Origin of the sequence: Sphingopyxis sp. Root1497, assembly GCF_001427085.1 — a bacterium.
Taxonomy (GTDB): domain Bacteria; phylum Pseudomonadota; class Alphaproteobacteria; order Sphingomonadales; family Sphingomonadaceae; genus Sphingopyxis.
Window position 1 is genome coordinate 944,234 of the sequence record NZ_LMGF01000003.1, and the last position, 49,969, is coordinate 994,202.

The 49,969-nt window shown below is 66.6% G+C and carries 50 protein-coding genes and 1 riboswitch (1 of these 51 only partly in view); of the genes, 34 read left to right on the forward strand and 16 right to left on the reverse strand.

Annotated elements, in window-relative coordinates:
- From ASD67_RS07875 to nhaA, 4 genes are all read right to left on the reverse strand, one after another.
- Positions 1–187, reverse strand: the 5' end (the start) of a protein-coding gene (locus ASD67_RS07875) for an aminotransferase class V-fold PLP-dependent enzyme (RefSeq protein WP_056345688.1). The gene continues 941 nt to the left of window position 1, outside the view; the window shows 187 of its 1,128 coding nt (coding positions 1–187); the start codon lies at positions 185–187; its stop codon lies beyond the left edge, outside the window.
- Positions 184–948, reverse strand: a complete 765-nt coding sequence (locus ASD67_RS07880; protein ID WP_056345691.1) for a tryptophan 2,3-dioxygenase family protein — start codon at positions 946–948, stop codon at positions 184–186. The genes ASD67_RS07875 and ASD67_RS07880 overlap by 4 nt, the downstream gene beginning before the upstream one ends.
- Before the next feature lie 146 nt (positions 949–1,094).
- The gene (locus ASD67_RS07885) at positions 1,095–2,753 is read right to left on the reverse strand and encodes a hypothetical protein (protein WP_200937993.1); all 1,659 of its coding nucleotides are present in this window, start codon (positions 2,751–2,753) and stop codon (positions 1,095–1,097) included.
- A gap of 29 nt (positions 2,754–2,782) precedes the next feature.
- The gene (nhaA, locus tag ASD67_RS07890) at positions 2,783–4,060 is read right to left on the reverse strand and encodes a Na+/H+ antiporter NhaA (RefSeq protein ID WP_056345694.1); all 1,278 of its coding nucleotides are present in this window, start codon (positions 4,058–4,060) and stop codon (positions 2,783–2,785) included.
- A 140-nt stretch (positions 4,061–4,200) separates the two neighbouring features.
- On the opposite strand from nhaA, the gene ASD67_RS07895 reads away from it, so the two are divergent.
- From ASD67_RS07895 to ASD67_RS07915, 5 genes are all read left to right on the forward strand, one after another.
- Positions 4,201–5,616, forward strand: coding sequence for a glycosyl transferase family protein (locus ASD67_RS07895; protein WP_056345699.1), 1,416 nt, complete (start codon positions 4,201–4,203; stop codon positions 5,614–5,616).
- Positions 5,613–6,755, forward strand: coding sequence for a hypothetical protein (locus ASD67_RS07900; RefSeq protein WP_056345702.1), 1,143 nt, complete (start codon positions 5,613–5,615; stop codon positions 6,753–6,755). Before ASD67_RS07895 ends, ASD67_RS07900 begins: the two co-directional genes overlap by 4 nt.
- 102 nt (positions 6,756–6,857) lie before the next feature.
- A complete protein-coding gene (locus ASD67_RS07905) occupies positions 6,858–7,766 on the forward strand; it encodes a sulfite exporter TauE/SafE family protein (protein ID WP_056345705.1) in 909 nt (302 codons plus the stop codon).
- On the forward strand, positions 7,763–8,536 hold the full coding sequence (locus tag ASD67_RS07910) for a TIGR02186 family protein (protein ID WP_082544906.1): 774 nt from the start codon (positions 7,763–7,765) through the stop codon (positions 8,534–8,536). Before ASD67_RS07905 ends, ASD67_RS07910 begins: the two co-directional genes overlap by 4 nt.
- 93 nt (positions 8,537–8,629) lie before the next feature.
- Positions 8,630–10,345, forward strand: a complete 1,716-nt coding sequence (locus tag ASD67_RS07915) for an ATP-binding protein (RefSeq protein WP_156377611.1) — start codon at positions 8,630–8,632, stop codon at positions 10,343–10,345.
- A 118-nt stretch (positions 10,346–10,463) separates the two neighbouring features.
- On the opposite strand, the gene ASD67_RS07920 is transcribed toward ASD67_RS07915, so the two are convergent.
- The 3 genes from ASD67_RS07920 to ASD67_RS07930 form a co-directional block, all read right to left on the reverse strand.
- Positions 10,464–10,850 (reverse strand): VOC family protein, encoded by a 387-nt coding sequence (locus ASD67_RS07920; RefSeq protein WP_056345707.1) that lies wholly within the window; start codon positions 10,848–10,850, stop codon positions 10,464–10,466.
- A 45-nt stretch (positions 10,851–10,895) separates the two neighbouring features.
- On the reverse strand, positions 10,896–12,029 hold the full coding sequence (locus tag ASD67_RS07925; protein ID WP_056345709.1) for a cell wall hydrolase: 1,134 nt from the start codon (positions 12,027–12,029) through the stop codon (positions 10,896–10,898).
- A gap of 172 nt (positions 12,030–12,201) precedes the next feature.
- Complete coding sequence (locus tag ASD67_RS07930; RefSeq protein ID WP_056345712.1) at positions 12,202–12,630, reverse strand: GFA family protein; 429 nt, start codon at positions 12,628–12,630, stop codon at positions 12,202–12,204.
- Between the two features lie 107 nt (positions 12,631–12,737).
- On the opposite strand from ASD67_RS07930, the gene ASD67_RS07935 reads away from it, so the two are divergent.
- Positions 12,738–13,244: a hypothetical protein gene (locus tag ASD67_RS07935; protein ID WP_156377612.1), complete on the forward strand. Its 507-nt coding sequence runs from the start codon at positions 12,738–12,740 to the stop codon at positions 13,242–13,244.
- Positions 13,245–13,254: 10 nt separating this feature from the next.
- On the opposite strand, the gene ASD67_RS07940 is transcribed toward ASD67_RS07935, so the two are convergent.
- Positions 13,255–14,148 (reverse strand): FkbM family methyltransferase, encoded by an 894-nt coding sequence (locus tag ASD67_RS07940; RefSeq protein WP_056345717.1) that lies wholly within the window; start codon positions 14,146–14,148, stop codon positions 13,255–13,257.
- A gap of 319 nt (positions 14,149–14,467) precedes the next feature.
- Between ASD67_RS07940 and rimP the strand changes: the two genes are divergently transcribed.
- The 7 genes from rimP (at position 14,468) to ASD67_RS07980 (ending at position 21,846) form a co-directional block, all read left to right on the forward strand.
- Entirely contained in the window at positions 14,468–15,016 is a 549-nt protein-coding gene (rimP, locus tag ASD67_RS07945; protein ID WP_056345720.1) for a ribosome maturation protein RimP, read from the forward strand.
- Complete coding sequence (nusA, locus tag ASD67_RS07950; protein ID WP_056345723.1) at positions 15,016–16,623, forward strand: transcription termination factor NusA; 1,608 nt, start codon at positions 15,016–15,018, stop codon at positions 16,621–16,623. The genes rimP and nusA overlap by 1 nt, the downstream gene beginning before the upstream one ends.
- Complete coding sequence (locus ASD67_RS07955; protein WP_056345727.1) at positions 16,604–17,374, forward strand: DUF448 domain-containing protein; 771 nt, start codon at positions 16,604–16,606, stop codon at positions 17,372–17,374. The genes nusA and ASD67_RS07955 overlap by 20 nt, the downstream gene beginning before the upstream one ends.
- A 17-nt stretch (positions 17,375–17,391) precedes the next feature.
- Entirely contained in the window at positions 17,392–19,935 is a 2,544-nt protein-coding gene (gene infB, locus ASD67_RS07960) for a translation initiation factor IF-2 (protein ID WP_056345729.1), read from the forward strand.
- A gap of 187 nt (positions 19,936–20,122) precedes the next feature.
- Complete coding sequence (locus ASD67_RS07970; RefSeq protein ID WP_268798305.1) at positions 20,123–20,692, forward strand: DUF1697 domain-containing protein; 570 nt, start codon at positions 20,123–20,125, stop codon at positions 20,690–20,692.
- A 3-nt stretch (positions 20,693–20,695) separates the two neighbouring features.
- Entirely contained in the window at positions 20,696–21,094 is a 399-nt protein-coding gene (gene rbfA / locus ASD67_RS07975) for a 30S ribosome-binding factor RbfA (RefSeq protein ID WP_056345737.1), read from the forward strand.
- Entirely contained in the window at positions 21,091–21,846 is a 756-nt protein-coding gene (locus ASD67_RS07980) for a hypothetical protein (RefSeq protein ID WP_056345739.1), read from the forward strand. The genes rbfA and ASD67_RS07980 overlap by 4 nt, the downstream gene beginning before the upstream one ends.
- A 12-nt stretch (positions 21,847–21,858) precedes the next feature.
- On the opposite strand, the gene ASD67_RS07985 is transcribed toward ASD67_RS07980, so the two are convergent.
- On the reverse strand, positions 21,859–23,286 hold the full coding sequence (locus ASD67_RS07985; RefSeq protein ID WP_056345741.1) for a WS/DGAT/MGAT family O-acyltransferase: 1,428 nt from the start codon (positions 23,284–23,286) through the stop codon (positions 21,859–21,861).
- Positions 23,287–23,412: 126 nt separating this feature from the next.
- Between ASD67_RS07985 and ASD67_RS07990 the strand changes: the two genes are divergently transcribed.
- The 7 genes from ASD67_RS07990 (at position 23,413) to pnp (ending at position 29,811) form a co-directional block, all read left to right on the forward strand.
- Entirely contained in the window at positions 23,413–24,363 is a 951-nt protein-coding gene (locus ASD67_RS07990; RefSeq protein WP_056345743.1) for a bifunctional helix-turn-helix transcriptional regulator/GNAT family N-acetyltransferase, read from the forward strand.
- Between the two features lie 45 nt (positions 24,364–24,408).
- Positions 24,409–25,011, forward strand: a complete 603-nt coding sequence (locus tag ASD67_RS07995) for a thymidine kinase (protein WP_056345745.1) — start codon at positions 24,409–24,411, stop codon at positions 25,009–25,011.
- On the forward strand, positions 25,004–25,543 hold the full coding sequence (locus tag ASD67_RS08000) for a GNAT family N-acetyltransferase (RefSeq protein ID WP_056345747.1): 540 nt from the start codon (positions 25,004–25,006) through the stop codon (positions 25,541–25,543). The genes ASD67_RS07995 and ASD67_RS08000 overlap by 8 nt, the downstream gene beginning before the upstream one ends.
- Before the next feature lie 43 nt (positions 25,544–25,586).
- Positions 25,587–26,006: a DUF6491 family protein gene (locus ASD67_RS08005; RefSeq protein ID WP_235535606.1), complete on the forward strand. Its 420-nt coding sequence runs from the start codon at positions 25,587–25,589 to the stop codon at positions 26,004–26,006.
- Positions 26,007–26,037: 31 nt separating this feature from the next.
- A complete protein-coding gene (gene truB / locus ASD67_RS08010) occupies positions 26,038–26,994 on the forward strand; it encodes a tRNA pseudouridine(55) synthase TruB (RefSeq protein ID WP_056345751.1) in 957 nt (318 codons plus the stop codon).
- 25 nt (positions 26,995–27,019) lie between these two features.
- Entirely contained in the window at positions 27,020–27,289 is a 270-nt protein-coding gene (gene rpsO / locus ASD67_RS08015) for a 30S ribosomal protein S15 (RefSeq protein WP_056345752.1), read from the forward strand.
- A gap of 194 nt (positions 27,290–27,483) precedes the next feature.
- Positions 27,484–29,811, forward strand: coding sequence for a polyribonucleotide nucleotidyltransferase (gene pnp / locus ASD67_RS08020; RefSeq protein WP_056345754.1), 2,328 nt, complete (start codon positions 27,484–27,486; stop codon positions 29,809–29,811).
- Between the two features lie 83 nt (positions 29,812–29,894).
- Here pnp and ASD67_RS08025 read toward each other — a convergent pair whose 3' ends face one another.
- The gene (locus ASD67_RS08025; protein ID WP_056345756.1) at positions 29,895–30,350 is read right to left on the reverse strand and encodes a hypothetical protein; all 456 of its coding nucleotides are present in this window, start codon (positions 30,348–30,350) and stop codon (positions 29,895–29,897) included.
- A 211-nt stretch (positions 30,351–30,561) separates the two neighbouring features.
- On the opposite strand from ASD67_RS08025, the gene ASD67_RS08030 reads away from it, so the two are divergent.
- The gene (locus ASD67_RS08030) at positions 30,562–31,863 is read left to right on the forward strand and encodes an Hsp70 family protein (RefSeq protein ID WP_082544908.1); all 1,302 of its coding nucleotides are present in this window, start codon (positions 30,562–30,564) and stop codon (positions 31,861–31,863) included.
- Between the two features lie 5 nt (positions 31,864–31,868).
- Here the strand turns inward: ASD67_RS08030 and ASD67_RS08035 are convergent, their stop codons facing one another.
- The 5 genes from ASD67_RS08035 to metE all read right to left on the reverse strand — a co-directional run bounded on the left by ASD67_RS08035 (position 31,869) and on the right by metE (position 36,630).
- Positions 31,869–32,867, reverse strand: coding sequence for an acyl-CoA thioester hydrolase/BAAT C-terminal domain-containing protein (locus ASD67_RS08035; RefSeq protein WP_056345758.1), 999 nt, complete (start codon positions 32,865–32,867; stop codon positions 31,869–31,871).
- Between the two features lie 106 nt (positions 32,868–32,973).
- Positions 32,974–33,507 (reverse strand): SRPBCC family protein, encoded by a 534-nt coding sequence (locus ASD67_RS08040; protein WP_056345761.1) that lies wholly within the window; start codon positions 33,505–33,507, stop codon positions 32,974–32,976.
- A gap of 2 nt (positions 33,508–33,509) precedes the next feature.
- Positions 33,510–33,887, reverse strand: a complete 378-nt coding sequence (locus ASD67_RS08045; protein ID WP_056345763.1) for an ArsR/SmtB family transcription factor — start codon at positions 33,885–33,887, stop codon at positions 33,510–33,512.
- A gap of 66 nt (positions 33,888–33,953) precedes the next feature.
- Entirely contained in the window at positions 33,954–34,331 is a 378-nt protein-coding gene (locus ASD67_RS08050; RefSeq protein WP_056345765.1) for an acyl-CoA thioesterase, read from the reverse strand.
- The gene (metE, locus tag ASD67_RS08055; protein WP_056345767.1) at positions 34,321–36,630 is read right to left on the reverse strand and encodes a 5-methyltetrahydropteroyltriglutamate--homocysteine S-methyltransferase; all 2,310 of its coding nucleotides are present in this window, start codon (positions 36,628–36,630) and stop codon (positions 34,321–34,323) included. Before metE ends, ASD67_RS08050 begins: the two co-directional genes overlap by 11 nt.
- Before the next feature lie 116 nt (positions 36,631–36,746).
- Positions 36,747–36,960: riboswitch (cobalamin riboswitch) on the reverse strand.
- 117 nt (positions 36,961–37,077) lie between these two features.
- Here metE and ASD67_RS08060 point away from each other — a divergent pair.
- From ASD67_RS08060 to ASD67_RS08120, 13 genes are all read left to right on the forward strand, one after another.
- Complete coding sequence (locus ASD67_RS08060) at positions 37,078–37,773, forward strand: peptidylprolyl isomerase (RefSeq protein WP_056345769.1); 696 nt, start codon at positions 37,078–37,080, stop codon at positions 37,771–37,773.
- Between the two features lie 62 nt (positions 37,774–37,835).
- Positions 37,836–38,630: an outer membrane protein assembly factor BamD gene (locus ASD67_RS08065; protein WP_056345771.1), complete on the forward strand. Its 795-nt coding sequence runs from the start codon at positions 37,836–37,838 to the stop codon at positions 38,628–38,630.
- Positions 38,631–38,676: 46 nt separating this feature from the next.
- The gene (recN, locus tag ASD67_RS08070) at positions 38,677–40,344 is read left to right on the forward strand and encodes a DNA repair protein RecN (protein ID WP_056345772.1); all 1,668 of its coding nucleotides are present in this window, start codon (positions 38,677–38,679) and stop codon (positions 40,342–40,344) included.
- Complete coding sequence (locus ASD67_RS08075) at positions 40,344–40,655, forward strand: hypothetical protein (protein WP_056345774.1); 312 nt, start codon at positions 40,344–40,346, stop codon at positions 40,653–40,655. Before recN ends, ASD67_RS08075 begins: the two co-directional genes overlap by 1 nt.
- A complete protein-coding gene (locus tag ASD67_RS08080) occupies positions 40,652–41,014 on the forward strand; it encodes a hypothetical protein (protein WP_056345777.1) in 363 nt (120 codons plus the stop codon). Before ASD67_RS08075 ends, ASD67_RS08080 begins: the two co-directional genes overlap by 4 nt.
- The gene (locus ASD67_RS08085; RefSeq protein ID WP_082544909.1) at positions 41,011–41,697 is read left to right on the forward strand and encodes a GNAT family N-acetyltransferase; all 687 of its coding nucleotides are present in this window, start codon (positions 41,011–41,013) and stop codon (positions 41,695–41,697) included. The genes ASD67_RS08080 and ASD67_RS08085 overlap by 4 nt, the downstream gene beginning before the upstream one ends.
- The gene (locus tag ASD67_RS08090) at positions 41,694–42,089 is read left to right on the forward strand and encodes a putative quinol monooxygenase (RefSeq protein WP_056345779.1); all 396 of its coding nucleotides are present in this window, start codon (positions 41,694–41,696) and stop codon (positions 42,087–42,089) included. Before ASD67_RS08085 ends, ASD67_RS08090 begins: the two co-directional genes overlap by 4 nt.
- An 85-nt stretch (positions 42,090–42,174) precedes the next feature.
- A complete protein-coding gene (locus tag ASD67_RS08095) occupies positions 42,175–42,813 on the forward strand; it encodes a hypothetical protein (RefSeq protein WP_056345781.1) in 639 nt (212 codons plus the stop codon).
- A gap of 2 nt (positions 42,814–42,815) precedes the next feature.
- Positions 42,816–43,379, forward strand: coding sequence for a hypothetical protein (locus ASD67_RS08100; RefSeq protein ID WP_056345783.1), 564 nt, complete (start codon positions 42,816–42,818; stop codon positions 43,377–43,379).
- Positions 43,380–43,408: 29 nt separating this feature from the next.
- Entirely contained in the window at positions 43,409–45,535 is a 2,127-nt protein-coding gene (gene ligA, locus ASD67_RS08105) for an NAD-dependent DNA ligase LigA (protein ID WP_056347180.1), read from the forward strand.
- Positions 45,536–45,696: 161 nt separating this feature from the next.
- Positions 45,697–46,866 carry a sterol desaturase family protein gene (locus ASD67_RS08110; RefSeq protein WP_056345784.1) on the forward strand — a complete coding sequence of 390 codons (1,170 nt, stop codon included), beginning with the start codon at positions 45,697–45,699 and terminating at the stop codon, positions 46,864–46,866.
- 40 nt (positions 46,867–46,906) lie between these two features.
- Positions 46,907–47,296 carry a hypothetical protein gene (locus ASD67_RS08115; protein ID WP_056345786.1) on the forward strand — a complete coding sequence of 130 codons (390 nt, stop codon included), beginning with the start codon at positions 46,907–46,909 and terminating at the stop codon, positions 47,294–47,296.
- Positions 47,297–47,368: 72 nt separating this feature from the next.
- Positions 47,369–49,384, forward strand: coding sequence for a TonB-dependent receptor family protein (locus ASD67_RS08120; RefSeq protein WP_056345788.1), 2,016 nt, complete (start codon positions 47,369–47,371; stop codon positions 49,382–49,384).
- Between the two features lie 84 nt (positions 49,385–49,468).
- Here ASD67_RS08120 and ASD67_RS08125 read toward each other — a convergent pair whose 3' ends face one another.
- Positions 49,469–49,942: a MarR family winged helix-turn-helix transcriptional regulator gene (locus tag ASD67_RS08125; protein ID WP_056345790.1), complete on the reverse strand. Its 474-nt coding sequence runs from the start codon at positions 49,940–49,942 to the stop codon at positions 49,469–49,471.
- Positions 49,943–49,969: the final 27 nt, after the last annotated feature.

Consider the following 49,969-nt stretch of genomic DNA (forward strand, 5'->3'; position numbering starts at 1 on the left):
CGTCGATCGCGTCGAGCCAGTGCGGCCAGGCCTCGCCCGTCTCGCGCCACGGATCGAGCAGCCGCGCCTGCAGCGCATCGGCGGCGGCGCGCGGCTGGCAGCCGACGCTATGGCTCTTCAGATAGACGCTGCCGGGCGGCAGGTGGAAGCGCGCCGCGACCGCGGGCTGGAGCAGCGCGGGGGTCACAGCCCGCTCCCGTGCCCCGCCGTGCCGCCGCTGATGCTGTCGCGCTTGACCCCATATTCGGCGCCCCAGCGGTCGGTCATCTCGGCGCGGATGTCCCAGAGCTCGGGGAAGAAACGGTGCCGCGCGCCGGCGTTGAGCAGTTCGACCGGACGGCCTTTCAGCGACTTCGACCCCATGCCGATCGAACGGTGGATCAGGGTGATGTGATGGGCACGGAACAGCTGGAACAATTCGTCGAACTCGACCAGCGCCTCGGCGACCATATAGGCTTCGTCATGCTTGTAGCCGGTGTCGTAGACGTCGGCGACGCTGCGGCCCGCAGGGTCGAGATAGGCGGCCTTGTAGCGCGCCCATAACGGCTGTGGCAACGTGAGGAGCAGCTGGAAACCCGGGCTTTCCTGCCCTGACCCGTTGCCGAGCTGGAGGCGGATCGACTGATAGTCGAAAGGACTCATCGTCTCGAGCAGCCCCAACTGGTCGGTCATCATCCGCATGATGCGATTGACCCGGTCGAACAGGCTGAGCACGCGCATCGTCTCGCCCGCGGCCATATGGCCGTCGATCTCGGTGAGGGTAAAGGCCATCAGCTTCATCCACAATTCCTCGACCTGGTGGACGATCTGGAACTGCAATTCGTCGGGGGTGCAAAGTTCGGCGAGCGGTTTCTGGCAGAGCAGCAGGCGGTCGACCGCGAGATAGACCCCATAATCCTTCATGTCGGGGGTTTCGATGCGGCGGTGGGTTTCGGTCTTGTCGAGCATGGGCTTATCCCTTGCGAAAATGGCACGGAGGAACGGACGGCGCGCGTCGTGGCGCGCCGAAGGTGTTCAGCCGCGCGGCGCGACCCCCGCCGGGGGACGCCTCGGCGAACCCGACTGGCCGAGCCACAGCAAGGGCGCCGCGCGCTTCATCGCGCCAGCAGGTCCGAGGGCAGGGTCGGCTCGCCGATGATCAGCGCGAAGCGGCGCCAGATTTCGTCGCGGTCGGGGGCGCCGCGCTCGATATAGGCGCGGACGATTTCCTCGCCGAGCCCATAGTTGATCACATAGCTGCGATATTGGTCGGTGAAGCTGACCGACTGTTCGGCGCGCGCCGGCGAGACGAGCAGATATTTTTCGGTGAGCTGGACCGCCGTGGCGCGGTCGATGACGCCGTCGAGATATTGCTGGGCGATCGTCAGCCGCGCCCCGGTCAGCGCCTTCATCGCGTCGAGCAATTGCCAATAGCGGTCGTCCGACGGCGGCTCGATGCCCGCGAGCGGCATCAGCACGTCACGCTCGGTGTCGGGGCGCGTCTGGCCGGGGAAGGCGAGATCGATGCCGTAGTTCGCGGTGCCCTCGGCGATCAGGCTCTGCGGGCTGTACAGCGGATAGACGCTATACTCGATCCAGCCGCGCCCTTTCACCATTTGCTCCTCGAGCTTCATGTTGAGCAGATGGTGGCCGGGATAGCCCTCGTGGCAACCGAGGTCGAGCGCGCGCGACAAGCGGATCGGCAGGTCGGTGTTGACCTGGATGATGCTGTGATAGCCGCCCTGGTAATAATTATAGCCGCTCCAGCTTTTGCCGGTGACGAACTGCAATTCGAAACTGTCGCCCGGCGCCAGCGCGACATGCGCGACGGTGCGCCCGCGGCAGCGCGCGATGGCGGCCTCAAACACCCCCTGCAACCTGTCCTTGGGGATGGTGAAGCGGTCGAGATAGGCCTCGACCCGCGTCGCCAGCGCGCCTTCGCCGGGAACCAGCGCGTCGACCGTGGTGAGCGCCGCGTCATAGCTTTTGAGCGGCTTCAGAACCGGGCGCACCCCGAACAGGCGCTCGGCCTCTTCGGCAAAGGAGAAACGTGCGCCGCCCATCATCATCAGCCGCGTCTCGGCGGCGCGGAGCTGCGCCGCGAGGAAGGCGCGGCGCTGGCGCTCGATCGGGTCGGACAGGTCGGGTGCGATCTCTTCGAGCTTGGCGATCAGCTGGCGGGTCGAGACGAGCAGCGCCTTCTGGTCGCGGGGCGCTGCGGTCGAGGCGTCGAGCAGGCTTTGCGGGCCGTAATAGGCGTCGATATAGCCTTTTTCGTGCGTGCCGATTTCGAGGCTGAGCGAGACATAAGCGGTGGCGATGGCGTCGACCGTCTGACCCGCGAGCGTCGCGGCGGCGGGGTCGACCGTGGCGGCCGAGCGCACCGGCCAATCGGCGGCGGGCGCGGGCGGCGGGGGCAGGTCGGGTGATGCGGGCAGCCCGGGTGCCGATCCCGACGGCGGCGGCAGGGCGGTGAGGCCCGGAATGATCGTCGCCCGTTCTTCGCCATTGGCGTCGGGCCGGGCGGCCGGCGCCCCGGAAGGCGGCGGCAGCGCGGTCATGCCGCGCACGACCTCGACCCGGCGCACGTCGACTTCGGGCACCGCTGCTTCCGGCACCGCTGCTTCCGGCACCGGGGCTTTCGCAGCAGTGTCGGGCAGCGCGGGGTTGCGCTCCGGGCCGACGGGGCTGTCCTGCGTCTTGCGTGCCTCGACCGTGCGCTTCATCTCGGGGTCGAGCGCATAGCAGCCCGACAGCGTCGAGGCGGTCAGCATGACGGCCAGAGGTAAGCGCAGGCAGTGCATCATGCGGAAATCGGCTCCGAGGTATCGCGGACGTCGCCGTCGCCAACGATTTCGTCATCGCAGCTGGCTTCGACCGCGCCATGCTGCGGGTGCAGCGGCGCGAAGCGCAGTACCGCATAACCGGCGAGCGCGGCAACCAGCGAACCCATCAATATACCGATCTTGGCTTCCTCGATGAGCAGCGCATCGCCGGGGAAGGCGAGGCCGCCGATGAACAGGCTCATCGTGAAGCCGATACCGCACAGCAAGGACACGCCATAGATTTGCAGCCAGGTCGCGCCGCGCAGCTTGCCGGCGATGCTGAATTTCACGGCCAGCCAGACGCTGCCGAAGATGCCGACCTGTTTGCCCAAAAACAGCCCCGCGGCGATCCCGAGTGGGAGCGGAGCGAAAATCTGTTCGGCGGTGAGGCCCGAGATATCGACCCCGGCATTGGCGAATCCGAACAAGGGCACGATCGCGAAGGCGACCCACGGGTGCAGCCCATGTTCGAGGCGATGGAGCGGCGAGGTCGCGCTGTCGGGGGCGCCGGGCGTCCGCTCGAACGGGATCGCCATCGCGGCGAGGACGCCGGCGATTGTCGCATGCACGCCCGAGAGCAGCATCGCGTACCAGAGCAGCACGAACAGCAGCAGATAGACGAGCAGGCTTTTGACCCCCATCCGGTTGCAGGCGAACATCAGGGCGAAGACCGCTCCCGCCGCCGCGAGTGCGAGGAGGTTGATCTTGGCGGTATAGAAAAGCGCGATGATCGCGACCGCGCCCATGTCGTCGACGATCGCGACGGTGACGAGGAACAGCTTGAGCGAGGTCGGCGCGCGCTTGCCGAGCAGCGCGAGCACGCCGATCGCGAAGGCGATGTCGGTCGCCGCCGGGATCGCCCAGCCTTGCGCGAGGCCCGGCGTGCCGCCGGCAAAGGCCATGTAGAGCAGCGCCGGCACCGCCATGCCCGCCGCCGCGGCGATGAAGGGCAACCGCCGCCGGTCCCAGCTGGCGAGCCGGCCGTCGACGAACTCGCGCTTGATCTCGAGCCCGACGAGCAGGAAGAAGATCGCCATCAGCCCGTCGTTGATCCACAGATGGACCGTCATCGGGCCGAGCTTGTCGGACAGCACGGGGCCGGTCACCGCATGGATCGCGTGGGAATATGTCTCGCCGAAGGCCGAATTGGCGATCAGCATCGCCAGCGCCGCCGCGAAGATCAGCAACATCCCGCCCGCGCTCTCGCTTTCGAGGAAATCGCGCAGGGCGGAGGGACGTGTCGAGCGGCGGGTCATAGGGTGAGAGCGGCTTCTTCGGTGGATTGGAGGGGCCTCTCCTAGCGTGCGACGGCGGTCGCGTCACCCTTTACCCGCCGCGTGTTTTTGACTAGTTCCAGACGCTTGTGGCGCTATGACGTCACAAGGGGGCGGGGCATATGGGGCTGTCGACCGCAGGGATGGAAATGCTGGTCGCGCTGGCCAGCCACGAACTGATGCTGTTCGCGTCGGTCGGCATTTTGGTCATCGGTTTCGACGATCTGTTCTTCGACATATTGTGGTTCGTCACCCGCGACCGCGATGCTGCGCCGCGCTATCTGCGCGATCATCGGCCGCGGGCGCCACTCGCGGGGCCGCTCGCGATCTTCGTTCCGGCCTGGGACGAGGCGAAGGTGCTGCCCGCGATGATCCGGCGGACGCTCGCCGCGTGGCAGGGCGAGGATTTCCGCATCTATCTCGGCTGTTATCCCAACGATGCGGCGACGCTGTTCGCGGTGTCGCCGCTGGTCGCGGGCGACCCGCGCCTCCGGCTGGTGATCGGCGATGCCGAAGGGCCGACGACCAAGGGCGACAACCTCAACCGGCTGTGGGCGGCGATGGGCGGTGACGAGCGGGTCGAGGGCATATGGTTCGCGGGCATCGTGCTCCACGACGCCGAGGATATCGTCCACCGCGGCGAGCTCGCGCTCTACCGCGCCGAACTGACGCGCCATGCGATGGTGCAGATTCCGGTGCTGCCCCTGCTCGGGCTCGGGCAGCAATGGGTCGCGGGCCATTATGCCGACGAATTCGCCGAGGCGCATGGCAAGGATCTGGCGCTGCGCACGCGGATCGGTGCGCCGCTGCCCTCGGCCGGGGTTGGCTGCGCGCTGACGCGCCACGCGCTGACCCTGTTGTCGATCGAACGCGGCGGTCAGCCCTTTCGCGCCGACAGCCTGACCGAGGATTATGAGATCGGGATCCTCGTCGGCACCCATGGCCTTGGCACCGCGTTCGTCGCGGCCATCGACGACGCGGGCGACTGGATCGTGTCGCGCGGCGCTTTCCCCGAAACGATCGAGACCGCGGTGCGCCAGAAATCGCGCTGGATCGCGGGGATCGCGCTCGCGGGATGGGACCATCTCGGCTGGGCGGGGCCGCAGGACGGCGGCTGGCGTGCCCGCTGGATGCTGTGGCGCGATCGCCGTGCCCCGCTCGCGGCGCTTGTCCTGCTCGCCGCCTATGCCGCGCTGGTCGTCGGCGCGGCGGGCTGGATCGGCCATGCGTTGTTCGGCTGGCAAGCGCGTCCGCCGGGGGCGATGTTGCAATATCTGATGGGCCTGTCGGCGACATTGCTGCTCTGGCGGCTGGGCATGCGCGGCCATTTCGCGGCGCGCGCCTATGGCTGGCGGCAGGGGCTGCGGTCGATCCCGCGCGCCTTTGTCGCCAACATCGTCGCGATGCTCGCGGCGCGGCGCGCGGTCGCGGTCTATTGGCGCATGCTCCGGTCGGGGCGGGTGGTATGGGACAAGACACCGCATGGCGAGCGCGACGCGCTGCCGGTTCCGGCGCTGCCACCGGGGCGCAACGGATGACGGGCGTCATCGTCGCCGGCCACACGCGCCGCGACGCGCGGTCGCTGCGTTTCCTGTTGCTCCTGCTCGGCGGCTGGACGCTGGTGCGGGTGATGGCGCACTGGAACCCAGCGATCCCGTCGTCGCCACCCGGGATGCCGCCTCCGCCATGGGCGGGCGAGGCCATGCCTGCACCATGGGCGACCGCCGAAGCGACGCCCCGCGCCGTGCCGGCTTCGATGATCGCTGCGGGCGGACGGGAGAAAGAGCGGATGTCGCGCCCGCTGCCGCAAACCCCGGTCGCGGATGCCGACGCGGCCAGCGGCGAATGGGGCGGCGGTGATCGCCACAATTTGCGGCTCGCGCTGATGGCGCGATTGCTGCCGCCGCAGGTCGGCGGCGCGTCGTCTGCCGCCTTTCCGGCCGGTGCATCGGCGTGGATGACCGCGCCGCTGCCGGCGCGTGCCGCGCCGCCCGGCCGCGGCCAGCCCTTCTGGATGCAGCGTCAGCTTGCCGGCTGGTCGCTCGGCAGCTGGGCCTATATGCGCAGCGGGTCGGGCGACGCGCCGCCCGGCGGCATCGCCGCGGCGAGCCAGCTCGGCGGCAGCCAGGCCGGCGCGCGGCTCGCTTTTGGTTTCGGCGACAGCGGGCGCGTGCGCGCCTATGGCCGCGCGACGCTCGCGCTCGCCGAAACGCGCCAGCGCCAACTCGCCTTCGGCCTTGCTTTCGCTCCGGCCCGGCACCTGCCGCTCGATGTCGCGATCGAGCAGCGTGTCGCGGCGGGAAGCGGCGGGCGCACCGCCCTCGCGGCGATGGTCAGCGGCGGGGTCGGCGATGTCGCCTTGCCGCGGCGTTTCCGGCTCGAAGCCTATGGACAGGCAGGCATCGTGGGGGCGCGGCGGCGCGACGGTTTTGCCGATGCGGCGGTCGTCGTCGACCGCGAAATCGCCCGGAACCCGCAGGCCAGCCTGCATCTCGGCGCGCTCGCGGCGGGGTCGGTACAGCCGGGCGCGGGGCGGGTCGATGTCGGCCCGCGGCTGACGCTGCGCCTGCCCGAAGTCGGCGAGGGCAGCCGCCTCGCGCTCGACTGGCGGCAGCGCGTCGCGGGCGATGCAAAGCCCGACAGCGGCCTTGCGCTGACGCTCGCCGCCGACTTCTGATTTTTCCCGATTTTCCGCGCCGCGGCGATTCCCCATGGCATGAAACTGGTCTAGGGTCGGCGCAGCCGCTCCGTCCGGGGCGCATTTTCGCATTCGGGGCCCATGGATCTCTACCTTCCTGTCGCCAATTTGTCGGTCAATGCGCTGGTCATCATCCTGCTCGGCGGCGGGGTGGGTTTCCTGTCGGGCATGTTCGGCGTCGGCGGCGGTTTCCTGACCACGCCGCTGCTGATCTTCTATGGCATTCCGCCCACGGTCGCGGCGGCATCGGCGGCGACGCAGGTGACCGGCGCCAGCGTGTCGGGTGCGCTCGCGCATCTCGAGCGCGACGGGGTCGACCTGCGCATGGGTGCGGTGCTCGTCGCGGGCGGGCTGATCGGGTCGCTGATCGGTGCGGCGCTGTTCGAACTGCTGACCGCGTGGGGGCAGATCGATACGACGATCAACATTCTTTACGTGGCGCTGCTCGGTTCGGTCGGGTCGTTCATGGCGCGCGAGGCGTGGAGCGCGCTGCGGGCGATGAAGGCGGGGGTGCCGGCCCCGGCGCGCAAGCGACGGCACCATCCGATGGTCGCCAACCTGCCGCTGCGCTGGCGCTTCTATCGCTCGGGCCTCTATATTTCGCCGCTCGCGCCCTTGCTGCTCGGCATGGCCGTCGGGGTGCTGACGATGCTGCTCGGGGTCGGCGGCGGCTTCATCATGGTCCCGGCGATGATTTTTCTGCTCGGCATGGGGACGCAGGTCGTTGTCGGCACCTCGCTGTTCCAGATATTGTTCGTGACGATCGCGACGACGATGGTCCATGCGATGACCACCGGCGCGGTCGACATTGTGCTCGCCGGACTGCTGCTGATCGGCAGCGTTACCGGGGCGCAGGTCGGCGCGCGCTTCGCGCAAAAGGTGAAGCCCGAATATCTGCGCATGGCGCTCGCGGTGATCGTGCTGCTCGTCGCGCTGCGCATGGCGGTCGACCTCTTCATCCGCCCCGAAGAAATCTACACGGTCCAGTGACCCGCGTCTGCGCCTTGCTGCTGTTGCTGGCTTCGACCTTCTTCGCGACCGGCCCGGCGCGCGCCGACGATCCGCGTCTTGTCCCCGATGTGTCGAGCCGCGCTATCGACATCCAGTACAGCTTCACCGGCGAGGAATTGCTGCTCTTCGGCGCGATCCTCTATCCCGGCCAGCGCCTGCCCGACGACCGCGCCGACATCGTCGTCGTGCTGAAGGGGCCGGTGCGCCCGATCGTCCTGCGCGAAAAGAAACGCGTCGCGGGCATCTGGGTCAATGCGAACAGCATCCGCCTGCGTACCTCGCCCGGCTTCTACGCGATCGGCTCGTCGCGGCCGATCGATCAGCTGGTCGACGAGCGCACTGCGGCAATCTTCGAGCTCGGCCTTACCAATCTGTCGATGTCGCCGACGGGCTTTTCGGAGGCTGCCAAGCTCGAGCGTTTCGAAAACGGGCTGATCGACCTTTATCGCCGTCTCGGGCTTTTTTACGAGAATCCGGCGGCGGTCGAAATCAGCGAAGGCGTGTTGTACCGCGCGCGCATTCCGGTGCCGGCGCGGGTGCCGGTCGGAACCTATCGCGCCGAGACCTTCCTGATCAGCAAGGGGCGTGTGCTCGCGGTCGCGTCGCGCAACGTCGAGATCCGCAAGGCGGGTTTCGAACGCTTCGTTGCGCTCGCGGCGCAGCGCCATGGCTTTCTCTATGGGCTGGCCGCGGTCGCGCTGTCGCTGCTTCTCGGCTATGCGGCGTCGGCAGCCTTCAAGCGGCGCTAACCCCTCGATTTCGCCGATCATAAGCGCTTTCTTTACCATCAGATGCGATACCGGTGTCCGGGGTCACGAAACGACACAGGCGGGGCAGTTTTGATGGATATGCAAGGTGGCGGGTACAAGGCCGGGGAAGCTGCGCCGGTGCAGCACGTCCGGCTGGCTGGCGGCGTCGCGACCGCAGCGCCGGTCAACCCCGCCGCCGTACATCATCGCGACGACCTGTTGGTCGGCGAAGTCATTGATATTTCGGGCTCGGCTTCGCGCATTCTGCTCGACGTAGGGGCGCTGCAGCGTCTGTCGGATTCGGGCGATCCGGCGGTCGCCATGGCGGGCCAGGTCGGCGCGCAGATCAAGGTTCGCGTCGGCAATGTCTGGCTGCTCGCCAGCATCCGCGACCAGCAATTGCACGAGCGCAGCGAAGGGCTGATCCTTGCCTCGATCGACTTTCTGGGGGAAGGCGACGAAGAAAAGCTGACCGGCCGCATCCACAATTTCCGCCGCGGCGTCACCCGCTATCCGATTCCCGGCAGCCAAGCCTATGCGGCGACCAGCGCCGACCTCAAGCAGATCTACGCCGCCGACGACCGCGCGCATGTCGAGATCGGAACCGTCTATCCGACCAAGGATATTCGCGGGTCGCTCTATGTCGACGCGATGCTGGGCAAGCATTTCGCGCTGCTCGGCTCGACCGGCACCGGTAAATCGACGAGCGCCGCGCTGATCCTCCACAAGATCTGCGAACTCGCGCCGCAGGGCCATATCGTGATGATCGACCCGCACGGCGAATATTCGGCGGCCTTCAAGGGCACCGGCGCCTTGTTCGACGTCGACAATCTGGCGATGCCCTATTGGCTGATGAACTTCGAGGAACATTGCGAGGTGTTCGTCACTAGCGAGGGCCGCGATCGCCAGGGCGACTGCGATGTGCTCGCGAAGTGCCTGCTGATGGCGCGGCAGAAGAACCGGCTGGCCGAGGGCATGACCAAGCTCACGGTCGATTCGCCCATCCCCTATCTGCTCTCCGACCTGCTCAACATCCTGCAGAACGAGATGGGGCGGCTCGACAAGGCGTCATCGAGCGCGCCCTTCATGCGGATCAAGGGCAAGATCGAGGAAATGCGCGCCGACCCGCGTTACAATTTCATGTTCTCGGGCATGCTCGTCGCCGACACGATGGCCAATTTCATCGGCAAGATCTTTCGCCTGCCGTCGGACGGCCGACCGATTTCGATCATCGACGTGTCGGGGGTCCCCTCGGACATCACCGCCGTCGTCGTCGCGGTGCTGTCGCGGCTGACCTTCGACTATGCGATCTGGTCGCGCGGCGAGCCGCAGCGCCCGATCCTGCTCGTCTGCGAAGAGGCGCATCGCTATATTCCGGCGAAGGACGTCGGCGGGGGGCAGGCGGTCCGCAAGATCCTCGAACGCATCGCCAAGGAGGGCCGCAAATATGGCGTGTCGCTGGGGCTGATCACCCAGCGCCCGTCCGACTTGGCCGAAGGCGTGCTGTCGCAGTGCGGCACGATCATCTCGATGCGCCTCAACAACGAACGCGACCAGCATTTCGTCAAGGCGGCAATGCCCGAAGGCGCGCGCGGCTTCATCGATTCGATCCCGGCGCTGCGCAACCGCGAATGCATCATCTGCGGCGAAGGCGTGTCGATCCCGATCCGCGTCTATCTCGACACGCTCGAAGAGGACAAACGCCCGGCGTCGAGCGATCCGCTCTTCTCGAAACTGTGGCGCGAGACCGGCGGTGAGGCCGAGATCCTCGAACGTGTCGTCAAACGCTGGCGCAGCCAGGGACGATAAGCTTTCAAGCATCGTCATTGCGAGCGAAGCGAAGCAATCCATGGCGGGTTACGCGACCCTGGATTGCCGCGTCGCCTTCGGCTCCTCGCAATGACGAGGCTTTGTTGGTCGATGCCGCTTACGCCGCCGCGGGTTCCCACAATTCGATCGGATTGCCTTCGGGATCGAAAACGCGTGCAAAGCGGCCGAGGCTCGGGTCATCCCATTCGGGTTTGGTGATCACCTCGTCGCCCGCAGCGCGAAACGGGGCGAGCACGGCGTCGAGGTTGTCGACGCGCAGGTTGATCATATGCTGCCGGTCGGCTGGGAAATAGTCGCTGTCGGCCTTGACGGGTTCGAAGACGAGCGGCCCTGCCGCGACGTTCCACACCCATTCGTTGGGCGCGACGCTCTCGTCGGCGCTGCAACCGCCGCCGATGCCCAGGCGCTCGCGATACCAGCTCTTGAGCGCGACCGGGTCGTTCGACCGGAAAAACAGCCCGCCGATGCCCTTCACATGTCCCATGACAAACCTCCCTGTCGGTGATGGGGGCAGGCTAGGCCTAACGGGTCAGCGAATCCACTCTCCGCTCTTGTTATATTCCTCGCGGACCTGTCCCGACTGGTTGAGCCGCGGGTCTGCATAGGTTTTCGCTGGCGCGGCAGGTGTCGCCACCGGGGTACCGATCGCGCGTTCGCCTTGCGCCATCGCCTGCGGCGTCGGCGCGGGGGCGACGTTGGGCAACGGCGCGAGCGTGCCGCTGCCTTCGGGAAGCAGGCCCGTCGGCGCGGCGCCCTGGCCCTTCAGGATCGCGAGCTGCTGGGCGACCGGCAGATAGGGGCCGGGCACCGGCTCGCGGCCGAGATACGGCGCGCGAAAGGCGTCGGGCATGCCCCAGCGGCCGCGCCAGCGGTGGAAGATATGCGCGCCGACGATGTTGGTCATCACCAGGCTCTTGCCCCAGCGCGGCCAGATCGCCTGGGTGTGATAATGGGTTGCGAGGCCGACGCCGGGAAAGACATAGCCGCCGAGCGCCGCCGCCGCGATGCGGCTGGCGCGCAGCCAGTTGTCGCGGCTCGGCGCGCGCGCCATCGCGCCGTCGCAACTGAAGGTGAACTGACACACCCCGGCGCGCTGCGATCCCTGGAACACGACGCCGCAGATCGTGTTGGGAAAGCTCGGATGGCGGGCGCGGTTGACGATGACCTGCGCGACCCCGCGCATACCGTCGTCGCTTTCGGACGCGGCTTCGTAATAGATCGCCGAGGTCAGGCAATAATGGGCGCGTTCGCGGTCGAGCGCGGTGACGCCGCGAAACACATAGGGTTTGGCGGGCGGTCCGACGAAGGCCTCCTGGCGCAGCGTTGCGGGATCGACCCCGGGGGTTGCGGTCGCGTCGGCCCATCCGACGCTGCCCGGATCGGGAAGCGTCGGGTCGAGTTTCAGCGCGTCCTCATAGTCCCCCGCGTTCATGATCGCCCAGCGAGTGGGGTCGTAGACTTTGAAAGTCAGCGGGACGCTGACGCTATAGGGGCCGGGGACATAGGCGCGCAGCTGCCCCGTCGTCGCGACGAGTGCGAAACAGGCGAGCAGGCTGGCGAAGGCGAGGCCGATCCACCAGCGCCGCCGGGGTCCGCGCGGCGCGGCATCGCGCGCCGGGTCGAGCCAGGGCGATCGCGCCGTCAGGTTGAGTTCGGGCTTCATGCGTCAAATGCGTCTCGTGCCCGCTCCGTGCGACCGATTCGCGCGGGGTCCGGCAGCCTGTCTTATGCCGCGAGGTGCGAACAAAATGTTGCGCGGCGCCGAGGGTGTCCCGCACGGGGACAGGATTGTATCGCATGCTTATGCCCCGGGCGGTGCGGTGCCGTGCCGCCGGTCAGCTTTCGCCGACCCCGAATTTCGCCATCACCTCGGCCCCGGTCAGCCGTTCGCGCGTCCCGGTGAACGCATAATAGGCGGGCTTTTCGTCGATGAAGATTTCTTCGACCATGGCAAAGCCATCGGCGCCGCCGAACAACCCCGAGGTGAAGGAGTAGCTCGCTTTCGGCTTATAGAAAAAGAACAGGTGCGTCCCGCATTGGCGACAAAAGCCGCGCTCGGCCCATTCGGAGGAGGCATAGCGGGTGATATGCTCGGCCCCCTCGATCTCGGGGTCGGTGACCATGCGCAACGACAGCAGGGCGCTGCCGCCCCAGCGCCGGCACATGCCGCAGTGACAGGCATCGACATGCGGTTCGGGCGGCGTCATCCGCACCGTCACCGCGCCGCACAGGCACTGGCCTTCGAGTTTGTTTGCCGCCGTCATAGGAGCCTCCGTTCGCCGCGCTCGCGGTTTTTTAGCAAGCGTCATCCAAAAGGGAAATGCTGCCGGCCGTTAGGCGGTCGTTGACGCCGGCGGGCTATGGCATCGCCATGACCGGCACCGCCATTCCCAGCTATCGGCGCAGCGCGCGAACCGACTACCGCATGTGGCTGCTGCTCGCCTTCGGCCTCGCCTTTTTCTGGGCGGGGTCGGCGGTCGATCCCGAGGACAATTGCAGCGCGGACGGCCGCGAGTGCGCGCCCTGGCTGGTGCCGCTGGCGCAGGGTTTCGGGGCGCTGGTCGGACTCGGCGCCGCGCTCAACATGCTCGCCAACCCGAACCGTGGCAGCTTCGTCGATCCCGCGACCGGCGATCTTGTCTGGTGGCAGGGACGGGTTGGCGCGTCGGGTGGCGACGAAGGGCGCATCCACCCCTCGCGCATCGGCAAGATCCGCATCGTGCGGCAGGACGAGAGCGATGACGCGGTGTCGCTTTATGATGTCGAGGGCGAACGGTTGTTCTGGTTCGATGCCGAGGTCATTCCCTGGCCTTATGAGCGCTGGGCCGAACGGCTCGCGGGGCAGTGGCCACATATCGTGGTGGAAACAGAGGGCTGACCGGACGTGATCAGGGCCTGACGACAACCAGATCCGAAAAATCGATTGCCATCAACGCGTCGTCATCGTCGTATCGCGTCAGATTCGCATCGGTGTCGAGCCGGTAGATGATCAGCCCCAATTCGCGAAGCGTTCTCAGCATTGCCCGCGCCTTTTCCGCGTCCAGGATCGGGGGCACGAACTCCATCAGCATCTTCAGATTTTTCGACCGCGCCAATATCTCGCGCGCGCCGTCGATGATTTCGGGTTCATGACCCTCGGCGTCCATTTTCATGAAATCGATCCCGGGGCAGCCGTGCATGACCGCGTCGAGCGTGTCGACCGGCACCGCGACTTCATGCGAGGCGCGTCCCGTTTCGCGTTCGGTATGTTCGACAAAGGCCGAGGAGATGTCGCGGATCGTCGAGGTCGCCTCATAGCCCGGAAAGACACGCAGCATCGCCTCGCCCTGACGGTTCGATAGCGCGATGCGATGGCGGCGGGCGATACCGCCAAAACCATTGTTGTGCAGATTGTCGGACATCAGCGCATAGGCGGTCGGATTTGGCTCGAACGCCCAGAGCTGGCCACCCGGCTGCGCGCGCCACGCGCCGAGCACCGAATAAAAACCGGTGTTCGCCCCGACGTCGACGACGACGTCGCCGGGCCGGATCAAGGAAACGAGCAGCCGGCTGTTGTGCGGTTCGACCATCCCGAAGTGGAGGATGTTGGGCGTAACGATCATGTCGCGGGTCGACGCGAGAAAGCTATGCCCGGTCCACAATTGGGTCATCACGATTTCCCGCCCCATATAGACCCCCGACATCGGGTTGGCCTTGGGCGGAAGCGGCCCGAAATCGCTGGCTCCATCGATCAGGTCGGCAAAGGGCCGGGGCGCGGGCGAGCTGGCGTTTTGGGCTTGCATGTCGTTAGCATAACAGCTTGCGACATAGGAAGTCGCGGAAAAATAGTATGAAAATGGCGATACCAAAAGGGCCGCGTTCGCTGGGTGGAATTGCGAAAAGGCAAGGGGGGAAGGCGTTGATGGCCGCCACCATTTGGTATGGCGATGCGGGGTTGGCTCCGGGCCTCCACAGCCGGCGGCATTCCCCCTTGCCCGAATCCCCCGCACCGCCTATATGCGCCCTACTTCTTGACATGGTTAGCCAGTTGGGACGTCGGGGCCGCGGGCCGCGGCGGCTATTCCCGCATGGTTTTCCGCCCAACCGTTTTGAAAGACCCGCTTGGCCGATCTCGACGTCCTCAATGCGATCATCGCCCCCGAAGCCGAAGCACTCGGCCTTGCGCTGGTGCGCGTCGCCTTTTTTGGCGGCGATAGCGATCCGACGCTGCAGGTGATGGCCGAACGGCCGGAGACGCGCCAGCTGACGATCGAGGATTGCGCCGAATTGTCGCGCCGCATCTCGGCCCAGCTCGACGCGCTCGAGGAAGCGGGCAAGGACCCGATCGAGGTGGCGTACCGCCTCGAAGTGTCGTCGCCCGGCATCGACCGGCCGCTGACCCGCCACAGCGACTTCGCCGACTGGGCGGGGCATGAGGCGAAGGTCACGCTCAAGGAAAAATTGAACGGGCGTCAGCGTTTCAACGGGCTGCTCGCCGGGATCGATGGCGATGACCTCGTCACCATCGTCGACAAGGAAGAGGTCGAGTACAAGCTGCCGTTCGATGCGATCGACACGGCAAAGCTCGTCCTCACCGACAAATTGATTGCCGCAACCATCCCGCTGTCGCTCGACGGCGCGGACGAACTGGAAGAAGAAGGACAGGACTGATGGCCACTGCCATTTCCGCCAACCGCGCCGAGCTGCTCGCCATTGCCAATTCTGTGGCCAGCGAGAAGATGATCGACAAGGGCATCGTCATCGAGGCGATCGAGGAAGCGATCCAGCGCGCGGCGCGCGCCCGCTACGGCGCCGAGAACGACATCCGCGCCAAGCTCGACGTCCAGACCGGCGATCTTCGTTTGTGGCGCGTCGTCGAGGTCGTCGAGACCGTCGAGGATTATTTCAAGCAGGTCGACCTCACCGCCGGGCAGAAGCTGCAGAAGGACGCCCAGCTCGGCGACTTCATCGTCGACCCGCTGCCCGCAGTCGACCTTGGCCGCATCGACGCCCAGTCGGCGAAGCAGGTGATCTTCCAGAAGGTCCGCGAAGCCGACCGCGAACGCCAGTATGAAGAGTTTAAGGACCGCGCCAGCGAGCTGATCACCGGCGTCGTCAAATCGGTCGAATTCGGCCACATCGTCGTCAACCTCGGCCGCGCCGAAGGTGTCATCCGCCGCGACCAGCAGATCCCGCGCGAACTGATGCGCGTCGGCGACCGCGTTCGCGCGCTGATCCTGTCGGTGCGCCGCGAAAACCGCGGCCCCCAGATTTTCCTCAGCCGCGCACACCCCGACTTCATGAAAAAGCTGTTCGCGCAGGAAGTGCCCGAAATCTACGACGGCATCATCGAGATCAAGGCCGCCGCCCGCGACCCGGGCTCGCGCGCCAAGATCGGCGTCATCAGCTATGACGGCTCGATCGATCCCGTCGGCGCCTGCGTCGGCATGAAGGGCAGCCGCGTCCAGGCGGTCGTCCAGGAAATGCAGGGCGAAAAGATCGACATCATCCCCTGGTCCGAGGACACCGCGACCTTCGTCGTCAACGCGCTCCAGCCGGCGACGGTGCAGCGCGTCGTGATCGACGAGGACGACGGCCGCATCGAAGTCGTCGTTCCCGACGACCAGCTGTCGCTCGCCATCGGCCGCCGCGGCCAGAATGTCCGTCTCGCCAGCCAGCTGACCGGCAGCCAGATCGACATCATGACCGAGGCCGACGCGAGCGAGAAGCGCCAGCGCGAATTCGTCGAACGCTCGACGATGTTCCAGGAAGAGCTCGACGTCGACGAAACACTCGCGCAGCTGCTCGTCGCCGAAGGCTTCGGCGAACTCGAGGAAGTGGCCTATGTGTCGCTCGACGAGCTGGCGAGCATCGAGGGTTTCGACGACGAACTCGGCCAGGAACTGCAGAGCCGCGCCACCGAAGCGCTTGAGCGCCGCGAAGAGGCCGCGCGCCAGGAACGCCGCGGCCTGGGTGTCGAGGACGATCTCGCCGAAATCCCGCACCTGACCGAAGCGATGCTCGTCGTGCTCGGCAAGGCCGGGATCAAGACGCTCGACGACCTCGCCGACCTTGCGACCGACGAGCTGATCGCCAAGAAGCGTCAGGACAACCGCCGCGGTCCGGCGCGCGAGCGCACCGAGGACAAGGGCGGCGTGCTCGGCGAATATGGCCTGTCCGAAGAGCAGGGCAACGAGATCATCATGGCGGCGCGCGCGCACTGGTTCGAAGACGAACCCGCAACCGGGGAGGCCGCTGATGCGGACCCCGCACAATGATCAACTGAGCGAACCAGACCGCGCTGGTCGGCGCGGCCAGCATGTGCCCGAGCGGCGCTGCGTCATCACCGGTGAGGTTTCGCCGGCGGAGCAACTCGTGCGCCTGGCGCTCGGCCCCGACGGCAGCATCGCGCCCGACGTCCATGGCAAGGCGCCGGGGCGCGGCGCGTGGATCGGCGTCACCCGTGCTGAACTCGAAGCGGCGCAGGCGAAGGGCAAGCTGAAGAGCGGGCTCGCGCGTACGTTGCACGAGGGCCAGTTCACCATCCCCGACGACCTCGGGGCACGCATCGCGGCGCAGCTCGAGCGCGCGACGCTCGACCGGCTGGGGCTCGAATCGCGCTCGGGCACCTTGCTGAGCGGCAATGAAAAGATCGAAACCGCGGCGCGCAAGGGCCAGGTTCGCCTGCTCCTCCATGCCAGCGATGCGGGCGAGGACGGGCGCAAGAAACTGGCGCAGGCGTGGCGGGTCGGCGAGGACGATGAGGGCTCGGGCCGCGAGGGGCGGGTCTTGCCGGTGGACCGCGGCACCCTATCTATGGCATTGGGGCGCGAGAATGCGGTGCATCTGGCGATAACCGATGCCCGCGCCGCGGCGCGTGTGCTTGCGCATTTGAGCCGCTGGCAGTTTTTCACAGGATGGAGTAGGGACGCGGCCAACCGCGATTCCGACCCGCACAACCCGTCGTCCGACGATGGGGCAGAAATTGGGGCGGGGCCAGATGGCACCGCCGCTTCGGACGCGTTTTGAAGGAATGATGGTTTTCGATGAGTGACGAACAGGACAAACCGACCCTTACCCGCAAGCCCCTGGGGCTGAAGCGGACGGTCGAGGCCGGACAGGTGCAGCAGCAATTCAGCCACGGCCGCCGCAATACGGTGGTGGTCGAGGTGAAGCGTCGCCGCGTGCTCGGTCGTCCCGGCGAAGCCGCGCCCGAGCCGGTGGTCGAAGAGGTTCAGGCCGCTCCGGCGCCTGCGCCCGCCCCTGCGCCGGCCCCTGCGCCAGCTCCCCCCGCGCCGAAGCGTGCGAGCGAGAATGACAGCCTGATGTCGCGCCAGGAACGCCAGGCGCAGCTGCTGCGCGAGGCCGAAGAGGCGCGCATGAATTCGCAGGAAGAAACGCGCCGCCGCGAAGAGGCCGCGCGCGTCCGCGCCGCCGAGGAACAAAAGGCCCGCGCCGAAGCGCCGGTGGCCGAACCCGTCGCCGCGCCTGCGGTCGAAGCGGCACCCGCCGTGGAAGCGCCCGTCGCCAAGGCCGAGGAAGCCGAAGCGGCACCGGCACCGGCATCTGCGCCGGCCCCCCGCGCCGCGCCGAGCGCGGCCCCCGCGCCGCGACGCTTCACCCCGGTCGAGGCGCCGAAGCGTCCCGAACCCAAGCGCCCCGAACCCAAGGCGAACCGCGGTGCCGACAATCGGCGCCAGTCGGGCAAACTGACCGTCACCCGCGCGTTGAACGACGACGAGGGCGCGCGCGCCCGCAGCCTTGCGGCGCTGAAGCGCGCCCGCGAAAAGGAAAAGCGTTCGCACACCACCTCGTCGGGTCCGCGCGAGAAGCAGGTCCGCGAAGTCGTCGTGCCCGAAAGCATCACGGTTCAGGATCTCGCCAACCGCATGGCCGAAAAGACCAGCGACCTGGTCAAGGCGCTGTTCAAGATGGGCGTCCCGTCGGCCAGCACCGACACGATCGACCAGGACACCGCCGAACTGCTCGTCACCGAATTCGGGCACGAGATCACGCGCGTCAGCGAAGGCGATATCGACATCCGCCACGACGAGGATGTCGACGATGCCGATCATCTGAAGGCGCGCGCGCCGGTCGTCACGATCATGGGCCATGTCGATCACGGCAAGACGTCGCTGCTCGACGCGCTGCGCGGGGCCAATGTGCAGGCCGGCGAAGCCGGCGGCATCACCCAGCATATCGGCGCCTATCAGGTGAAGACCCCCGACGGCAGCCTGGTGACCTTCCTCGACACTCCGGGTCACGAGGCGTTCACCGAAATGCGCCAGCGCGGCGCCAACGTCACCGACATCGTCATCCTGGTGGTCGCCGCCGACGACGGGCTCAAGCCGCAGTCGATCGAGGCGATCAAGCATGCGAAGGCGGCCGGCGTGCCGATCATCGTCGCGATCAACAAGGTCGACAAGGAAGGCGCCAACCCGCAACGCGTCCGCGAACGCCTGCTCGAACATGAGCTGGTGGTCGAGGAAATGGGCGGCGACGTGCAGAATGTCGAAGTGTCGGCGCTCAAGAAGACCGGCCTCGACAAATTGCTCGAAGCGATCGCGGTGCAGGCCGAGATCATGGAGCTCAAGGCCAATCCCGACCGCGCCGCCGAAGGCACGGTGATCGAGGCCAAGCTCGACAAGGGCCGCGGTCCGGTGGCGACGATTCTCGTTCGCCGCGGCACGCTCAAGGTCGGCGACATCTTCGTCTGCGGCGCCGAAAGCGGCCGCGTTCGCGCGCTGATCGACGACAAGGGGCAGCAAATCAAGACCGCCGGTCCGTCGATGCCGGTCGAGGTGCTCGGCCTCGGCGGTGTGCCGATGGCGGGCGACATCCTCACCGTCGTCGAGAACGAGGCGCGCGCGCGCGAAGTCGCGGCCTATCGCCAGGAACAGGCGACCCGCAAGCGCACCGTTCAGGCACCGGTCAGCCTCGAGGGCATGTTCGAGGCGCTGGCCGACAAGACCAATGTCATCCAGTATCCGGTGGTCATCAAAGGCGATGTGCAGGGCAGCGTCGAGGCGATCGTCAATGCGCTCAACAAGCTGTCGACCGACGAGATCCGCGTTCGCGTGCTCCATTCGGGTGCTGGCGCCATCACCGAAAGCGATGTGACGCTGGCGGCGGCGACCAAGGCGCCGATCATCGGCTTCAACGTCCGTCCGAACGCCAAGGCGCGCGAGATCGCCAAGCGCGAAAAAGTGCGCTTCCTCTATCACGACGTCATCTATCACCTGACGGACGAGATCCGGAAGGAAATGGCGGGCGAGCTGGGTCCGGAGCGGATCGAAACCGTCGTTGGGCGTGCCGAGGTCAAGGACGTCTTCCCAGCCGGCAAGCGCGACAAGGCTGCGGGTCTGCTCGTGCTCGAAGGCGTCATCCGCAAGGGGCTGCACGCACGCCTCACGCGCGCCGACGTCATCGTCTCGGCAACGACCATCGCGTCGCTCCGCCGCTTCAAGGACGACGTCGCCGAAGTGCGCGCCGGTCTGGAATGCGGTGTCGTGCTGTCGGATACCAACGACATCAAGGCCGGCGACAACCTGGAAGTGTTCGAAGTCGAGATGCGCGAACGGACGCTGTAACGGCGAGGTGGCATGGCCGGGGAGGGCGCGGACCAGCAGGACGACGACGCGGCGGGGTGGGAGCGCGAGGCTCTCGGATGCCTCGGCGACGGCTGCTTGTTCGGGTGCCTTCCTCTCGGCGCTGGGCTGAGCGTGGTGTTTGTGGCAGCGGGGCACGGTCTTTGGCAGGCCGTGCATCCCTATTTCCTTGGGTGAGGCTCTCGATATCGCTCGTTACGTCGCCTTGTTCGGCAGCATCAACGTCGGCGGCAACCGGCTGAAGATGGTCGACCTGCGCTCGGCGTTCGAGGCCGAGGGCTTCAGCAATGTCGAGACCGTCGTGGCAAGCGGCAATGTGCTGTTCGACCATGATGCGCGGCCGACGCGCGGGCTTGAGGAAAAGCTTGGCCTGATGGTCGACGATCGCTTCGACATGACGAGCGCGGTGCTCGTGCGCGACCGGGACGAACTGGCGTCGGCGATTTCGGACAATCCGTTCGCGGGCACGAACGAGGACAAGTTCGTCCATACGATGTTCCTGAGCGATCAGCCGACACCGGCGCAGTTCGAGCAGCTGGTCGGCGATCATCTTGGCCGCGGGGGCGAGAAACTGGCGCTCGGCAAGCGCATGCTGTTCCTCGACTATGGCGACGGCGTCGCTGACAGCAAGCTGACCGGCGCCTTCATCGAAAGGCGCTTGGGATGCAAAGGCACCGCGCGTAACATGCGCTCGATCGCGCGGATCGTCGCGAAACTGGACGAAGAGGCAAAGGGTTAGGCGATGAAGACCGAAAAGGACAAAGGCCCCTCGGTCCGCGCGCTGCGCGTCGGCGAACAGGTGCGCCACCTGCTCAGCGAAATCCTCGCGCGCGGCGACGTCCATGACGATGTGCTCACCCGGCATCCGGTGAGCGTCACCGAAGTCCGCATGTCGCCTGACCTGCGCCACGCGACGGTGTTCATCAAATCTTTGCTCGGCAAGGAGGAGGAGGCGGTGCTCAAGGCGCTGCGCACCAACACCGCCTGGCTGCAAAAGAGCGTCGCCGAAAAGATGCGCATGAAATATGCCGCGAAGCTGAAATTCCTGAGCGACGAAAGCTTCGACGAGGCGAGCCACATCGAAAAATTGCTGCGCGATCCCAAGGTGGCGCGGGATTTGGAGGACAGGGACGCCGAATGAGGGCGCGCTGGATCGCCGTGGTGAGCGCGACTCTGATCGCGATCGCTGTGGCTCTCGGCGTGTGGCTGTCCGGCGGCGAGCAAGAATGGCATGTTGCGCGGGGTGCGCTCGATGCCGATTGCAACAACAGCGGCGCCAACCCCGACGGCAGTGTGCAGTTCATGGTCATGTGCCCGCGGTCGGCAACCTCGCCCGATGGGCGCTGGAAGATCGTTCAGACGCCGGCCGCGGGCGGCGAGCGAGAAATCTACGACGTTCGGATCGAGGACGCGAGCGGGCGCATCATTGGTTCGATCCCCACACTCAATGACAGCATGCCGTTCGTGCTGCGATGGTCGCCGCGGCGCGACTGGTTTCTGATCAATCATTGGCTGGGGTCCGGCCTAGAGCAGCCCCGCGTGTTCGAGATTACGCCTTCCGGGGTCGTCGAGCATCGCCGCCATCTCGATGCAGGTCTGGCCCAAGCGCACCGCATTTCTCCGTGCCTTCCCATCGACAAGATGGAGGCATCGGGAAGCGGCATCAAATGGTCGCGCGACGGGCGGCGGCTCGCATGGGCCTATGTGACGCGCCCCGACATGTGCGTCTTTTATGGCGACATGTCGGGACCGATCCCCGCCGACCAGCAATGGACACCGTTCCTGATGATCTCGGATGTCGACACCGGCGCGGTCGTCGCGGATTCGATCCGTCTGCTGCCGGATGACGGCAAATGGGATTTCCCGGCCGATGGCCCCTATGCGGATTTCTGATGCTAAGGGCGCCTACTTGCCCTTCCCCGCCTTGATCCCCGCCGCTTGCTCCAGCTCGACCAGCGCCTCCTCCAGATAGTCGATCATCCGCTGCGCGTGCGGCACGCTGCGGCGGCACGCGGTGATGCCGAAGTCGATATTCTCGAAATTCGACACCTGGGTGATGTTCATCGCCATGCCGTCGACAGGGATGCTCGCGGGGTACATGCCGTCGAGGCGCGCGCCGTTCCAGTACATCTGCTCGCGCGGGCCGGGGACGTTCGAGATCGTCACCGAATAGGCCGGGAATTTGTCGGCGGTGCGGGTCAGCGCGGTGAGCATCATCGGAAAGCTGGTGATCGCGGTATAGAGCTGGATCTGCGACGCGGTCATCGCGCGCAGCTGCGCCTTCGCCGAGTTCATCGATTCCTGGATCGCCGCCATGCGCGTCGCCGGGTCGTCGATATGCGTCGCGAGGTTCGCGGTCACCGACGCGACCGAATTGCCCGAATCGATATCGTCCTTGGGCCGGATCGACACCGGCGCCATGGCTTTCAGCGGCTTGTCGGGCAGCTCGTTCAGCGACTGCAGATATTTGCGCATCGCGCCCGCGCACATGCCGAGCACCGCGTCGTTGATCGTGCCGTCATAGGCCTTGCCGACCCGCCGTACGCGTTCGAGCGACCAGCTCTGCGCGACGAAGCGGCGCGCGCCGGTGATGTTGCGGTTGAAGCTGGTGCGCGGCACGCCCGCGAACGGCGTGACGAGCCCCTCGCCGCCGAGCCCGACCATCGCCGCGACATATTGGTTGAGCGCCTTGGTCACCCCAACGCTGTTGCCCCATTGCTCCTTCAGGAAATCGCCGATCGCGGCGATGTCGGTCAGGCTGGGGCGCGGCGCCTTTTTCGGCTGCGGGAATTTGCGCTTATAGGCTTCATAGGCCTCGACCGAGAGCGGAGAGGCGGTGCGCCGTTCCTTGGGGTCGGGCGACAGCATCGAATTGTAGAAATGGATGCTCGCCGCGCCGTCCATCAGCGCGTGATGGATTTTCTTGAAGGTCGCGATCTGTCGATTGGGCAGGCCCGAGATCAGCGTAATTTCCCACAAAGGCCGCGTGCGGTCGAGCAGCCCCGAATGGAGCCGCGAGGCGAGCTCGAACATCTCGCGATAGCGGCCGGGCTTGGGCAGCGCCGAGGCGCGGACATGGTAATGCATGTCGATGTCGCGGTCGGGTTCAAGCCGGATCGGCCCATATTGGCCGAGCGCGGTCAGCTTCAGGACTTCGCTGAACGGCCGCCGCAGACCTTCGGACTGGCGGAGCAGCGCAAGCTGTTCGTTCAGCCAGTCGGTCTCGTCGACATCGTCGGGTAGGGTGTAAAGGTTGATGCCGCCGATATGCATCGGCATCTCCCGGCTTTCCCCCACCAGAAACATCGCATCGCTGATCGGCATCAGGCGCATCGGCAGCTCTCCCCACTGTATGTGCTGCGTTTATTGTGCGCAGCATGGCAGGGGGGGCGGCCGAGTCAAGCGGGCGGTCCATGCCAGTTAGTTGACAACGTCAAGTAAATGGCGCATCGAAGCGCCATGCCATCGGTCAACCTTCCCCAGCCGGACGATCAGGCGCAGGCACCCGACGCCGCCACGGCCGCCCTGCGCCGTTTCAACCGCTTCTACACGCGCTTCGCCGGGGTGCTCGGCCCCGGCTATATGGGCAGCGAGCTGTCGCTGATCGAGGCGCGCATCCTCTATGAAATCGCCACGGGGCAGCCGGTCGTCTCGAAGCGGATCGTCGAGACGCTGTCGGTCGACCCCGGCTATCTCAGCCGCATATTGCGCCGATTTGCCCAACAGGGCTGGATCGCGCGGACGCGCGGTGCCGACGCGCGCGAGCATCCGATCCGGCTGACCGCCGCGGGCGAGGCGCTGTTTTCGGACCTCGATCGCACCACTGCCGCGTCGACATCGGCAACGCTCGCGCATCTGTCGCGCGACGAGCAGGCCGGGCTTGCCGAGCGACTGGCATGGATCGAGGCACGGCTGGCGGGTACGCCGCTGCCGCCGCCGACGGTCCGCCTGTGGCGACCGGGCGACATGGGGCTGATCACCGCGCAACAGGCGGTCTATTATCGCCACGCCTATGGATGGGGCGATGCGATGGAGGTGCTGGTCGGTGAGATCACGAGCCGCTTCGTTCGCGATTTTCAGGCCGGCCGCGAACAATGCTGGGTCGCCGAACGGCATGGCGAACTGCTCGGCAGCGTCTTCCTCGTCGCCGAGTCGGACAGCGTGGCGCGGCTGCGCCTGCTCTATGTCGACGCCGCGGCGCGGGGCCATGGTCTCGGCCGCGATCTCGTCGGGCGCTGCATCGCTTTCGCGCGCGGCGCGGGCTATGCCGAACTGGTGCTCTGGACGCACACGGTCCTCGCACCGGCGCGCGCCATCTATGCGGATCTTGGTTTCGTCATCGAAAAGGTCGAGACCCACGACGAATTCGGCAAGCCCGAACAGAGCGAGCATTGGCGTCTCGCGCTTTAGATCCTGACAACTGGTACAAGGCCGGCGCCCGCGCTATTGGGCGCCATGGCCAAGCTCTATTTCTACTATGCCAGCATGAACGCCGGCAAATCGACGACGCTGTTGCAAGCGGATTTCAACTATCGCGAGCGCGGCATGGAAACGATGCTGTGGACCGCGGCGCTCGACGACCGGTACGGCGCGGGGCAGGTGACGAGCCGCATCGGCTTGATGGCCGAGGCGCATAAATTCGATCCAGACAGCGACATCGCCGCCGCGGTGCTGTCCGAGAACCGCCAGCGTCCGCTCGCCTGCGTTCTTGTCGACGAGGCGCAATTCCTGACCAAGGCGCAGGTGTTCCAGCTCGCGACGCTCGCCGACGAGGCCAATATCCCGATCCTCTGCTACGGCCTGCGCACCGATTTTTCGGCCGAGCTCTTCCCCGGGTCTGCCGCCCTGCTCGGCATTGCCGACGCGCTCGTCGAGCTGAAGGCGGTGTGCGAATGCGGGCGCAAGGCGACGATGAACCTGCGCGTCGATGAGGCGGGCCGCGCGGTGGTCGCGGGCGCGCAGACCGAGATCGGCGGCAACGACCGCTATGTCGCGATGTGCCGACGCCATTTCATGGCGAAACGGCGCGAGGCCGCGGCGGCGCTGACCGATGCTTGACCGCCTCTATGTCGAACTCGCCGACGGCGACCTCAAACTCGTAAAGCTGGCCGAGGCGCATCGCGACGCGCTGCGCATAGCGTGCGCCGCCGATGCCGATATCTGGCCGATCTATTCGTCGAGCTTCGGCCCCGGGCATTTCGACGCGAGCTTCGATACGCTGATCGGCAAGGGCGGCCGCATGCCCTATGCGATCTTCGACGGCGACAGGCTCATCGGCATGACCGCCTGGCTGCGCCCCGATATGTCCGCGCAGACGGTCGAGGTCGGCAACTCCTATATCCATCCGGATGCGCGCGGCACCGGCTTCAACGGGCGGGTGAAGCAGTTGATGCTCGACCATGCCTTCGCGGTCGGCATCCGCCGCATCGAGTTCCGCATCGACGAGCGCAACACGCGCAGCCAGGCCGCGGTCGCGAAACTGGGCTGCACCAAGGAGGGCACGCTGCGCTCGGAACGCATCACCTGGACCGGATATGTGCGCGACACCGCGCTCTGGTCGCTGCTCGCGGATGAGTGGGTGGCGCGCTAGGGTCAGCACCGGTTCAGACTCGACCTGGTAGGGGGATGCCATCATGAAACAGAAACTCGCACTCTCCCTGGCCGCCTTGCTGCTCCCCCTTTCGGCAGCGGCGGCCGCCGAGCCCGCGTCGCCGCGCGAAATCGGCGTCGAGGCCAGCATCGCCTTTCCTGCTTATGGCACCGTCCGCAATTTCGAGGCTGACGGCGACGACGGCATCTGGATCGAGGACCAGCGCCGCGACTGGTATTATGCCAAGCTCACCGGCTATTGCCCCGATTTGGATTTCGTTCAGGCGATCGCGATCGACACGCACGGCACCGCACGGCTCGACAAGTTCGGCGCGATCATCGTCAACGGCCAGCGCTGCGCTTTCACCTCCTTCGTCACCGCCGAAAAGCCGCTGCTGCGCAAGCAGCGGTTGAAGCTGGCCAAGGAAGCGAAGGCCGCCGCGAAAGCCGCCGAGTCAAATTGACGCTGGCGGCGCCGCGCCATAGAGCGCGGCGATGAACGGCTGGATCATCCTCGACAAACCCCTGGGGCTCGGCTCGACGCAGGCGGTCGGCGCGGTCAAGCGCGTGTGCCGCGAGGCGGGGCTGGGCAAGGTCAAGGTCGGCCATGGCGGGACGCTCGACCCGCTCGCGACCGGGGTGCTGCCGATCGCGCTCGGCGAGGCGACCAAGCTGTGCGGGCGGATGCTCGACGCGAGCAAGATCTACGACTTCACGATCCGCTTCGGCGTCCAGACCGACGGGCTCGATGCCGAGGGCGAAGTCGTCGCGACGAGCGACGTGCGGCCGACGCTGGCCGACATCGCGGCGGTGTTACCGCGCTTCACCGGGCCGATCGAACAGGTGCCGCCAGCGTACAGCGCGATCAAGATCGACGGCCAGCGGGCGTATGACCTGGCGCGCAAGGGCGAAGCGGTCGAGATGAAGGCGCGGGGCGTTACGATCTATTCCCTTCGTCATGCCGGACTTGATCCGGCATCCATTGCGGCGACGGAAGCATGGACCCCGGATCAAGTCCGGGGTGACGATGACGGGGGAGCGCGGCTTAAAGAAATCACCCTCACCGCGCATGTCTCCAAGGGCACCTATATCCGCAGCCTCGCGCGCGATATCGCGCATGCGGTCGGCACCGTCGGCCACGTCACCATGCTCCGCCGCACCAGGGCCGGACCGTTCGATCTGGAACAGGCGATTTCGCTGGACAAATTGAACGCGTTCGGCCAAGGCGCCGCCCAATCAGAAGTCATTCTGCCGCTTGAGGCAGGGCTGGTCGACATCCCGGCTCTGAACCTTTCCCCGGAAGCGGCAGGGGCGATCCGTCAGGGTCGTGTCTGGACCGGGGTAGCTACGGACGACGGGCTCTATTGGGGACGCGACGACGACAATCGTCCGATCGCCCTGATCGAGGCTTTGGCGGGAACGCTGAAGGTCGTGCGCGGCTTCAATCTTTAAGCCATGATGTTCGAGGAACAGATATATGTCGATTACCGCCGAGCGTAAAACCGAAGTCATCAACGACAATGCCCGCACCAAGGGCGATACCGGGTCGCCGGAAGTCCAGGTCGCGATCCTGACCGACCGCATCAACAACCTGACCGGTCACTTCAAGGCGAACCACAAGGACAATCACAGCCGCCGCGGGCTGCTGATGATGGTCAACAAGCGCCGCAGCCTCCTCGACTATCTGAAGAAGAAGGACGAGGCCCGCTATCAGGCGATCATCGCCAAGCTCGGCTTGCGTAAATAAGAGTTTCTGGCGGCCCCGGATTTCCGGGGCCGCTGTCATATTGGCTGTCCGCAAAAATGCGCGACGCCACTGGGCCGCTCCCGCATCCGGCGGGACCGCCATTGGGGCATAAAAGCGCCCCGCACCGCCCCGGGCCGGATTGCCCGGAACAGAGGCCCCGCCCGGCATAGGGCCCGGCGGGCAAAGGAAATCACATGTTTGACGTGAAAAAAGTATCGATCGAGTGGGGCGGTGAAACGCTGACCCTCGAAACGGGCAAGGTTGCCCGTCAGGCCGACGGCGCGGTTGTCGCGACGCTTGGCGAAACCGTCGTCCTGTGCGCGGTCACCGCTGCCAAGACGGTCAAGGAAGGGCAGGATTTCTTCCCGCTCACCGTCCATTATCAAGAAAAATATTCGGGCGCGGGCCGCATTCCCGGCGGCTTCTTCAAGCGCGAACGCGGTGCGACCGAAAAGGAAACTTTGGTTTCGCGTTTGACCGATCGTCCGATTCGTCCGCTGTTCCCCGAAGGTTTCTATAACGAGATCAACGTCATTGCCCAGGTTCTGAGCTATGACGGCCACAACGAGCCCGACATCCTCGCGATGGTCGCCGCGTCGGCCGCGCTCACCATTTCGGGCGTGCCCTTCATGGGCCCGATCGGCGCCGCGCGCGTCGGTTATGTCGATGGCGAATATATTCTGAACCCGACCGACGAACAGGTTGCCGCCGGCGATCTCGACCTCGTCGTCGCCGCCACCTACGACGCGGTGATGATGGTCGAATCCGAAGCCAATGAGCTGTCGGAAGAGATCATGCTCGGCGCCGTCCTGTTCGCGCACGACGCGTGCAAGGAGGTCGTCAAGGCGATCGTCAAGCTCGCCGAACAGGCTGCCAAGGATCCCTGGGACATGGCCGAGCAGGCCGACCTGTCGGCCGCCAAGGACAAGCTGAAGAAGCTGATAGGCAAGGATATTGCCGCCGCTTACAAGCTGACCGACAAATCGGCCCGTTCGAACGCGCTCAACGAAGCGCGCGCCGCCGCCAAGGCCGCTTTCGCCGACGCCGCGCCGCAGGACCAGATGGCCGCCGGCAAGCTGATGAAGAAGCTCGAAGCCGAGATCGTTCGCGGTGCCATCCTCAAGGACGGCAAGCGCATCGATGGCCGCACCACCACGCAGATCCGTCCCATCCTCGCCGAAACGCACTTCCTGCCCCGCGCGCATGGTTCGGCGCTGTTCACCCGTGGTGAAACGCAGACGATCGCGACCTGCACCCTGGGCACCAAGGAAAGCGAGCAGATGATCGACGGGCTCAACGGCCTGTCCTACTCGAACTTCATGCTGCACTATAACTTCCCGCCCTATTCGGTCGGCGAAGTCGGTCGTTTCGGGGCGCCCAGCCGCCGCGACATCGGCCATGGCAAGCTCGCCTGGCGCGCGCTGCACGCGGTGCTGCCGACGAAGGACGAGTTCCCCTACACGATCCGCATCACCAGCGACATCACCGAGTCGAACGGCTCGTCGTCGATGGCGTCGGTGTGTGGTGGTTCACTCGCGATGATGGACGCCGGCGTGCCGATCAAGCGCCCCGTCTCGGGCATCGCGATGGGCCTGATCCTCGAAGGCAAGGATTATGCGATCCTGTCGGACATCCTCGGCGACGAAGATCATCTCGGCGACATGGACTTCAAGGTCGCGGGCACGTCCGAAGGCATCACCACGATGCAGATGGACATCAAGATCGCGGGCATCACCCGCGACATCTTCGAGGCCGCGCTGAACCAGGCCAAGGAAGGCCGCGCGCACATCCTCGGTGAAATGGCCAAGGCGCTCGGCGAAACCCGCAGCGAACTGTCGGCGCACGCCCCGCGCATCGAAACGATGCAGATCGACAAGTCGAAGATCCGCGACATCATCGGCACCGGCGGCAAGGTGATCCGCGAGATCGTCGCGACCACCGGCGCCAAGGTCGACATCGACGACGAAGGCCTGATCAAGATCTCGTCGAGCGACCTCGACCAGATCGAGGCGGCCCGCAAGTGGATCAGCGGCATCGTCGAGGAAGCCGAAGTCGGCAAGATCTATGACGGCAAGGTCGTCAATCTCGTCGATTTCGGGGCGTTCGTGAATTTCATGGGCGGCAAGGACGGTCTCGTCCACGTCAGCGAAATCGCCAACGAGCGCGTCGAGAAGGTCTCGGACGTCCTCAGTGAAGGCCAGGAAGTCAAGGTCAAGGTCCTCGAGATCGACCAGCGCGGCAAGGTTCGCCTGTCGATGCGCGTTGTCGATCAGGAAACCGGCGCCGAGCTCGAAGACACCCGCCCGGCGCGCGAACCCCGCGAGCCCCGCGGCGATCGTGGTCCGCGCCGTGACGGCGGCGACCGTGGCGATCGCGGCCCGCGCCGCGACGGTGGCGGCGGTCGCGACCGCGGCCCGCGCCGCGACGGCGGCGGCGAAGGTCGCAGCGATCGGGGCCCGCGCCGCGAACGCAGCGAAGGTCCGGAAGATCAGGGTCATGTGCCCGACTTCCTGAAGGACTAAGCTCTTCGGAACAGGAACAAGGAAAGGGGCCGCGAGAGCGGCCCCTTTTTCTTGCCGGTCGCGTCGGTTCGCAGCGCCGATCGTCAGGTGCAATATACATCCTGCATCGCTTCGATCAGCACCACGAGTTCCTGCGCTACGGGCAGGGCGCGGGGCTCCTCGGCGACATCGGTGGCCTTGGCCAGATTGCCGCGTACCTGTTTCAGCTCCTTGCACTCGCTCTTCTTGGCGCTGCGGGTCGTGCTATTGTCCTTCAGGTGGCTGAACAGGCTGCGATAAACGCGGCACACACCGATCAACTGCTGGCCCCAATAGGGGAATTGGAATCCCTGGCCGATCACCGTGCCCGTCACCCCGTCGCAAGCGCCATCGAGCTGCCCGGGGTTCACCGCACCGATCGCCGCGACGATGCGTTCGCCGCGGTCGGCCCAATTGCGCCACCCCGCCGCCTTGTCGGCCGCGGAGGCCAGCACGGGCGATCCCGCCAGGACCAGTATCGCGGCCATTCGCATCGTCGAACGCAGAACCCCAAGCATCATTGCGCAAACTCCCTCAAAAGATGGCGCCCGCTTGTCATTGTTCCGCTTGGCAGAATTGTAGGTTCCCGACAGCTGGGGCGCGCTCGCGCGATGCTGGTGCGCTTGGCCTTTCAATCGCCGAAGCGGCGAACGCCGGCAGCTTGCCCCACCCGGCGGCCTGTGCAATAGGCGCCGCCCCTCGCGACATCTCCGACCCCGCACAGGATAGATCATGGACAGCAATATGGCCGCGACCGCGCTCGGCCTCGATTTCGGCACGACCAACACCGTCGTCGCGCTCGCCGACGGGCAGGGTGGTTCGCGGCTCGTCGATTTTGCGGGCGAGGAAGCGACCGGCCCCGTGTTCCGCTCGGCGCTCTGTTTCTGGGAGGAAGAGCGCGCCTGGCAGGGGATCGCGAGCGAGGCGGGGCCGTGGGCGATCGCCGAATATCTCCAGTCGCCGCTCGACAGCCGCTTCGTCCAGTCGTTCAAGAGCGTCGCGGCGAGCCCGCTGTTCGAGCGTGCGCTGATCTGGGGCAAGCCCTTTCGTTTCGAGGATATGGGGCGGCTCTTCCTCCAGCGGCTCGTCGCCCATGCCGGCGGCGCGCTCGACCAGCGCCCGCGCCGCGTCATCGTCGGCCGCCCGGTCGAATATGCCGGTGCCCGGGCCGACCCCGCGCTCGCGCGCCAGCGCTACGACGCGATGCTCGCCGAGTTCGGGGTCGAACTTTTCTACGTCCACGAACCGCTTGGCGCCGCGCACAGCTATGCGTCGCGGCTGACCGAACCCGCGACGATCCTCGTCGCCGACTTCGGCGGCGGCACCACCGACTTTTCGATCGTCCGCATCGCGGAGCCGGGCGCGCCGCGGCGCTGTGTGCCGCTCGCCTCGTCGGGGGTCGCGATCGCCGGCGACCGGTTCGACCGCCATATCGTCGACCGGCTGGTGCTGCCTCTGCTCGGCAAGGGCAGCCATTATCGTTCGTTCGACAAGATTCTCGACATCCCCGGCGGTTATTTCTCCGACTTTGCCGACTGGTCGCGGCTCGCGCTGATGCGCAACCGCCGCACGATCGACGAACTGCGCCGCCTGCAGCGCGACGCGCTCGAACCCGACCGGATCGAACGGATGATCGCGCTGATCGAGCATGAGCAGGGCTTTCCGCTCTACGACGCCGTGGGCCGGGTCAAGCGCGCGCTGTCGAGCGCGGAGGAGGCCGAGTTTCATTTCGCGGGCGGCGGGGTCGATATCACCGCCGCGATCCGCCGCGCCGATTTCGAAAGCTGGATCGCGGGCGACCTCCGCAGCATCGAAGCCGCGATGGATAGCGCGCTTGCCAAGGCGGGCGTCGAACCCGCCGCCGTCGATCGCATCTTTCTCACCGGGGGCTCGTCGCTGATCCCCGCGATCCGCGCGATCTTCGACCGCCGCTTCGGCGCCGAGCGCATCGCGACCGGCGGCGAACTGACTTCCATCGCGCACGGCCTCGCGCTGATCGGTGACGAGACCGACCCGGCCGAATGGGCTGCCTGACGCGCTTATTGCGCCGGCGCGGCCACCCCGAGTTCGGTTTTCAGGAACGCGACGATCTTCGGCCAGCTGTCCGCGCGCGCCGCGGCATTGCCCTCCTTGGACCCGCCCATCTGGCTCCAGTTCGCACGTGCGGCGTCGTCCGTGAACGGCGCCCCCATCACGCCGTGCCCGGCATCCTTGTAGCGCAGCACGACGGTCGGCGGTCCGCCCGCCTTCGCCGCGCGCGCGACGATCTGGTCGGTCATCGGGCAGCTCGGCCATAATTTCTCGGCCTCGCCGCAGACCAGCATCAGCTTGCCCTTGAAATTCTCGACCGGGATGATCGCGGCGGGATTCTTGTCGAGGTCCTTGAGGCCGTTCTCGAACACCGGCATCAGTCCGCGCGCATCGGGCTGGCCCTTATAGGCAAGGTGGGGGAGGGGTTTGCCGTTGGCGCTCCACGATGAACTGAACGAGCCGAGCAGATAATTCTCGCCCGACATCCCGTCCCACACGACGCTCGACGGCATGCCGAGCACCGCGGCGCGGATGCCCGGGGTGCGCGCCGCGACGAGCAGGCCCGCCTCGGCACCCTTCGAATAGCCGACGATGCCCAGCCGCGACGCATCGACCCCGGGCTGTTTCTTGAGCCAGTCGAGACCGCGCGTGAAATCCTCGAGCGGGATATTCTTGAGCTTCGCGGGCTTGCCCGGCGCGTTGTGATAGGCAAGCTGGAGCGTGCTGAAGCCTTGGGCCTGAAGCAGCAACGCCGCTGCCTGCATGTCCTTGCCCAGCCCGCCCTCGGACCCGCCGAGCAACAGGATCGCGGGGTGCGGAGCCGCCCCGGCGGCGGGATAATAGTTGGCGAAGATGCCGTTCGCATTGATCCGCTGTCCGGTCGCACCGGCGTCGGCGATCTTGGCGGGCGACGGTGCGCGGGTGAGCATATAGGCGAAACCGCCGCCGCCGACCACGACCAGGGCGCCGACGACGGCCGAAATGATCTTCCATTTGCGCTTCATCATCGACCCTTATCCGTTGCTCCATCGTCGATATGGATCGGCGGCACGGATAGCCAGAAGAAAAGGGGCCGCACGCGGCGGCCCCGTTCCGATCTCGCGAAGGCGGGGATCAGCGCGCGAAGCGCTCGGCATAAGCGGTGCGCAACTGGGCCCAATTGTCCCAATGCGGTTTCGCCGCCGTGCCGCGCAGCTTTGCCTCGAGCACGTCGACATGCGCGTGCCAGCCGGCGCTGACGTTGAGCAACACCGCCGGGTCCTCGACGCGCTTGTGGACCAAAGTCAGCAGCACCTCGTCGCCCTTTTCGGAGAGGGTGAAGGTCACCCCGCCGGTGCTGCCCCAGCTGATGACCAGCTTGCGCGGCGGGTCGATCTCGATCACCTCGCACGTCATGCTGTGCTCGGCGCCCATGCCTTCGGGCCGCTCGCCCGGCGGATCGGTCAGCTCGTCGTTGCGCCAGGTCAGCGTCACCGGCGCGCCGACCTTTTCCTCCATAGCGCCCGCCGCAAGCCATTGGCGGCGCAGCGCGCCATCGATGATATAGGACCAGACGCGCTCGATCGGACCGGGCAGGACGCGCACGATCGTCAGCGTCGCGGGTTCGGTGAGCACGCCATAGGGGGCGTCGGCAAGCATGTCGGTCATCGTCAGTCTCCTTCTTTCCCGGGGAGGGGTTTCTTCGGCGGGGGCGGGGCGGCATCTTCGGCGCGCAGCAGCGCTTCCAAAGTATCGAGCTGGCTGGTCCAGAAGCGGCGATAGATGCCGAGCCACTGGTCGGCACTCATCAGCGGCGCCGGATCGAGGCTGCACATATGCGTCCGCCCGCGCACCTCGCGGCAGATTAGCCCTGCGGCTTCGAGCACCTTGATATGCTTCGACGCCGCGGCGAGCGACATGGCGAAGGGTTCGGCGAGTTCGCCGACCGAGCGCTCGCCCGCGGCGAGTTCGCCCAGCATCGCGCGCCGCGTCGCGTCGCCGAGCGCGTGAAAGATCGTGTCGAGAGTCTGCGAATCATGTTCAACCATGTGGTTAAATATGATTCGCAGATCCCAATTGTCAACCTGTTGGTTGAATATAGAATGGTATGGCCTTCAGCCGAGCGGTGCCACGGCGCGCGGTCGCCGGTCGGGGCCCATCGCGACAAACGCGAAATTGGCCTCGGTGACCTTGTTCGCTTCGTCGGAATGGCGGTCGCGCGCCCAGGCTTCGACCGCGACCTGCATCGAGGTGCGCCCGACCTTGAGCAGCCGGGCATAGACCGACACCTCATCGCCGACGAAGACGGGGCGGTGGAAGGTCATGCCCTCCACCGCGATCGTCACCGCCCGGCCGCGCGCATGGTGCGACGCGACCGAGGAGGCGGCGAGATCCATCTGCGCCATCAGCCAGCCGCCGAAGATATCGCCATAGACATTGGCGTTGGCGGGCATCGCGGTGACGCGGACCGCAGGGGAACCATCAGGCTGCATCATAGGCCCCCTTGACGCGCAGCCGCTGCGCCGCGGCGACCATCGCGATGAGGGCGGGGCGCACCTCGTCCCATTTGCGCGTCTTGAGCCCGCAATCGGGGTTCACCCAGATCTGCTCGGCGGGCAGCCGCTGGCTCGCGAGTTTCAGCAATTGCGTCATCTCGCCCTCGGCGGGGGTGCGCGGCGAATGGATGTCATAGACACCCGGGCCGATCTCGTTCGGATAGGCGTAGTCGGCGAAGACGTCGAGCAGCTCCATCTGCGAGCGCGCGGTCTCGATCGAGATGACGTCGGCGTCCATCGCGCCGATCGACGCGATGATGTCGTTGAACTCCGAATAGCACATATGGGTATGGATCTGGGTGTCGTCGGCGACCCCCGACGCCGACAGCCGGAACGCCTCGACCGCCCAGTCGAGATAGGCCTGCCATTCGCCGCGGCGCAGCGGCAGGCCTTCGCGAAGCGCTGCTTCGTCGATCTGGATCACCGCCGCGCCTGCGCGCTCGAGGTCGAGCACCTCGTCGCGGATCGCGAGCGCGATCTGGCGGCAGCTCACCGCGCGCGGCTGGTCGTCGCGCACGAACGACCAGTTCAGGATCGTCACCGGACCGGTCAGCATGCCCTTCATCGGCCGGTCGGTCTGGTCCTGCGCATAGCGCCACCATTCGACCGTCATCGGCGCCGGGCGCGACACATCGCCATAAAGGATCGGCGGCCGCACGCAGCGCGAGCCATAGCTTTGCACCCAGCCACTCTGGGTGAAGGCGAATCCCGCCAGCTGCTCGCCGAAATATTGCACCATGTCGTTGCGCTCGAATTCGCCATGGACCAGCACGTCGATCCCGATTTCCTCCTGCCACTTGATCGCGGCGCGCGTTTCGACGCGCAGATATTGGGCATAGGCGGCATCGTCGATCTCGCCCTTGCTATGCGCCGATCGCGCCTTGCGAACCTCGGGGGTCTGGGGAAAGGAGCCGATCGTCGTCGTCGGAAAGGCGGGCAGGGCGAGCCGGTCGCGCTGCAACGCGCGGCGGTCGGCGAAGGGCGAGCGGCGCTCGACCATCGCCGCGTCGATCGCCGCCATGCGTTCCTGTACCGCCGGGTCGTGGATGCGCGGCGAACTGCGGCGCGTCCCGGCGGCGGCACGCGCAGCGGCAAGCGCGTCGGCCACTGTGTCCTCGCCTTCGTTGAGCGCTCGGGCGATCGTCGCCAGCTCGCCGACCTTCTGCACCGCAAAGGCCAGCCATTGCGCGATTTCGGGATCGAGCCGCTTTTCGAGCGCGAGGTCCACGGGCGTATGGAGCAGCGAGCAGGACGGCGCGACGACGATATCGCGCGTCGCGGCGATCGGCGCGATGCGCGCCAGGATCGTATCGAGATCGGCGCGCCAGATATTGCGTCCGTCGATCACCCCCAGCGACAGCAGCATCGCCTTCGGCACGCGGGCGCAGATCGCGCCGAGCTGTTCGGGCGCGCGGACGAGGTCGATGTGCACGCCGTCGACCGGCAGTCCCGCGACGAGCCCGAGATTCTCGCCGAGGCCGCCGAAATAGGTGGTGAGCATCAGCTTGACCCCGGTGCCCGCCAGCCGCGCATAGGCGTCGGCGAAGGCGGCATGTTGCGCATGGTCGAGGTCGAGGACGAGGCAGGGTTCGTCGACCTGGACCCAGTCGGCGCCGGCATCGGCAAGCGCGGTCAGGATTTCCGCATAGACGGGGAGCAGGGCGGGGAGCAGCGACAGCGGTTCGACCCCGCGCCCTTTCGCCAGCATCAGGTAACTGACCGGACCCAGCAGCACCGGGCGGGTGTGATAGCCGAGCGCCTTGGCCTCGCGAAACTCATCGACCAGCCGTGTCGACGACAGGCGAAAGACCTGCCCCGCTTCGAGTTCGGGCACCATATAATGATAGTTGGTGTCGAACCATTTGGTCATTTCCTGCGCGGTCGCGTCGAGGCTGTGGGTGCAGCCTTGATGGCCGGCGCCGCCCTGCGTGCCGCGCGCCATCGCGAAATAGGTGTTCAGCCCGACCGCGGCGCCGTCCCATCGGTATCGCGCCGGAATGGCGCCGACCATCGCCGAGGTGTCGAGCACATGGTCATAGAGCGAGAAATCGCCCGAGGGCAGGATATCGGCGCCGAGCGCGCGCTGGCGCGCCCAGGTCGCGGCGCGCAGCGCGGCGGCGCCTTCGCGCAATTCCTCTTCGTCCTTCTTGCCCGCCCAATAGCCTTCGAGCAGGAATTTCAGTTCGCGGCGCGGGCCGATGCGGGGGAAACCGAGCGTGGCGACGGTGATGGCCATGTCTTCAAACCTTGCGTTGGGCAAGGGACGGGCCGGACCACAAGCAACGGCCGATGCGTCCGGCAGGACAAGCCCGGGCGCAGCCATGCATGCGACCAGACCGGACACCCCGCCGGAGGACGTTATCTGACGAGGCAGGTCTCCTGGCTCACGGATCGACGCGGGGGTCTGGCCTTCCCGGTTCCTTGCCGAACCAGTGACACGTATCGACCACCGCTCACCGCTTACAGTTGCGGGGGCAGCGCCGGCCTTGCCCCGAAAGGCGCACCGGCTTCCCGTCTTAGCCCCATGTCCTGCCGGACGCGGGGAACCTCGACCAGCCTAGAATAGCTCCGACCGGCGAGCTGTCAATACGCATATAAAGATTTCTTTATATGTTGATCCGCGCACCATCCGCCGTTGCGAAGGGGGTCGCCAGCGTGATGGTTTTTCGCTTATGCTGGCGCGATGCTGACGATGATCCTTCCGGCGCTCGCGCTTGCGGCCCAGGCCGCCCCGGTCCCGCCCCAGACGACGCAATTGCCGCCGCCGATTCCGCCCATCGCCGGCCCGGCCGCGCCGCTGGTCGAGGTCGATACGCGCCCCTTTGTCGCACTTACCACCGACCTCGGCACGATCGTCGTGCGGCTCGAGGACAAGCGCGCGCCGATCACCTCGGGCAATTTCCTGCGCTATGTCGACGGCAAGCGCATGGACGGTTTCAAATTCTATCGTGCGACGCGCAACTGGGGTCCGGCGAACCAACTGGTCCAGGCGGGCAACCGCGGCGACCCGCGCACCAACTTCGCGCCGATCGCGCACGAACCGACGACGACGACCGGACTCACCAATTGCAAGGGCGCGCTGTCGATGGCGCGGCTCTACCCCGGCGACGCGACCAGCGACTTCTTCCTGTTGCTCGGCGACATCAAGGGTTTCGACGCCGATGCGCCCGGCGGCGACGGCGCGGGCTTCGCGGTGTTCGGCGAAGTCGTCGCGGGCGCCGATGTCGCGGAGAAGATTTTTGCCGCGCCGGTCTCGCCGACTGCGGGCGAAGGGGTGATGCAGGGCCAGATGCTCGACCCGATGGTGACGATCAAGACCGCACGCCGCGTTCCGGCGCCCGCGAACGCGCCGGCGGGTTGCGTGGTCAAAGCGCCGTAATTCCGCGCCGACACCCCCATCATTTATTTTGCGTTCATCCGCGCTGTGGCTATACCGCGCCCATGACTCAGCGTCCCACCCTGCGCGCCTCGACGCGCCTGCTCGCCGCCGCCCTTGTGATCACCCCCCTGCTGGCCGCTTGTGCCGGGGGCAGCGGCGTCAAAAAGGACACGCGTTATGTCGCGCGCGACGTCAACACGCTGTACCGCGCGGCGCAGGACCGGCTCGACCGGAACCAATATGGCCTCGCCGCCGCGCTGTTCGACGAGGTCGAGCGCCAGCATCCCTATTCGCCCTGGGCGCGCCGCGCACAGCTGATGAGCTCGTTCAGCTATTATATGGACCGCGAATATGCGCCGGCGATCGAGGCGTCGCAGCGGTTCCTGTCGATCCACCCGGGCAACAAGGACGCCCCCTATGCCTATTATCTGATCGGCCTCAGCTATTATGAGCAGATCAGCGACGTCACCCGCGACCAGAAAATCACCCAGCAGGCGCTCGCCGCCTTGGGCGAAGTGATCCGCCGCTATCCCGACAGCCGCTACGCCGCCGACGCGCGGCTCAAGGTCGATCTGGTGCAGGACCATCTCGCGGGCAAGGAAATGGAAATCGGCCGGTTCTACCAGCGCAGCTCGAACTGGCTCGCCGCGTCGATCCGCTTCCGCGAAGTGACCGAGAAGTTTCAGTCGACGAGCCACACCCCCGAGGCGCTCTATCGCCTGACCGAATGCTATCTCGCATTGGGCGTGCCGTCGGAAGCCAAGAAGTCGGCCGCGGTGCTCGGCGCCAACTACCCGGGAAGCAAATGGTATGAGCGCGCGTATCAGCTGATGCAAAAGAATGCGCCTTCCGCGTAACGCGCGGGGCGTGGATTCGCTTTTTGTTCTGATGTAAGGGCGGGTCATGCTGACGGCCCTGTCCATCGCCAATATCGTCCTGATCGAACGGCTCGACCTCGATTTCGCGGCCGGGCTCGGCGTGCTCACCGGCGAGACCGGGGCGGGCAAGTCGATCCTGCTCGACGCGCTCGGACTCGCGCTCGGCGCGCGCGCCGACAGCGCGCTGGTCCGCCAGGGCAGCGACAAGGCGCAGGTGACCGCGAGTTTCGCGGCCCCCGCACCCGACACGCCGCTCGCCGCGCTGTTCGCCGCAAACGACATCGGGATCGAACCCGGCGAACCCTTGCTCGTCCGCCGTACGCTGCGCGCCGATGGCGGCAGCCGCGCCTTTCTCAACGACCAGCCCTGCTCGGCGGCGCTGCTGCGCGAAGTCGGGGCGCATCTGGTCGAAATCCACGGCCAGCACGACGATCGCGGCCTGCTGGCGCCGGCGGGGCACCGCGCGCTGCTCGATACCTATGGTCGCTGCGACAGCGCGGCGGTCGCTGCGGCGCATGGCGAATGGCGCAGCGCCGAAATGCGTCTCGCCGCCGCCCGCGCGTCGCTCGACGAGGCCGAGCGCGATCGCGACTGGCTGACCCACTGCGTCGCCGAACTCGCGACCCTCGCGCCGCAACCGGGCGAAGAAGCCGAACTCGCCGAAGCGCGCAGCGCGATGCAGAAGGGCGAGCGGATCGCCGGCGATATGGGCGCGATCATGGCGGCGTTCGAGGGCAGCGATAGCGGCCCCGCGCAATTGCGCGCCGCGGCGCGTCGGCTCGACCGGCTCGCGGGTGACCATCCGCTGCTCGCCGAGGCGCTCGCCGGCCTCGACCGCGCGATCATCGAGGCCGACGAGGCCGAGCAGCGGCTGAACGAGGCGGCGCGCGCGCTCGAATATGACCCGGCCCGGCTCGAAGAGACCGAAACGCGGTTGTTCGAACTGCGCGCGATGGCGCGCAAACATCATGTCCAGCCCGACGAACTGGCCACCCTCGCGGGCGACCTCGCAGCACGGCTCGACGCGATCGAGGGCGGCAGCGAGGGCCTCGCGAGGCTCGAGGCCGAGGTTGCGGCGAAAGCCGCGGCCTACACCCATGCCGCGACCGCGCTGTCCGACGCGCGCAGCAAGGCGGCGGCGCGGCTCGACAAGGCGGTCGCGGGCGAACTGGTGCCGCTCAAGCTCGATGCCGCGCGCTTCCAGACGCTGGTCGAGCGCCTGCCCGCCGAACGCTGGGGCGCGGAGGGCATGGACCGCGTGGAGTTCCTGATCTCGACCAACCCCGGCGCACCCTTCGCGCCCTTGATCAAGATCGCGAGCGGCGGCGAACTCTCGCGCTTCATCCTCGCGCTCAAGGTCGCGCTGGCGGAGGAAGGCGGCGCCGACACGATCATCTTCGACGAAATCGACCGCGGCGTCGGCGGCGCGGTGGCAAGCGCGATCGGCGAGCGGCTGGCAAGGCTAGCGGGTGCCGGCAAGCAACTGCTCGCGGTCACGCACTCGCCGCAGGTCGCGGCCAAGGGCGCGGCGCATTTCCTGATCGCGAAATCGAGCGAGGGTACGGTGACGCGCACCGGCGTCCGCGCGCTCGACGAAGCGGCGCGGCGCGAGGAAATCGCACGGATGCTGTCGGGGGCGGAAGTGACTGACGAAGCGCGGGCGCAGGCCGAGCGGTTGCTGGAGGCGGTGTAATGGCTGTGCGAGCACTGACACGCGCGCAGTTCGACGCCTGTTTTGAAGAGCCGATGCGCCTGCTCGACGATGCTACTCATTTGCCGGAAATCGACCACTACATCGACGAAGTGATTGCCGCCGAAACGTTGCTCGAACGCGTTGGCAACATCCATTCGATTTATCGCGACGCCTCGGGTCGCGTGGACCAAGTGTTGATCGAGACCGAACAGAATGATCGCTATCTGGTATTATTGGTAGACGTTTCCCGCTCCGCTCTTTTTGGGCATTTCCTGCTCGACCTGAGCGAAGAATATGGAATCGATCGATGACCGAACCCACCACCACCCTCTGGCGTCCCGTTGGCCCCAAGGAACTCGCGCTGATCCGCGACAGCGGCATGCGCGCCTTTCCGGCGCGACTGCCCGAACAGCCGATCTTCTATCCGGTGACCACCGAGGATTATGCGATCAAGATCGCGCGCGACTGGAACGTCCGGGCGAGCGGCAGCGGTTATGTGACGCGGTTCGAGGTGCTCAAATCCTATCTCGACCAATATCGGGTTGAGGAAGCCGGTGGCCGCGCACACCGCGAATATTGGATTCCCGCCGAGGATCTGGACAATTTCAATGCGGCGATCGTCGGCGAGATCGTCGTCACGCGCGAATATTATCCCGACGAGAGCGAATGACGGTGCACCCCCTCGACCGCCCCGTCTGGAGCATGCTCACCGGCCGCCAGGCGCATCTGGCCGAGGGCGACCCCGGTTCGGCGGTGCGCATCGACCGGGGCTATGGCGTGTTCGGCATCGCCGCCGACACTGGTCCCGCCGCGCAGGCGGCGCTCGCCGCGCACTGTCCCGTCGGCGAGGAATTGTGGATTGTCGATGGCGAGCCTTGGCCGCTGCCCCCCGGCACGCGCGAAGTGAAGCGCGCCGTGCTGACGCAGATGGTCGCCGAGGGTCCACCGCTCGCCCGGCGCGAAAACGAACCGTCGATCATCGCGCTCGGCGACGCCGACGCCGCCGAAATGGCGGTGCTCGCCGATCATGCCAAGCCCGGGCCATGGGGGCCGAAGACGCATCTCTATGGCCCCTTCTTCGGCGTGCGCGAGAATGGCCGCCTGCTCGCGATGGCGGGCCAGCGCATCCTCTTGCCCGGCATGGCGGAGGTCAGCGGCGTGTCGACGTGGGAGGATTGCCGTGGCCGCGGGCTGGCGCGTGCGCTGATTGGCCATGTCATGCGCGCGATGGTCGCGCGCGGCGAGACGCCCTTCCTCCACAGCTATGCCGACAATGCGGGCGCGATCGCGCTCTATGAATCGCTGGGGTTTCGCATCCGCCGCGAAATCCATGTGCTGGCGATCGCGCGGTGAACCGGCGCCAGCATCTGATCGCGCTCGCCGCCGCCGCGGCGGCGCTGTTGCCGATCGCGAAGCTGCGCGCTCTGGAGGCCATGATGGAAGAAGCCGACCCGCAATATGGCCTGATCGGCCAGATGATCGCGCAGCCCGGCCAGCGCGCGGCGCTGGTCGCGATCCTGTCCGAGGGGACCGGTGCGATGCCGGGCAACATCGCCTATCTGGTCGGCGAGGACAGCGCCAACCCCGACGCGATCTGGATCGTCGAATTGTGGGACAGCCGGGAGGCACACGCGGCGTCGCTGCAGCTTCCCGCGGTGCAGGCGGCGATCAAAAAGGGCCGTCCGCTAATCGCGGGTTTCGGCCAGCGGATCGAGTTCAAACCTGTCGCGACCGCGCGGCCCTGACGCTGCCGCGCCGCGCGGGCGCGAAGCGGCTTGCCGATTTGGGCGGCGCTGCTATCCGATCCTGTATTGGGGAAGGGGATCTATCATGCTGAATCGCTTTTTGTCTGGGCGCGCCAAACTCTTGTCGGCGTTCGCGGCGCTGATGCTGCTCATCGCGCCGACGGCGGCGCAGGCGGCGAAATGGTTTGTCGACAATACGCTCGGCGATGTGAAGGCCGAGGATAAAAAGACCCCCGCGACGCCGAAGCCGGTCCAGCTGATCTTCGAGTTTCAGCGCAACGGCGAGCCCAATCCGCGCGCAACCAAAGAGGTCAAGCCGTGGATCATCGAGTCGTTGAAGGGCACCGGGGCGTTCAGCGAGGTCGCCGAGGTGCCGGTCGCCGGCGGCGCGGTGCTCAGCATCACCTTCAACAACATTGTGCCGCAGAAGGAACTCGACAAGGCGAAGAAGGACGCCTTCGGCGCCGGGCTCGGTTTCGGGCTGTTCGGCGGGGTCGTCGCGACCGACCGGTACGACGTGACCTTCGAATATCTTCCCGGCGAGGGCGCATCATCGATCAAGACGCTGGTCCAGCACGCGCTGCACATGAAATATGGCAAGAAAGACGTCGAGATTCCGGGGACGCAGGTCAAGAATGTCACCGAGGCGGTGAAGACCGTCGTCCGCCAGGCGACCGACCATGGCGTCAACAACCTCGTGTCCGACCCGGCGTTTCCGCAATAGCCATGCCGAGGGGATCGGTCCGGACACTCGGGGTCGCCGCGCTCCTGCTGGTGCTCGCGGGCTGCGTCCATGCGCGGATCGATGAAACGGCGCCGTCGATCGAAACGCTGAAGATATTGCGTGCGGCGAACGTGCCGCCGATGGCCGTGGGGGCCTTCGTCGATGCCGGCGGCGCCGCGCCGGTCGCGCGTACCGTCGTCATCCGCGGCTCGACGATGAGCCCGCCGAAAGGGGCGAGTTTCGCCGAATTTCTGGGACTGAGTTTCGAAAACGAGCTCAGGACGGCGAACCGTTTCGATCCCGGCGCTCCGGTTGCGATTGCCGGTCGCCTCATCGAAAGCCGCGCCGGCGAAACGCGCGCCGCGCTGGGCGTGCGGATTTCGGTGATACGCGAGGGGACCGAGCGCTTTGCGAAGGATTATCGCGTCGAGACGACATGGAAGGGCGATTTTATCGGCGCCCTCGCTATACCCGAGGCTTTCCGCCAGTATAATGCGCTCTACCCGCTGCTTGTGCGGCAGGTGTTTTCCGACCCTGCCTTTGTGGAAGCCCTGAAATCGCCGTGACCACCGAAGCCGACGCCGCCAACGAACTGATGCGCCTCGCGAAAACGATCGCCTATCATGGCAAACGTTATCATGCCGACGACGCGCCCGAGATTTCGGACGCCGACTATGACGCGCTCGTCCGCCGCAACACCGAACTCGAAGCTGCCTTCCCGCATCTGGTCCGCGCCGACAGCCCGAACAACCAGGTCGGCGCCGCGGTCGAGGCGTCGCCGCTCGCCAAGGTCACCCATGCCCAGCGCATGATGAGCCTCGACAATGCGTTCAGCGGCGAGGATGTCGCCGAGTTCACGGCGCGGGTGCGGCGCTTCCTCAACCTCGGCGAAGGCGAGGCGATCGCGCTGACCGCTGAGGACAAGATCGATGGCCTGTCCTGTTCGCTGCGCTACGAACAGGGCGAGCTGGTGCAGGCGGCAACGCGCGGCGATGGCCGCGTCGGCGAGGATGTTACGCCCAATGTGGCTACGATCGGAGATATCCCGCAGCAACTGAACGGCGAGGTCCCCGACGTCTTCGAGATCCGCGGCGAGGTCTATATGGCCAAGACCGACTTTGCCGCGCTCAACGCGCGGCTGATGGAGGAAGGCCACGCGCTCGCCGCGCAGCGCGAGGTCGCGTTCGACCCCGCCACCGTCCGTCAGTTCGCCAACCCGCGCAACGCCGCCGCGGGATCGCTGCGCCAGAAGGATGCGAGCGTCACCGCCTCGCGCCCGCTGCGCTTCCTCGCGCACGGCTGGGGCGAGGTCAGTGCCGTGCCCGCCGCCACGCAATTCGACATGATGCGGCTCATCGAAAGCTGGGGTGTCCCGGTGTCGCCCTTGTTGAAACGCTTCGACGGCGTCGAGGGCGTGCTTGCCCACTATCGCGACATCGAACGCCAGCGCGCCGAGCTGCCCTATGATATCGACGGCGTCGTCTACAAGGTCGACCGGCTCGACTGGCAGGGCCGCCTCGGGTTCGTCGCGAAGGCGCCGCGCTGGGCCATCGCGCATAAATTCCCCGCCGAACGCGCACAGACGACGCTCGAAGCCATCGACATCCAGGTCGGACGCACCGGCAAGCTCACCCCGGTCGGGCGGCTGGTGCCGGTCACCGTCGGCGGTGTCGTCGTGTCGAACGTCACCCTCCACAACCGCGACGAGATCGGCCGATTGGGCGTGCGCCCCGGCGATCGCGTCGTCATCCAGCGCGCCGGCGACGTCATCCCGCAGGTCGTCGAAAATCTGACCCGCGACGAAGAGTGCGCCGCGTATATCTTCCCCGACCATTGCCCGGTCTGCGGCAGCGAAGCGGTCGCCGAGGAGGGCGAGGTCGATGTGCGCTGCACTGGCGGCCTCATCTGCAACGCGCAGAAGTTCGAGCGCCTGCGCCATTTCGTCAGCCGCGGCGCGCTCGATATCGAGGGACTGGGCGAGAAGAGCATCCAGGAATTTCTCGACCTTGGCTGGCTCGACAAGGGGCCGGCGGATATCTTCCGGTTGAAAAACCATCGCGCCGAATTGCTCACCCGCGAGGGGTGGAAGGAAAAGTCGGTCGACAATCTTTTTGCCGCGATCGAGGCGAAGCGGCAGCCCGACGCGGCGCGATTGCTCTTCGGCCTCGGTATCCGCCATGTCGGCGCGGTGACCGCGCGCGACCTGCTCAAGGGTCTCGGCGACATCGCGCGCCTGCCCGAAAAGGCCGCCGAATTGCACGGCTGGCTCGACGCGAACCCGCAGGGCGAGGGTGAATCCGACGGCAAATATGGCACCCGCAAGCTCGAGGCGATCAAGGCGATCCTCGAGGTGCGCGCCGACGGCATCGGCCCCGCGGTCGCGGAAGCGCTCGGCGATTTTTTCCACGAACCGCACAACCGCGACTTGTGGAACGACCTCCTCGGCGAGGTCTCGCCCCCGCCCTACATCGTCGAGACGCGCGAGAGCGAGGTGTCGGGCATGACAATCGTCTTCACCGGCAAGCTGGAGACGATGAGCCGCGACGAAGCGAAGGCGCAGGCCGAAGCGCTCGGCGCCAAGGCGGCAGGCAGCGTCAGCGCCAAGACCGACCTCGTCGTCGCAGGCCCCGGCGCGGGATCGAAACTCAAGCAGGCGGCGGCGCTCGGCATCCGCGTGATCGACGAGGCCGACTGGGCGACGATCGTCGCGGCGGCGGGTTGAGCGACATTTCCACCCTCGTCACCCCGGACTTGATCCGGGGCCTGTCTGTCTTGAAGAAAAAGGCGGGTCCCGGGTCAAGCCCGGGATGACGAAGATTAGGGCGATATCAACCGGTGCGCGGCATCACAGACGGCGCGGCCCAAATGCCGTGAGGGGGAAACATGGCCAAACGTGATTATCTGAACGCCCTGATGCGCGATCTCGAATCGCATACCGAGGTGCGGCGCTTCGGCAGCGGCTGGCTGTCGGGCTTTTTCGCGCTGCTGTTCGCGGTCGTCGGATTCGGCTTGGTGATCGCGCTGCGTTTTCCCGACTGGTTCGCCACCCCCGAACTCGCGATCGTCAAAAATTGGGGCGGGTTTCGCGGGGTCGTCCACCTGATCCTGCTTGCGAGCTACGGCCTCGCGCTGCTCAGCCTGTTGCTCCGTCCGCGCAAGGTGCTCGGCGCCACCGCGTTGATGATCGCGCTCGCCGCCGCGCTGATCGGCGGCGCCAATGTCCAGCCCGCCGAGACCCGCGACTGGGGGATTTTCTTCGGGCTCGACTTCTTCGTCGTCAACCTGCTGATCACCGGCTTCATGTTCGCGCCGCTCGAACGCGCCTTCCCGCATCGCCGCGCGCAACGCCTGTTCCGCACCGAATGGCGCGAGGATCTTTTCTATTATCTGGTCAGCACGATGTTCGTGCAGGTCCTGGGCTTCCTCGCGCTCGCGCCGCAGCAGTTCGTCAACGAGCATACGAACAGCTGGGACGCCTTCCGCGCCGGGGTCGCGTCGCTGCCGTGGATCGTGCAATTCGTCATCGTGCTGATCGCGTCGGATGTGGTGCAATATTTCTTCCACCGCACCTTCCACCGCTACCCCTTCCTCTGGGGCTTCCACGCCGTCCACCACAGCGCGAAATCGATGGACTGGCTCGCGGGGTCGCGGATGCATTTCATCGAAATCATCCTGCTGCGCGCGATCACCTCGCTGCCTTTGTTCACCCTCGGTTTCTCGCCGTCGGTGATGCAGGCCTATATCGGCTTCGTTTATGTCTGGTCGTCGCTGCTCCACGCCAATGTCGGCGGCAATTTCAACCGGATCGGTCATTGGATCGCGACCCCGCGCTTCCACCACTGGCACCATGGGCTCGAACGTGAGGCGTTCGACGTCAATTTCGCTATCCATTTCCCGTGGATCGACAAGCTCTTCGGCACCTTCCATCTGCCCAAGGACCGCTGGCCCGAAAATTACGGCATCCCCGAGGATGTGCCGCGCAGCTACTGGGGCCAGCTGCTCTATCCGTGGACGCGCACGGGCAAGAAGACCGACGAGACGCCGGCCGAATAGCGGCTTGCCAGCACCACAGACGCGACATAGGAGCGACCGCGTGGGCCTCCTCGCCGCCTTTCGCCGTCCGGGCATCCTTCTCCTGCTGCCGCTGCTGCTCGCGCTCGCCGCGCGCATCATCGTCGCGCCGGGCTGGATGATCGAGACCGACGCGTCGGGGACGATCACCGTGCGCGTCTGTTCGGACCCGGCCAATCCGGGCGCGACGATGACGATCCCGATCGAGAAAATCGCCGGCCACGACGGCGAGCCGCAGCAGCATTGCCCATGGGGGGCGCTCGCGGTGGCACCGATCGTCCCCGCCGAACCCGCGCTGCCGACCGCGCCGGTCGCAGTCGAGCCGTCGCCCGTCGCGATCCCGTCGCTCGGCTTTGCCCCCGGCATCGCCTCGCCGCTGCCGCCGAGCACCGGACCACCCGCCTTCGCCTGATCCAGCCTGAATTGCCGTCCGCGCATCCCGCGCGGCGCGGCGCGTGCCTGTATCCCAAGCGAAGGAAATTTCATGAACAGCCGTACCCATCGGGCGGCGCCGTTGCTGGCGCTCGTCCTCTCGCTCGTCCCCGCCGCCAGCCATGCCGAAGAGGCGGGCGAAGACCAGACGATCATCGTCACAGCACCCGAACTGACCGACGATGCCGAAGCACGCGCCGCGCGCACCCCCGGCGGCGTCGACGTCGTCACGCATCGGGACTATGCGGACAAATCGATCATGTCGCTGCGCGACACGCTCGCCTTCTCGCCGGGCGTCTATCTCCAGCCGCGTTACGGGCAGGAGGTACGGATTTCGATCCGCGGCTCGGGGCTGTCGCGCGGCTTCCACATGCGCGGGCTGACGCTGCTGCAGGACGGGGTGCCGATCAACCTCGCCGACGACAATGGCGATTTCCAGGAACTCGAACCGATCTTCTTCGACCATCTCGAGGTCTATCGCGGCGCCAACGCGCTGCGCTTCGGCTCGGGCACGCTCGGCGGCGCGGTCAATGGCGTGACCCCGACCGGGCGCACCGCCGAAGGGATTTACCTGCGCGGCGATGTCGGCAGCTTCGACAGCGTGCGCGGCCTTGTCTCGGCGGGCGTCGCCAGCGAGCGCGTTGACGCATGGGGCGCGATCAGCGCCGACACCTCGGATGGCGACCGCGACCATGCAAAGCGGCGCAGCCTGCGCTTTCAGGGCAATGTCGGGTTGAAACTGAGCGGCGTCGTGAGCACGCGCTTCTATGCCAGCATCAACAATATCAACCAGCAACTTCCCGGCGCGCTGACGAAGGCCGAGGCGCTGACCACCCCGGGCAAGGCGAATGCGGGCGCCGTCGCGGGCGATCAGGGCCGCGATATCGACTCGCTGCGGCTTCAGAACCGTACCAGCCTCGATTTCGGCGCGGTGAAGCTCGACGTCGGCGGCTTCGTCAACGCCAAGTCGCTGCATCACCCGATCTTCCAGCTCATCGACCAGAAATCGACCGATATCGGCGGCTTTGCGCGGCTCGACTATGCGACGGGGCCGGTCGAGCTCACCCTCGGCGGCGAAATCCGGCGCGGCCGCACCGATGCCCGCCAGTTCGTCAACAATAGCGGCCGGCGCGGTGCGCTGACCTTCGACGCCGACCAGAAGGCACAGACCGCAACCCTCTATGGCGAGGTACGCGTGCGGCCGGTGGAGACGCTGACGCTTGTCGCGGGCGGCGTCTATGCCGACGGCTGGCGCGCGCGGCGGGTCGATTTTTCCGCGACCTCCGCGACTGACGGGCGGATCGACTTCGATGCCTTCTCGCCGAAACTCGGTCTGCTCTTCGAACCCGCCGACCACATCCAGCTCTTCGCCAACTACAGCCGCTCGGCCGAATTCCCGGGCTTCGGCGAGGTTTTCCAGACGGTCGGATCCCCGCCGACAAGCGCCGTCGTGCCCGACATCCGCCCGCAACGCGCCTGGACCGCGGAAGTCGGCACGCGCGGCACGATCGGTTTCGCGGCGTGGGACATCGCCGCCTACCGCGCGACGCTGACGGGCGAAATGCTGCAGTTCGCGACCGGCAGCGATATCCCCGCCGCGACCTTCAACGCCGGCCGCACGCTGCATCAGGGGATCGAGGCGTCGCTCGACCTCAACCCCGCACCATGGCTGCGGCTGCGGCAAATATACAATTACAGCGATTTCCGTTTTCTGGGCGACGTCCAGTTCGGGAACAATCGCCTGCCGGTGGTGCCGAACCATGTCTATCGCGCCGAACTGCGGATCGGCACCGATGCGCTGCACATCGCGCCGAACCTCGAATGGGTCCCCGACGGCCCCTTCGCCGATTACCGCAATCTGGTGCGCACCCCCGGCTATGCGCTGCTCGGCATCACCGGCGGGGCGCGGGTGGCCGAGGGGATCGATGCCTTCGTCGATGTCCGCAACATCACGGGTAAAAAGGCGATCGGCGACATCAGCGCGGCGATCGCGGTGACGCCCACATCGGCGATCTATTACCCCGTCGAACGCCGCGCGATTGCGGCGGGTTTGCGCGCGCGCTTCTGACCCGGAAAGCGGCCCGGCGTCGCCTTGCCGGCGCCGGGCCGTGCGCGTCTTAGCTTTGGTGCCGACGCGCGCGCTCGGCGTCGGTCATGCGTCGGCCGTTTCGGTTTCGGCGCGATGGATTTCGATCAGCGCGGCGAGGGTACGGCGCGTCCGCGCGATATCCTCGTCGCCGACCTTGGCGGCGAGCGCTTGATCGACCGCCGCGCGTGCCGCTGTCTGGACCTCGGCCGCCGCCTGCCCGCGCGCGGTGAGGGTGACCATCAGCTGGCGCCGGTCGGCCGCGTCGGGCGTGCGGGCCAGATATCCGCGCATCACCAGCGTATCGATCAATTGCCCCATCCCCTGTTTGGTCACGCGCATTTCGCGTGCCAGCTGGCCGATCGGGACGGCCTGGGCGCCAAGCGCGAGCCCGCCGATGATATAGAGGCCGTTGCCCGGAATATCGTCATAGCCCTGGGCATCGAGCGCCTTGCGCATCGCGGCGCCATAGGTGGTGCGGGCGTGCCGGAGCAGCGCGGGCAGGGCGATCCGGTCGAACCATTTTTCCGTTTGTTCCATGTCGAGATTCTAGCGCGCCCCCCCCCC

Excerpts from the sequence above, each read along its gene's own strand:
- ASD67_RS08025 (WP_056345756.1), bottom strand. The coding sequence starts at position 30,350 with ATGATGCTTGGGGTTCTGCGTTCGACGATGCGAATGGCCGCGATACTG.
- nhaA (WP_056345694.1), bottom strand. The coding sequence starts at position 4,060 with ATGACCCGCCGCTCGACACGTCCCTCCGCCCTGCGCGATTTCCTCGAA.
- ASD67_RS08095 (WP_056345781.1), top strand. The coding sequence starts at position 42,175 with ATGCTGAATCGCTTTTTGTCTGGGCGCGCCAAACTCTTGTCGGCGTTC.
- ASD67_RS08075 (WP_056345774.1), top strand. The coding sequence starts at position 40,344 with ATGGCTGTGCGAGCACTGACACGCGCGCAGTTCGACGCCTGTTTTGAA.
- ASD67_RS07980 (WP_056345739.1), top strand. The coding sequence starts at position 21,091 with ATGAGGGCGCGCTGGATCGCCGTGGTGAGCGCGACTCTGATCGCGATC.
- ASD67_RS08120 (WP_056345788.1), top strand. The coding sequence starts at position 47,369 with ATGAACAGCCGTACCCATCGGGCGGCGCCGTTGCTGGCGCTCGTCCTC.
- ASD67_RS08065 (WP_056345771.1), top strand. The coding sequence starts at position 37,836 with ATGACTCAGCGTCCCACCCTGCGCGCCTCGACGCGCCTGCTCGCCGCC.
- truB (WP_056345751.1), top strand. The coding sequence starts at position 26,038 with ATGAACGGCTGGATCATCCTCGACAAACCCCTGGGGCTCGGCTCGACG.
- ASD67_RS07990 (WP_056345743.1), top strand. The coding sequence starts at position 23,413 with ATGCCATCGGTCAACCTTCCCCAGCCGGACGATCAGGCGCAGGCACCC.
- ASD67_RS08125 (WP_056345790.1), bottom strand. The coding sequence starts at position 49,942 with ATGGAACAAACGGAAAAATGGTTCGACCGGATCGCCCTGCCCGCGCTG.
- ASD67_RS08000 (WP_056345747.1), top strand. The coding sequence starts at position 25,004 with ATGCTTGACCGCCTCTATGTCGAACTCGCCGACGGCGACCTCAAACTC.
- ASD67_RS08035 (WP_056345758.1), bottom strand. The coding sequence starts at position 32,867 with ATGATGAAGCGCAAATGGAAGATCATTTCGGCCGTCGTCGGCGCCCTG.
- metE (WP_056345767.1), bottom strand. The coding sequence starts at position 36,630 with ATGGCCATCACCGTCGCCACGCTCGGTTTCCCCCGCATCGGCCCGCGC.
- ASD67_RS07930 (WP_056345712.1), bottom strand. The coding sequence starts at position 12,630 with ATGACGGCGGCAAACAAACTCGAAGGCCAGTGCCTGTGCGGCGCGGTG.
- rpsO (WP_056345752.1), top strand. The coding sequence starts at position 27,020 with ATGTCGATTACCGCCGAGCGTAAAACCGAAGTCATCAACGACAATGCC.
- ASD67_RS07895 (WP_056345699.1), top strand. The coding sequence starts at position 4,201 with ATGGGGCTGTCGACCGCAGGGATGGAAATGCTGGTCGCGCTGGCCAGC.
- pnp (WP_056345754.1), top strand. The coding sequence starts at position 27,484 with ATGTTTGACGTGAAAAAAGTATCGATCGAGTGGGGCGGTGAAACGCTG.
- ASD67_RS07900 (WP_056345702.1), top strand. The coding sequence starts at position 5,613 with ATGACGGGCGTCATCGTCGCCGGCCACACGCGCCGCGACGCGCGGTCG.
- ASD67_RS07915 (WP_156377611.1), top strand. The coding sequence starts at position 8,630 with ATGGATATGCAAGGTGGCGGGTACAAGGCCGGGGAAGCTGCGCCGGTG.
- ligA (WP_056347180.1), top strand. The coding sequence starts at position 43,409 with ATGCGCCTCGCGAAAACGATCGCCTATCATGGCAAACGTTATCATGCC.
- ASD67_RS08080 (WP_056345777.1), top strand. The coding sequence starts at position 40,652 with ATGACCGAACCCACCACCACCCTCTGGCGTCCCGTTGGCCCCAAGGAA.
- ASD67_RS08100 (WP_056345783.1), top strand. The coding sequence starts at position 42,816 with ATGCCGAGGGGATCGGTCCGGACACTCGGGGTCGCCGCGCTCCTGCTG.
- ASD67_RS07955 (WP_056345727.1), top strand. The coding sequence starts at position 16,604 with ATGCGGACCCCGCACAATGATCAACTGAGCGAACCAGACCGCGCTGGT.
- infB (WP_056345729.1), top strand. The coding sequence starts at position 17,392 with ATGAGTGACGAACAGGACAAACCGACCCTTACCCGCAAGCCCCTGGGG.
- recN (WP_056345772.1), top strand. The coding sequence starts at position 38,677 with ATGCTGACGGCCCTGTCCATCGCCAATATCGTCCTGATCGAACGGCTC.
- ASD67_RS08085 (WP_082544909.1), top strand. The coding sequence starts at position 41,011 with ATGACGGTGCACCCCCTCGACCGCCCCGTCTGGAGCATGCTCACCGGC.
- ASD67_RS08060 (WP_056345769.1), top strand. The coding sequence starts at position 37,078 with ATGCTGACGATGATCCTTCCGGCGCTCGCGCTTGCGGCCCAGGCCGCC.
- ASD67_RS07935 (WP_156377612.1), top strand. The coding sequence starts at position 12,738 with ATGACCGGCACCGCCATTCCCAGCTATCGGCGCAGCGCGCGAACCGAC.
- ASD67_RS07880 (WP_056345691.1), bottom strand. The coding sequence starts at position 948 with ATGCTCGACAAGACCGAAACCCACCGCCGCATCGAAACCCCCGACATG.
- ASD67_RS07995 (WP_056345745.1), top strand. The coding sequence starts at position 24,409 with ATGGCCAAGCTCTATTTCTACTATGCCAGCATGAACGCCGGCAAATCG.
- ASD67_RS07905 (WP_056345705.1), top strand. The coding sequence starts at position 6,858 with ATGGATCTCTACCTTCCTGTCGCCAATTTGTCGGTCAATGCGCTGGTC.
- ASD67_RS07940 (WP_056345717.1), bottom strand. The coding sequence starts at position 14,148 with ATGCAAGCCCAAAACGCCAGCTCGCCCGCGCCCCGGCCCTTTGCCGAC.
- ASD67_RS08110 (WP_056345784.1), top strand. The coding sequence starts at position 45,697 with ATGGCCAAACGTGATTATCTGAACGCCCTGATGCGCGATCTCGAATCG.
- rbfA (WP_056345737.1), top strand. The coding sequence starts at position 20,696 with ATGAAGACCGAAAAGGACAAAGGCCCCTCGGTCCGCGCGCTGCGCGTC.
- ASD67_RS08050 (WP_056345765.1), bottom strand. The coding sequence starts at position 34,331 with ATGCAGCCTGATGGTTCCCCTGCGGTCCGCGTCACCGCGATGCCCGCC.
- ASD67_RS07920 (WP_056345707.1), bottom strand. The coding sequence starts at position 10,850 with ATGGGACATGTGAAGGGCATCGGCGGGCTGTTTTTCCGGTCGAACGAC.
- ASD67_RS08040 (WP_056345761.1), bottom strand. The coding sequence starts at position 33,507 with ATGACCGACATGCTTGCCGACGCCCCCTATGGCGTGCTCACCGAACCC.
- ASD67_RS07885 (WP_200937993.1), bottom strand. The coding sequence starts at position 2,753 with ATGCTGACCGCCTCGACGCTGTCGGGCTGCTATGCGCTCGACCCCGAG.
- ASD67_RS07925 (WP_056345709.1), bottom strand. The coding sequence starts at position 12,029 with ATGAAGCCCGAACTCAACCTGACGGCGCGATCGCCCTGGCTCGACCCG.
- ASD67_RS08005 (WP_235535606.1), top strand. The coding sequence starts at position 25,587 with ATGAAACAGAAACTCGCACTCTCCCTGGCCGCCTTGCTGCTCCCCCTT.
- ASD67_RS08045 (WP_056345763.1), bottom strand. The coding sequence starts at position 33,887 with ATGGTTGAACATGATTCGCAGACTCTCGACACGATCTTTCACGCGCTC.
- ASD67_RS08030 (WP_082544908.1), top strand. The coding sequence starts at position 30,562 with ATGGACAGCAATATGGCCGCGACCGCGCTCGGCCTCGATTTCGGCACG.
- nusA (WP_056345723.1), top strand. The coding sequence starts at position 15,016 with ATGGCCACTGCCATTTCCGCCAACCGCGCCGAGCTGCTCGCCATTGCC.
- ASD67_RS07985 (WP_056345741.1), bottom strand. The coding sequence starts at position 23,286 with ATGCGCCTGATGCCGATCAGCGATGCGATGTTTCTGGTGGGGGAAAGC.